The organism is Streptomyces sp. NPDC044106 (assembly GCF_056433985.1).
Map to the genome: position 1 here is coordinate 1 of NZ_JBWKFZ010000023.1, position 57,671 is coordinate 57,671.

47 protein-coding genes (1 of these 47 running past the window's edge) are annotated in these 57,671 nt (G+C 70.8%); 31 read left to right on the top strand and 16 right to left on the bottom strand.

Annotated features, from left to right (window positions below; genetic code table 11):
* The 13 genes from AC07DI_RS32210 to AC07DI_RS32270 form a co-directional block, all read left to right on the top strand.
* Positions 1-327: alpha-glucosidase C-terminal domain-containing protein (locus AC07DI_RS32210; RefSeq protein ID WP_384253401.1), on the top strand; the 327-nt coding region annotated here is incomplete at its 5' end.
* Between the two features lie 13 nt (positions 328-340).
* Positions 341-1,681, top strand: a complete 1,341-nt coding sequence (locus tag AC07DI_RS32215; RefSeq protein ID WP_478907981.1) for a maltokinase N-terminal cap-like domain-containing protein — start codon at positions 341-343, stop codon at positions 1,679-1,681.
* 260 nt (positions 1,682-1,941) lie between these two features.
* Positions 1,942-4,101: a 1,4-alpha-glucan branching enzyme gene (glgB, locus tag AC07DI_RS32220; protein ID WP_478908105.1), complete on the top strand. Its 2,160-nt coding sequence runs from the start codon at positions 1,942-1,944 to the stop codon at positions 4,099-4,101.
* A gap of 72 nt (positions 4,102-4,173) precedes the next feature.
* Positions 4,174-4,707: a GNAT family N-acetyltransferase gene (locus AC07DI_RS32225; protein WP_478907983.1), complete on the top strand. Its 534-nt coding sequence runs from the start codon at positions 4,174-4,176 to the stop codon at positions 4,705-4,707.
* Between the two features lie 115 nt (positions 4,708-4,822).
* Positions 4,823-6,019, top strand: a complete 1,197-nt coding sequence (locus tag AC07DI_RS32230) for a baeRF2 domain-containing protein (protein ID WP_478907985.1) — start codon at positions 4,823-4,825, stop codon at positions 6,017-6,019.
* 292 nt (positions 6,020-6,311) lie between these two features.
* Positions 6,312-9,377, top strand: coding sequence for an FAD-binding and (Fe-S)-binding domain-containing protein (locus tag AC07DI_RS32235; RefSeq protein WP_478907987.1), 3,066 nt, complete (start codon positions 6,312-6,314; stop codon positions 9,375-9,377).
* Positions 9,378-9,424: 47 nt separating this feature from the next.
* Complete coding sequence (locus AC07DI_RS32240; protein ID WP_384253385.1) at positions 9,425-11,251, top strand: thiamine pyrophosphate-requiring protein; 1,827 nt, start codon at positions 9,425-9,427, stop codon at positions 11,249-11,251.
* Positions 11,248-12,375: an enolase C-terminal domain-like protein gene (locus AC07DI_RS32245; protein WP_478907989.1), complete on the top strand. Its 1,128-nt coding sequence runs from the start codon at positions 11,248-11,250 to the stop codon at positions 12,373-12,375. The genes AC07DI_RS32240 and AC07DI_RS32245 overlap by 4 nt, the downstream gene beginning before the upstream one ends.
* A gap of 48 nt (positions 12,376-12,423) precedes the next feature.
* Entirely contained in the window at positions 12,424-14,229 is a 1,806-nt protein-coding gene (locus AC07DI_RS32250; protein WP_478907991.1) for a glycoside hydrolase family 15 protein, read from the top strand.
* Positions 14,230-14,280: 51 nt separating this feature from the next.
* A complete protein-coding gene (locus AC07DI_RS32255) occupies positions 14,281-15,285 on the top strand; it encodes an SDR family oxidoreductase (RefSeq protein ID WP_478907993.1) in 1,005 nt (334 codons plus the stop codon).
* A gap of 212 nt (positions 15,286-15,497) precedes the next feature.
* Entirely contained in the window at positions 15,498-16,964 is a 1,467-nt protein-coding gene (locus AC07DI_RS32260) for an aldehyde dehydrogenase family protein (protein WP_478907995.1), read from the top strand.
* 29 nt (positions 16,965-16,993) lie between these two features.
* Positions 16,994-18,562 carry a GMC family oxidoreductase gene (locus tag AC07DI_RS32265; protein ID WP_478907997.1) on the top strand — a complete coding sequence of 523 codons (1,569 nt, stop codon included), beginning with the start codon at positions 16,994-16,996 and terminating at the stop codon, positions 18,560-18,562.
* On the top strand, positions 18,559-20,022 hold the full coding sequence (locus AC07DI_RS32270; RefSeq protein WP_478907999.1) for an APC family permease: 1,464 nt from the start codon (positions 18,559-18,561) through the stop codon (positions 20,020-20,022). The genes AC07DI_RS32265 and AC07DI_RS32270 overlap by 4 nt, the downstream gene beginning before the upstream one ends.
* A gap of 192 nt (positions 20,023-20,214) precedes the next feature.
* Here the strand turns inward: AC07DI_RS32270 and AC07DI_RS32275 are convergent, their stop codons facing one another.
* The gene (locus tag AC07DI_RS32275; protein ID WP_478908001.1) at positions 20,215-21,357 is read right to left on the bottom strand and encodes a PQQ-dependent sugar dehydrogenase; all 1,143 of its coding nucleotides are present in this window, start codon (positions 21,355-21,357) and stop codon (positions 20,215-20,217) included.
* A 321-nt stretch (positions 21,358-21,678) separates the two neighbouring features.
* Here AC07DI_RS32275 and AC07DI_RS32280 point away from each other — a divergent pair, with 321 nt between their 5' ends.
* The gene (locus AC07DI_RS32280) at positions 21,679-22,854 is read left to right on the top strand and encodes a serine hydrolase domain-containing protein (RefSeq protein ID WP_478908003.1); all 1,176 of its coding nucleotides are present in this window, start codon (positions 21,679-21,681) and stop codon (positions 22,852-22,854) included.
* A 71-nt stretch (positions 22,855-22,925) separates the two neighbouring features.
* Here AC07DI_RS32280 and AC07DI_RS32285 read toward each other — a convergent pair whose 3' ends face one another.
* Complete coding sequence (locus AC07DI_RS32285) at positions 22,926-23,366, bottom strand: DUF2000 family protein (RefSeq protein ID WP_478908004.1); 441 nt, start codon at positions 23,364-23,366, stop codon at positions 22,926-22,928.
* A 50-nt stretch (positions 23,367-23,416) separates the two neighbouring features.
* Between AC07DI_RS32285 and AC07DI_RS32290 the strand changes: the two genes are divergently transcribed.
* Together AC07DI_RS32290 and AC07DI_RS32295 are read left to right on the top strand one after the other, a co-directional pair.
* Positions 23,417-24,334, top strand: coding sequence for a helix-turn-helix transcriptional regulator (locus AC07DI_RS32290; RefSeq protein WP_478908006.1), 918 nt, complete (start codon positions 23,417-23,419; stop codon positions 24,332-24,334).
* Between the two features lie 281 nt (positions 24,335-24,615).
* Positions 24,616-25,077: an SPW repeat protein gene (locus AC07DI_RS32295; protein WP_384253360.1), complete on the top strand. Its 462-nt coding sequence runs from the start codon at positions 24,616-24,618 to the stop codon at positions 25,075-25,077.
* 87 nt (positions 25,078-25,164) lie between these two features.
* Here AC07DI_RS32295 and AC07DI_RS32300 read toward each other — a convergent pair whose 3' ends face one another.
* On the bottom strand, positions 25,165-26,211 hold the full coding sequence (locus AC07DI_RS32300; protein ID WP_478908007.1) for a sulfotransferase: 1,047 nt from the start codon (positions 26,209-26,211) through the stop codon (positions 25,165-25,167).
* Positions 26,212-26,498: 287 nt separating this feature from the next.
* Here AC07DI_RS32300 and AC07DI_RS32305 point away from each other — a divergent pair, with 287 nt between their 5' ends.
* From AC07DI_RS32305 to AC07DI_RS32325, 5 genes are all read left to right on the top strand, one after another.
* Positions 26,499-27,620 carry an FAD-dependent oxidoreductase gene (locus AC07DI_RS32305; protein ID WP_478908009.1) on the top strand — a complete coding sequence of 374 codons (1,122 nt, stop codon included), beginning with the start codon at positions 26,499-26,501 and terminating at the stop codon, positions 27,618-27,620.
* A gap of 94 nt (positions 27,621-27,714) precedes the next feature.
* A complete protein-coding gene (locus AC07DI_RS32310; RefSeq protein ID WP_478908011.1) occupies positions 27,715-28,221 on the top strand; it encodes a MarR family winged helix-turn-helix transcriptional regulator in 507 nt (168 codons plus the stop codon).
* Entirely contained in the window at positions 28,218-29,558 is a 1,341-nt protein-coding gene (locus AC07DI_RS32315) for an MFS transporter (protein ID WP_478908013.1), read from the top strand. Before AC07DI_RS32310 ends, AC07DI_RS32315 begins: the two co-directional genes overlap by 4 nt.
* A 10-nt stretch (positions 29,559-29,568) precedes the next feature.
* Positions 29,569-30,522 (top strand): helix-turn-helix domain-containing protein, encoded by a 954-nt coding sequence (locus AC07DI_RS32320; protein WP_478908014.1) that lies wholly within the window; start codon positions 29,569-29,571, stop codon positions 30,520-30,522.
* Positions 30,523-30,625: 103 nt separating this feature from the next.
* Positions 30,626-31,108: an SRPBCC family protein gene (locus AC07DI_RS32325; protein ID WP_478908016.1), complete on the top strand. Its 483-nt coding sequence runs from the start codon at positions 30,626-30,628 to the stop codon at positions 31,106-31,108.
* Positions 31,109-31,152: 44 nt separating this feature from the next.
* Here the strand turns inward: AC07DI_RS32325 and AC07DI_RS32330 are convergent, their stop codons facing one another.
* Positions 31,153-33,432, bottom strand: a complete 2,280-nt coding sequence (locus tag AC07DI_RS32330; RefSeq protein WP_478908018.1) for a catalase — start codon at positions 33,430-33,432, stop codon at positions 31,153-31,155.
* 287 nt (positions 33,433-33,719) lie between these two features.
* On the opposite strand from AC07DI_RS32330, the gene AC07DI_RS32335 reads away from it, so the two are divergent.
* Positions 33,720-34,109, top strand: coding sequence for a cupin domain-containing protein (locus AC07DI_RS32335; protein WP_384253341.1), 390 nt, complete (start codon positions 33,720-33,722; stop codon positions 34,107-34,109).
* A 54-nt stretch (positions 34,110-34,163) separates the two neighbouring features.
* Positions 34,164-35,075 (top strand): glutaminase, encoded by a 912-nt coding sequence (locus tag AC07DI_RS32340; protein ID WP_384253339.1) that lies wholly within the window; start codon positions 34,164-34,166, stop codon positions 35,073-35,075.
* Between the two features lie 31 nt (positions 35,076-35,106).
* Here the strand turns inward: AC07DI_RS32340 and AC07DI_RS32345 are convergent, their stop codons facing one another.
* Together AC07DI_RS32345 and AC07DI_RS32350 are read right to left on the bottom strand one after the other, a co-directional pair.
* Entirely contained in the window at positions 35,107-35,997 is an 891-nt protein-coding gene (locus tag AC07DI_RS32345; RefSeq protein ID WP_478908107.1) for an LLM class F420-dependent oxidoreductase, read from the bottom strand.
* Positions 35,998-36,210: 213 nt separating this feature from the next.
* Positions 36,211-36,849 (bottom strand): LysE family translocator, encoded by a 639-nt coding sequence (locus AC07DI_RS32350; RefSeq protein WP_478908021.1) that lies wholly within the window; start codon positions 36,847-36,849, stop codon positions 36,211-36,213.
* A 112-nt stretch (positions 36,850-36,961) separates the two neighbouring features.
* Here AC07DI_RS32350 and AC07DI_RS32355 point away from each other — a divergent pair, with 112 nt between their 5' ends.
* The 3 genes from AC07DI_RS32355 to AC07DI_RS32365 all read left to right on the top strand — a co-directional run bounded on the left by AC07DI_RS32355 (position 36,962) and on the right by AC07DI_RS32365 (position 40,755).
* Positions 36,962-37,594: a CGNR zinc finger domain-containing protein gene (locus tag AC07DI_RS32355; RefSeq protein WP_478908022.1), complete on the top strand. Its 633-nt coding sequence runs from the start codon at positions 36,962-36,964 to the stop codon at positions 37,592-37,594.
* A gap of 177 nt (positions 37,595-37,771) precedes the next feature.
* Positions 37,772-38,713, top strand: coding sequence for an endo-beta-N-acetylglucosaminidase H (locus tag AC07DI_RS32360; RefSeq protein WP_478908024.1), 942 nt, complete (start codon positions 37,772-37,774; stop codon positions 38,711-38,713).
* 410 nt (positions 38,714-39,123) lie between these two features.
* Positions 39,124-40,755 carry a M4 family metallopeptidase gene (locus AC07DI_RS32365; RefSeq protein WP_384253327.1) on the top strand — a complete coding sequence of 544 codons (1,632 nt, stop codon included), beginning with the start codon at positions 39,124-39,126 and terminating at the stop codon, positions 40,753-40,755.
* A gap of 108 nt (positions 40,756-40,863) precedes the next feature.
* On the opposite strand, the gene AC07DI_RS32370 is transcribed toward AC07DI_RS32365, so the two are convergent.
* The 4 genes from AC07DI_RS32370 to AC07DI_RS32385 all read right to left on the bottom strand — a co-directional run bounded on the left by AC07DI_RS32370 (position 40,864) and on the right by AC07DI_RS32385 (position 45,735).
* A complete protein-coding gene (locus AC07DI_RS32370) occupies positions 40,864-41,694 on the bottom strand; it encodes a pectate lyase (RefSeq protein WP_478908026.1) in 831 nt (276 codons plus the stop codon).
* A 76-nt stretch (positions 41,695-41,770) separates the two neighbouring features.
* Positions 41,771-42,637 (bottom strand): hypothetical protein, encoded by an 867-nt coding sequence (locus AC07DI_RS32375; RefSeq protein WP_478908028.1) that lies wholly within the window; start codon positions 42,635-42,637, stop codon positions 41,771-41,773.
* On the bottom strand, positions 42,634-43,200 hold the full coding sequence (locus tag AC07DI_RS32380; protein ID WP_478908030.1) for a SigE family RNA polymerase sigma factor: 567 nt from the start codon (positions 43,198-43,200) through the stop codon (positions 42,634-42,636). Before AC07DI_RS32380 ends, AC07DI_RS32375 begins: the two co-directional genes overlap by 4 nt.
* 330 nt (positions 43,201-43,530) lie before the next feature.
* Entirely contained in the window at positions 43,531-45,735 is a 2,205-nt protein-coding gene (locus AC07DI_RS32385; protein WP_478908032.1) for a PQQ-dependent sugar dehydrogenase, read from the bottom strand.
* Positions 45,736-46,312: 577 nt separating this feature from the next.
* Between AC07DI_RS32385 and AC07DI_RS32390 the strand changes: the two genes are divergently transcribed.
* Both AC07DI_RS32390 and AC07DI_RS32395 read left to right on the top strand, forming a co-directional pair.
* Positions 46,313-48,856 carry a discoidin domain-containing protein gene (locus tag AC07DI_RS32390; protein WP_478908034.1) on the top strand — a complete coding sequence of 848 codons (2,544 nt, stop codon included), beginning with the start codon at positions 46,313-46,315 and terminating at the stop codon, positions 48,854-48,856.
* Positions 48,857-49,709: 853 nt separating this feature from the next.
* Positions 49,710-50,171: a pyridoxamine 5'-phosphate oxidase family protein gene (locus tag AC07DI_RS32395; RefSeq protein WP_478908036.1), complete on the top strand. Its 462-nt coding sequence runs from the start codon at positions 49,710-49,712 to the stop codon at positions 50,169-50,171.
* A gap of 559 nt (positions 50,172-50,730) precedes the next feature.
* Here AC07DI_RS32395 and AC07DI_RS32400 read toward each other — a convergent pair.
* Together AC07DI_RS32400 and AC07DI_RS32405 are read right to left on the bottom strand one after the other, a co-directional pair.
* The gene (locus AC07DI_RS32400; RefSeq protein ID WP_478908038.1) at positions 50,731-51,156 is read right to left on the bottom strand and encodes a tautomerase family protein; all 426 of its coding nucleotides are present in this window, start codon (positions 51,154-51,156) and stop codon (positions 50,731-50,733) included.
* A gap of 37 nt (positions 51,157-51,193) precedes the next feature.
* The gene (locus tag AC07DI_RS32405; protein ID WP_478908040.1) at positions 51,194-51,895 is read right to left on the bottom strand and encodes an SDR family oxidoreductase; all 702 of its coding nucleotides are present in this window, start codon (positions 51,893-51,895) and stop codon (positions 51,194-51,196) included.
* A 91-nt stretch (positions 51,896-51,986) separates the two neighbouring features.
* On the opposite strand from AC07DI_RS32405, the gene AC07DI_RS32410 reads away from it, so the two are divergent.
* Complete coding sequence (locus AC07DI_RS32410) at positions 51,987-52,469, top strand: winged helix-turn-helix transcriptional regulator (RefSeq protein ID WP_478908109.1); 483 nt, start codon at positions 51,987-51,989, stop codon at positions 52,467-52,469.
* Between the two features lie 290 nt (positions 52,470-52,759).
* On the opposite strand, the gene AC07DI_RS32415 is transcribed toward AC07DI_RS32410, so the two are convergent.
* Entirely contained in the window at positions 52,760-53,056 is a 297-nt protein-coding gene (locus AC07DI_RS32415) for an amidase family protein (protein ID WP_478908042.1), read from the bottom strand.
* 375 nt (positions 53,057-53,431) lie between these two features.
* Here AC07DI_RS32415 and AC07DI_RS32420 point away from each other — a divergent pair, with 375 nt between their 5' ends.
* A complete protein-coding gene (locus AC07DI_RS32420; RefSeq protein WP_478908044.1) occupies positions 53,432-54,187 on the top strand; it encodes an SDR family oxidoreductase in 756 nt (251 codons plus the stop codon).
* A 96-nt stretch (positions 54,188-54,283) separates the two neighbouring features.
* Here the strand turns inward: AC07DI_RS32420 and AC07DI_RS32425 are convergent, their stop codons facing one another.
* Both AC07DI_RS32425 and AC07DI_RS32430 read right to left on the bottom strand, forming a co-directional pair.
* Complete coding sequence (locus AC07DI_RS32425) at positions 54,284-54,937, bottom strand: response regulator transcription factor (protein ID WP_384253305.1); 654 nt, start codon at positions 54,935-54,937, stop codon at positions 54,284-54,286.
* Positions 54,934-56,127, bottom strand: a complete 1,194-nt coding sequence (locus AC07DI_RS32430; RefSeq protein WP_478908047.1) for a sensor histidine kinase — start codon at positions 56,125-56,127, stop codon at positions 54,934-54,936. The genes AC07DI_RS32425 and AC07DI_RS32430 overlap by 4 nt, the downstream gene beginning before the upstream one ends.
* Positions 56,128-56,259: 132 nt before the next feature.
* Here AC07DI_RS32430 and AC07DI_RS32435 point away from each other — a divergent pair, with 132 nt between their 5' ends.
* Positions 56,260-57,222, top strand: a complete 963-nt coding sequence (locus AC07DI_RS32435; protein WP_478908049.1) for an SDR family NAD(P)-dependent oxidoreductase — start codon at positions 56,260-56,262, stop codon at positions 57,220-57,222.
* Positions 57,223-57,662: 440 nt separating this feature from the next.
* On the opposite strand, the gene AC07DI_RS32440 is transcribed toward AC07DI_RS32435, so the two are convergent.
* Positions 57,663-57,671 carry the end of a helix-turn-helix domain-containing protein gene (locus AC07DI_RS32440; RefSeq protein WP_478908051.1) on the bottom strand. It continues 975 nt past the right edge of the window, so only the last 9 of its 984 coding nucleotides appear in the window; the start codon falls outside the window, past its right edge; its stop codon occupies positions 57,663-57,665.

Consider the following 57,671-nt stretch of genomic DNA (forward strand, 5'->3'; position numbering starts at 1 on the left):
GAAATCCGCAAACAGAACCCCGCCTTCGGCCTCGGCTCCTACACCGAACTCCCCTCCTCCAACCCCGCCGTCATCGCCTTCCTCCGCGAATACAAGGACGACCTCGTCCTCTGCGTCCACAACTTCTCCCGCTTCGCCCAACCCACCGAACTCGACCTCCAGACCTTCGACGGACGCCACCCCGTCGAACTCATCGGAGGAGTGCGGTTCCCCGCGATCGGCGAGCTGCCCTACCTCCTCACCCTCGCGGGCCACGGCTTCTACTGGTTCCGCCTGCGCGACCACCTTCCCCTGCCCCGTCCGGTGGCCCCCGCCGTGCGCCTCTGAAGGGATGTGTCGCATGCTCAAGACCGCACCGCTCTCGCAGGACAGCCTCAGCCCGCCACTGGTGCTGAGGTCGCTGGCCGGGCTGCTCACCGAGTGGCTCCCGAAGCAGCGCTGGTTCGCGGCCAAGGGATGGCCCATCACGGATCTCTCCGTGGTGTCGATGACCACGCTGCACCCGGGCTGCCTGCATCTGCTGATCAGCACCCGCCACGACGGGACGTCGCCGCACTGCTACCAGCTCCTGCTCGGCATCCGCGAGGAACTGCCGCCGCGGCTCCACCACGCGGTCATCGGCAGGCCCACCGCGGGCCCGCTCGCCGGGCTCAGCGTGTACGACGCCCTGCTGGACCCCCGGTCCGCCGGGCTGCTCCTGGAACGTCTGCGGACACCGGGCGAGGCGGGCCCCCTGCGCTTCGAGCGCGACGCCGGGACCGTGGTTCCCGCCGGCCTCACCCCCCGACTCCTCGACGGCGAGCAGTCCAACACCTCACTGGTGTACGGCAACCGCTTCATCCTGAAGCTCTTCCGCCGCATCCAGTACGGCACCAACCCCGACCTGGAAGTCCCCTGGGCCCTCGCCGGCGGCGGCTGCGCACGCGTGCCCGCCCCTGTGGCCTGGTTCTGGACCACGCAACCGCGCAGGACGACCCTCGGCGTGCTCCAGCCCTTCCTGCGCGACGCGACGGACGGCTGGACGATGGCGCTGCAGTCCCTCGCGGCGGGCCAGGACTTCACCGCCGAGTCGTACGAACTCGGGCGCGCCACCGCCGAGGTGCACCTGGCACTGGCCGAGGTCTTCCCGCCACGCCCGCCCGACCGCCGCGCGGGCGGCGAGCTCGCCGCCGCGATGACCGAACGCCTGGAGGCCGCCGCGAGCCAGGTGCCGGCGCTCGCTCCGTACGTGCCCCGGCTGCGCGCCGCCTACGACGCCGTCGCCGCGGGCGGCCAGGAACGGGCGGACCAGCGGATCCACGGCGATCTGCATCTGGGCCAGGTGCTGCGCGCCGGCCAGCGGTGGTTCGTCATCGACTTCGAGGGCGAACCGGCCCGGCCGCTCACCGAGCGCAGACAGTTGCAGGCCCCGGTGCGCGACATCGCGGGAATGCTCCGCTCGTTCGACTACGCGGCGCACTCCGACCGCCCCTGGCAGCCGCAGTGGGCGAACAGCTGCCGGGAGGCGTACTGCGCGGGCTACGCCGCCGCGGCGGCATGGGACCCACGCGCGGACTCCGCGCTGCTGCGGGCCCATGAGACGGACCGGGCGGTGTACGAAGCGCTGTACGAGGCCAGGCACCGCCCCGAGTGGCTGCCCGTGCCCATGGCGGCGCTCGCCCGGCTCGCGGAGGGCCCCTGACAGCGGCCCCTGACAGCGAAGCCCACCGCACTGACGAAACGTTTCTGCATTCCCTCGATCCACCCGTCACCCTCCACCCCCACCCTCCAGAGGAGAGCTCATCCGTGGCCACCACCGATACGTCCGCTCCTGAACCGGCGGCCGCCCTCCTCGAGCGCCCCCGCGCCCGCCGCCCGAAGCCCGCACCCGCCGACACCCCGCGGGTCACCGACAGCGGCCTTCTCCCCGAGGCGCCGCTCGACGCGGAGGACCGGCACCGGCTGCTGGCGGGCACGCACCACGACCCGCATGCCGTGCTCGGCGCACATCCGGCGCCCGGCGGCATCGCCTTCGTGGTCCTGCGCCCGCACGCCGAGGCGGTTCGGCTCGTCGTGGACGGACGGAGCATGCGGCTGAACGACGTGGGCGACGGCTTCCACTCAGGAGTCCTGCCCCTGACCCCGGGCACCTCCATGCCGGAGTACGAGCTGCGCGTGACGTACCCGGACGCGGAGATCGAGGCGGGCGACCCGTACCGCTTCCTGCCCGCCCTCGGCGCATTCGATCTGCACCTCATCGGCGAGGGCCGCCACGAAGAGCTGTGGCGCGCGCTGGGGGCGCACCCGATGACCCACCAGGGCACACGGGGCACCCGCTTCACGGTGTGGGCGCCGAACGCCAGGGGCGTGCGGGTCTGCGGCGACTTCTGCCACTGGGACGGAACCGCCTACCCCATGCGCTCGCTCGGCTCGTCCGGCGTCTGGGAGCTGTTCGTGCCCGGGCTCGGCGAGGGCACCCTCTACAAGTTCGACATCACGCGCCCCGACGGCAGCCACACCCTGCGCATCGACCCGATGGCCCGCCGCACCGAAGCACCCCCGGCGACCGCCTCGGTCGTCGACGTCCCGCGATACGAATGGCGGGACGAGGAGTGGATGCGGCGCCGCGGCGACGTGCCCGTCCACGAGGCGCCGTTCTCGGTCTACGAAGTGCATCTGGCGTCCTGGCGCCCGGGACTCGGCTACCGCGAGCTCGCCGAGCAGCTTCCCGCGTACGTCGCCGACCTGGGCTTCACCCACGTCGAGCTGATGCCCGTCGCCGAGCACCCCTTCGGCGGATCCTGGGGCTACCAGGTCACCGGCTTCTACGCGCCGACCGCCCGCCTCGGCACCCCCGACGACTTCAAGCACCTCGTCGACGCGTTCCACCGGGCAGGCATCGGCGTGCTCATGGACTGGGTGCCCGCGCACTTCCCGCGCGACGACTGGGCACTCGCCGCCTTCGACGGGGAGCACCTCTACGAGCCGGCCGACCCCCGGCGCGCGGAGCACCCCGACTGGGGGACCCTCACCTTCGACTACGGCCGCAAGGAGGTCCGCAACTTCCTCGTCGCCAACGCGACGTACTGGTGTGAGGAGTTCCACATCGACGGCCTGCGCGTCGACGCCGTCGCCTCGATGCTCTACCTCGACTACTCCCGCGAGGAGGGCCAGTGGGCGCCCAACGCCCACGGCGGCCGGGAGAACGAGGACGCGGTCGCCTTCCTCCAGGAGATGAACGCCACGGTGTACCGCCGCTGCCCCGGGGTCGTCACCATCGCCGAGGAGTCGACCGCGTGGGACGGCGTCACCCGGGCCACCCACGAGAGCGGGCCCGGCGGCGTCGGGGGTCTCGGCTTCGGCATGAAGTGGAACATGGGCTGGTCGCACGACTCCCTGGAGTACGTCGCGCACGAACCCGTGCACCGCCAGTACCACCACTCGGACCTCACCTTCGCCATGGTCTACGCGTACAGCGAGAACTACCTCCTGCCGCTCTCGCACGACGAGGTCGTCCACGGCAAGCGCTCGCTGGTGTCGAAGATGCCGGGCGACTGGTGGCAGCAGCGCGCCAACCACCGCGCCTACCTGGCCTACATGTGGGCCCACCCCGGCAAGCAACTCCTCTTCATGGGCCAGGAGTTCGCGCAGGGCGCCGAGTGGTCGCAGGAGCACGGACTCGACTGGGGCCTCCTGTCGGAGGACTGGCCGGCGCGGGGCGACCACCATGGCGTGCGGGAGCTGATGCGGGACCTCAACCACCAGTACCGGGACGCGCCCGCCCTGTGGGAGCAGGACACGTCACCGGCGGGGTTCTCGTGGGTCGTGGTGGACGCGGCGCACGACAACGTCGTGGCGTTCCTCCGGTGGGCCAAGGACGGCACCCCGCTCCTCGCCGTGTGCAATTTCTCACCCGTGGTCCGCCACGACTACGCGCTGACCGTCCCTGACTCGGCGGGCGTCTGGCGGGAGACCCTCAACACGGACGAGGCCCGGTACGGCGGCGGCGACGTCCGCAACCCTGGGCCGCTGCGGCCCGAGCCGGAGGCGGGCGCAGACGGCCGCGGACGGCTGAGCGTGACGCTCCCGCCGCTGGCCACTCTGTGGCTGCGCCCGGCATGAGCCGAGGTCACGAGCGGTGGGCGCGGCCGGGCTGATTACCGCTGAGGCTCCCGCCTTCGGCAGGATGGGCCCATGACCGAGATCCGCACACCCCGCCTCCTCCTGCGTCGCTGGCACGACGACGACCTCGCGCCCATGGCGGACATCAACGCGGACCCACGCGTCATGCACTGGGTCGACGACGGTTCGGTGTACGACCTGGACCGCACGGCGGAGGAGATCGAGTGCTGGGAGGAGGAGTGGGACGACGAGGGCTTCGGCCTCTTCGCCGTCGAACTCCTCGCCTCCGGCGAACTGGCCGGCTTCACCGGCCTGTCCGTGCCCGAGTTCCTGCCGGAGGTGAGTTCCGAGGTGGCGATCAGCTGGCGGCTCGGTTCACAGTTCTGGGGCCAGGGCTACGCCTCCGAAGCCGCCCAGGCCACCCTGGAGTTCGCCCTCCAGGACCGGGGCCTCGACCGTGTCATCAGCATCGACCGGCTGGACAACCAGGCCTCCGAGAACGTCATCCGCAAACTCGGCATGGTGCCGGAACGGGAGACGACGCACCCGGTCCACGGCTACCCGCTGCGCATCCACGCCATCGACCTCACGGAGTACCAGGCGTAACCGCTTCGCCACTCGCGACGAGGCCCCGCGGGTGAGTGTTTGCATGCGGACGGCCGGGTACGCGCTCCTCGAACCGGGATGAAACCGGTGGAAACGGCGTGAACGAGGAGGAAACATGCAGCTGTCGTTCCTGGGCCCGCTCTTCGACCGCCCCGGCCCCTGGGCCACGGTGTACCTCGATCCCGGCCGGCCCGACGAGGCGGGCGCCAAGCGGCGTGAACTCTCCGTGCGGGAGGTCAGGCGCTCACTGGAGGAGCAGGGCGCCGACGCGGCGACCGCGGACGCGGTCGATGAGGTCCTGACCCGTACGGCCGCGGCCGAGTACCCGAGCGGCCGCGTGGTCTTCGCCACCGGCGGTGAGGTGGTGCTCAGTCGCCGTCTCTCCCGGCCCCCGCAGGGTCAGATCGCGAGCTGGGCCCCGCTGCCCCACCTGACGCCGCTGCTTGAACTCGCGGGGCAGGACCCCGATTGCCTCGTGGCGTACATCGACCGCACCGGCGCCGACTTCGAACTCCGCGGCGCGGCCGGACCCCAGGACGCCGGGGGAGTGGAGGGCCGGCAGCGGCCGGTCCACCGCACCGGCTCCGCGGACTGGTCGGAGCGGCACTTCCAGCTCAAGGTGGAGAACACCTGGGAGCACAACGCGGGCGAGATCGCCGAAGCGCTGACCAGGGAGTACGAGAAGTCCGGCGCGGAGCTGGTGGTCCTGGTCGGCGATCCCCGCGAGCGGCCCTCCGTGCACGCGAAGCTCCCCGACGCCGTCCGCGAGGTGACCGTCGAGACGGAGCACGGCGGCCGGGCCGCCGGATCCGATTCGGCCGCCCTGGAGGAGGCCATCGAGCGAGCCCGTCGCCGGCACGCCGACCGGCGCGTCGAGGAGGCGCTCGACCGCTTCCGCGCCGGACGCGTCGGCACCGACAGGCCGACGGACGCGGTCGAGGGCGTTCCTGCCGTGGTGGAAGCGGCTCGTGAGCACCGCATGGACACGCTGCTCGTCAGGCCCGACGGACCGGACCTGGCCCGCGAGGTCTGGGTGGGCCCCGGACCGGACCAGATCGCGGTGCGCAGGAACGACGCGCAGGCCCTGGGCGGGAGCGACCCCGTGGCCGTACGCGCGGACGACGCGCTCCTGCGGTCGGCCGCCGTGACGGGAGCCGACGTACGGATCATCCCGCTGCCCGACGAGTCGGCGCAGTCCGCGCTCGACAGGTCGGACGGGTCCGACGGGTCCGGCGGATCGGCTCGGGATGAGGCGGGAGCCGCCGACATTCCGGCCGGAGGACTCGGAGCGCTGCTGCGCTGGACGTACTAGGCGCTGCGCGGCACGTTCCGCGCTGCCCGTCCCCCCGTCCGCCCGTCCCGCGTCCACCGGGGAGGCTTACGGGTGGTCGGGTTGACCCTGAAATTTTCTCATCGCCCCTGCCTTCCGGCGACTTTCCGGCGAGCGGGCAGGGCAGCGGTGCTCACCGTGTTTCCTCGTCCGTCCGGGCGGTTACCCGCCTTGAGAACCGTCGGGTTCCGGTTGTCGGACGGCGCGACAGAGGAGTGAATGAAGCCATGGAAACATCGCCAGGGCCCGGCGCCGACGCGGAAGGCACACGGTGATGGGCGCCTCCGTGGACGCCGCATCCGTGGACGTCGCCGGGCTCGAGCGTGCGCTGCTCGAACGGGTCGACGCCGAGGTGCGCTTCGACGCGGGCAGCCGTGGCGCGTACGTCACGGACGGTTCCAACTACCGGCAGGTGCCGCTCGGGGTCGTGGTCCCCCGTTCGGTCGAGGCGGGGGCCGAGGCGGTCACCGTCTGCGCGCGGTTCGGCGCTCCGGTCCTGTCCCGGGGCGGCGGGACCAGCCTCGGCGGCCAGTGCACCAATACGGCGGTCGTCATCGACTGGACGAAACACTGCCACCGGGTCCTGTCCGTCGACCCCGAGGCGCGGACCTGTGTCGTCGAGCCGGGCCTCGTGCTCGACGAACTGAACCGGCAGCTCGCCGGGTACGGACTGAAGTTCGGCCCCAAGCCGTCCACCCACAGCCACTGCTCGCTCGGCGGCATGATCGGCAACAATTCCTGTGGAGCCTCCGCGCAGGCGTACGGCAAGACCGTCGACAACGTACGGCGCCTCGAAGTCCTGACCTACGACGGCACCCGGATGTGGGTGGGCCCGACCTCGGACGCGGAGTACGAGGAGATCATCGCGGCGGGCGGCCGGCGGGCGGAGCTGTACCGGGGGCTGCGCGAGATCATCGGCAGCTGCCTGGGCGAGGTGCGCCAGGGCTTCCCGCGCATCCCACGGCGCGTCTCCGGCTACAACCTGGACTCCCTGCTCCCCGAGAACGGCTTCGACGTCGCCCGGGCGCTCGTCGGCAGCGAAGGGACCCTCGTCACCGTCCTGCGCGCCGAACTGGAGCTGGTGCCTGCCCCTTCGACCGAGGCCATGCTGGTCCTCGGCTACAGCGACATCTGCGCAGCCGCCGACGACGTGCCGCGCCTGCTCGAACACAGCCGGCCGACACAGCTGGAGGCCCTGGACGGCCGCATGGCACAGCTCATGCGCGCAAAGGGCGCCTACCTCGACTCGCTCGACAACTTCCCGGCGGGGGAGAGCTGGCTGCTGCTGCAGTTCACCGGCGACAGCCGGGAAGAGGTCGACCAGCAGGCACAGGAGCTGCTCGCGGCGCTGGGGCGCGGCGAGCAGGACGACACCGTGGCGTTCTCCGACGACCACGACCGCGAGCAGCGGATGCTGAAGGCCCGGGAGGCCGGGCTCGGCGTCACCGCGCGCCCGCTCGACGAGCGCGAGACCTGGGAGGGCTGGGAGGACTCCGCCGTACCGCCGGACCGGCTGGGCGACTACCTCCGCGACCTCAAGGAACTCTTCGCGGAGTTCGGCTACGACCACCCGTCCCTGTACGGGCATTTCGGCCAGGGATGCGTGCACACCCGCATCCCCTTCGACCTCCTGACCGCCGACGGTGTCTCGGCCTTCCGGCAGTTCCTGTTCCGCGCCGCCGACCTCGTCTGCTCCTACGGCGGGTCGCTCTCCGGGGAGCACGGTGACGGACAGGCCCGCGGGGAGCTGCTGCCGCGCATGTTCGGCCCACGGATCATCGAGGCGTTCGGCCGGGTCAAGGCGCTCTTCGACCCCGACGACCGGATGAACCCCGGCAAGGTGGTCGCGCCCCACCGGGTGGACGAGAACCTCAGGCTCGGCACGGACTGGCGACCGGCCGGCCTGACCACGCACTTCGGCTACCCGGACGACGACCACTCCTTCACCCAGGCGGTGAAGCGCTGCGTCGGAATCGGCAACTGCCGTACCCACGAAGGCGGCGTCATGTGCCCGTCCTACCGGGCTACCGGTGAGGAGGAGCACTCCACCCGGGGCCGCGCGCGGCTGCTCTTCGAGATGCTGGGCGGCCACGCCGACTCGCCGGTCACCGAAGGCTGGCGCTCCGGTGAGGTGCGTGACGCACTCGACCTCTGCCTGGCCTGCAAGGGCTGCAAGTCCGACTGCCCCACCGGCGTCGACATGGCCACCTACAAGGCGGAGTTCCTCTCCCACCACTACGCCGGACGGCTGCGGCCCGCCGCGCACTACTCCATGGGCTGGCTGCCGCTGTGGGCCCGGCTCTCGGCGCTCGCCCCGCGCCTCGCCAACGCCGCGCTGCACGCCCCCGGCCTGGCCCGGGCGGGCAAACGGCTCGCGGGCGTCGCCGGGGAGCGCAGGGCGCCGGTGTTCGCCGAGGAGAACTTCGTCCAGTGGTGGAAGAACCGGGCGACGCCCGAGCCGGACCCGCACGATCCGCGCGCCGTCGTGCTGTGGCCGGACACCTTCTCGACGCACTTCCACCCCGCCATCGCCAAGGCGGCGGTCCGTGTCCTGGAAGACGCCGGATTCCACGTCGCGGTGCCCACCCGCGCCGTGTGCTGCGGCCTGACCTGGATCTCCACCGGCCAACTCGCCACCGCCGAGCGGGTGTTGCTCCGTACTCTCGACGTGCTGCGCCCCTGGATCACGGCAGGCACCCCGGTCGTCGGCCTTGAGCCCTCGTGCACCGCGGTCTTCCGCTCCGACGCCCCCGAGCTGCTGCCGGACAACGAAGACGCGCACCGCCTGGCCAAACAGTTCAGGACGTTCTCGGAACTGCTGGTCAACGAGGCCCCCGACGGCTGGCGGCCGCCCCGGCTCGCTCGTACCGCCACCGTGCAGACCCACTGCCACCAGCACGCCGTGATGAAGTACGACGCCGACCGGGAACTGCTGCGCCGCGCGGGCATCGAGGCCGATGTGCTGGACGCCGGATGCTGCGGACTCGCGGGCAACTTCGGCTTCGAACGTGATCATTACGGTGTGTCGATGGCGGTCGGCGAGCTCGGCGTGCTGCCCGCCGTGCGGGAGGCCGCGCCCGGCGCCCTGGTGCTCGCGGACGGCTACAGCTGCCGGACCCAGATCGAACAGGGCGGCACGGGCCGCCGGGCGATGCACCTGGCCGAGGCCCTGGCGCTCGCCCTGGACGGCCCGCTGCCGAGCGACCACCCGGAGAAGCTCAGCTCCCGCCCCGCCGTCCCGCCCTGGGCAGGGCGCCTGGCCACCGCATCGGCGGTGAGCGCCATCGGTGCGACAGCGGCGATCGGCGTGACAGCACTGGCCCGCCGGTATCGCCGTTGACGCCCACCCCCCGTTCTTCGACCCCTCACCTCAGAAAGGCCGATTCTGTGTCCACCAAAGTCTCCGACTACGTCCTCCAGCGACTGCGTGAATGGGATGTCGAGCGCGTCTTCGCCTATGCAGGGGACGGCATCAACGGTCTGCTCGCCGCCTGGGGACGAGCGGACAACAACCCGCAGTTCATCCAGTCCAGGCACGAGGAGATGTCCGCCTTCGAGGCCGTCGGCTACGCGAAGTTCTCCGGCAAGGTGGGCGTGTGCGCGGCGACCTCGGGCCCGGGCGCCATCCATCTGCTGAACGGCCTCTACGACGCGAAGCTCGACCACGTGCCCATGGTCGCGATCGTCGGCCAGACCAACCGCTCCGCCATGGGCGGTTCCTACCAGCAGGAAGTCGACCTGCTGAGCCTCTACAAGGACGTCGCCTCCGACTTCTGCGAGATGGTGACCGTCCCCGAGCAGCTGCCCAACGTCATCGACAGGGCCATGCGCACCGCGTACGCGCGCCGGACGGTGACCGCGATCATCATCCCCGCCGACGTGCAGGAACTGGACTACTCCCCGCCGACCCACGACTTCAAGATGGTGCCCTCCAGCCTCGGCATGGCCTCGTACGCGCCGGTCCCCGCCGCGGACGAGCTCATGAAGGCCGCCGAGATCCTCAACGCGGGGGAGAAGGTCGCCGTCCTCATCGGCCAGGGCGCCCGCGGCGCGCGCGCCGAGGTCGAGCAGCTCGCCGACACGCTGGGCGCCGGGGTCGCCAAGGCGCTCCTCGGCAAGGACGCGCTGCCCGACGACCTGCCGTACGTGACCGGGTCCATCGGCCTCCTGGGCACCCGCCCGTCGTACGAGCTGATGCAGAAGTGCGACACCCTGCTGGTCATCGGCTCCAGCTTCCCGTACTCCCAGTTCCTGCCCGATCTCGACCAGGCCAGGGCGGTGCAGATCGACATCGACCCGCACATGATCGGGTTGCGGTACCCCTTCGAGGTCAATCTGGTGGGCGACGCCAAGGAGACGCTCAAGGCCCTGCTGCCGCACCTCAAGAAGAAGAAGCACGGCTCCTGGCGGAAGAAGATCGAGAAGGACACCGCGCGCTGGTGGGAGGTGATGGAGCGGCGCGCCGCGGTGGAGGCCGACCCCATCAACCCCGAGTACGTGGTGCACGCGCTCGACGCCCTGCTGCCGCACGACGCGATCCTCGCCGCCGACTCCGGCTCCGCCGCCAACTGGTACGCGCGGCACCTGCGCCTGCGCGGCACGATGCGCGGCTCCCTGTCCGGCACCCTTGCCACCATGGGGCCCGGTGTCCCCTACGTGATCGGCGCGAAGTTCGCCCACCCGGAGCGGCCCGCCATCGCCATCGTGGGCGACGGCGCCATGCAGATGAACGGCATGGGCGAGCTCGTCACCATCGCCAAGTACTGGCAGGAGTGGCAGGACCCGCGACTGATCGTGGCCGTGCTCAACAACCAGGACCTCAACCAGGTCACCTGGGAGATGCGGGCGATGTCAGGAGCCCCGCAGTTCCTTCCCTCGCAGGCGCTTCCCGACGTGCCCTACGCCGACTTCGCCAGGTCCATCGGTCTCGACGGCGTACGCGTGGAGAAGCCGGGCGACGTGGAGGCCGCCTGGCACCGTGCGCTCGGCGCCGACCGGCCGTTCGTCATCGACTTCCGCACCGACCCCGACGTGCCGCCGATCCCGCCGCACGCCGACCTCGACCAGATCGAGGCCGCCGCGTCGGCCATCGTGAAGGGCGACAGCGACCGGATGGGCATGATCCGGCAGGGCTTCAAGGCGAAGGTGCAGGAGATGCTGCCGGGTCGCGGCTCCGGCGGCGACTCGAAGGCGGGGGAGTCGGACGGCGCATGAACCCCGGTGCCCTCCTCGGTGACGATCCGTCGGTGGACGGTGTGGACGTGGCCGTCTACACCGTCCACACGGACGCGCCGGAGGGCGACGGCACCCTGACATGGAGCTCGACCACCCTGGTCCTGGTCCGGGCGCGCTGCGGGGACACGGTGGGTCTCGGCTACACCTACGGGGCGCCTGCCACCGCGCCGGTCGTCACGGATCAGCTGGCGCCGGTGGTGACGGGCCGGTGCGTCTGGGACGTGCCCGGGGCGAATGAGGCCATGCATCGCGCGCTGCGCAACGCGGGCCGCCCCGGGGTGGCCGCCGGCGCCCTCTCCGCCGTCGACATCGCCCTCTGGGACCTCAAGGCCCGCCTGCTCGGCCTCCCGCTGGTGCGGCTGCTCGGCGCGAGCCGGACGGCGGTGCCGGTGTACGGCAGCGGTGGCTTCACCACGTACGACGACGAACAGCAGCACCGTCAGCTGCGCGGCTGGGTCGAGGAGCAGGGCATCCCCCGCGTCAAGATCAAGATCGGTGAGTCGTGGGGGCGGGAGGAGCGGCGGGACCGCGAACGCGTCGCCCGTGCCCGGCGCGCCATCGGGGACGACGCCGAGCTGTACGTCGACGCCAACGGCGCGTACTCCGTCAAGCAGGCCGTCCGGCTCGCCCGGCACCTCGACGGCCAGGGTGTCACCTGGTTCGAGGAACCGGTCTCCTCGGACGACTTGCCGGGCCTCGCACGGATCCGTGACGCGACGGCGACCGACGTCGCCGCCGGAGAGTACGGATACACCCTGTCCTACTTCGGGCACATGCTCGACGCGGGCGCCGTGGACTGCCTCCAGGCCGACGTCACCCGCTGCGGCGGCATCACCGTATGGCTGCGCGTCGCGGCGCTCGCCGAGGCCGCGGGGCTGCCGGTCTCCGGGCACTGCGCCCCGCACCTGCACGCCCATGCTGCGGCGGCCGTACCCAACATCCGCCATCTGGAGTGGTTCCACGACCACGTCCGCATCGAGCGGCTGCTCTTCGACGGCGTGCTCGATCCGGGCGGCGGCTCGATCCGGCCGGGCGCCTCCGGCGAACCCGGGCTCGGCCTGACCCTCCGGCAGGAAGCGGCCGAGCCCTACCGCATCTCCTGACCGCCGCCCGCCCCCCCAACCCACCCAGCCCGGAGAGGACGCCGCCCCATGCACACGCCGGACCCGGCCGACACCGGCCCCGCGTTCCCTCCGCACGTGCTGCGTGAATACGCTCTGCTGGCCGACGGCGAACGGGGCGCGCTGGTCGGCCCGCACGGGGACATCGCCTGGATGTGCGCGCCGCGGTGGGACTCCGACGCCGTGTTCTCGGCGCTCGTGGGAGGAGACGGGACCTACGCCGTCACCCCGCTCGACCCCCGGCACGTATGGGGCGGCTTCTACGAGACGGGCAGCCTGATCTGGCGCAGCCGCTTCATCACCGCCGAAGGCCCCGTCGAGTGCCGGGAAGCCCTCGCCTTCCCCGGCGACCCCGACCGCGTGGTGCTGCTGCGCCGGGTCCTGGCCACGGACTGCCCCGCGCGGGTCCGCGTACTGTTCGAGCCGCGGGGCGCGTTCGGCGGCGACGCCAGCCACCACGTCCGACAGCACGGCGGGGTCTGGACGGGCAGGACGGGGCCGCTGCACTGGCGCTGGACCGGCGCGGCGGACGCCCGGACGAGCCGCGCGGGCTCCGGCGGCGAGATGCTGGCCCTCGACCTGACCGTGCCGCCGGGCGGGCACCACGACCTCGTACTGGAACTGTCGCCCGGCACCCTGCCCCGCGAACCGGTGGCGGCCGACGCGGCCTGGGCCGCCACCGAGGCATCGTGGGCACGGGCCTGCCCCGAACCCGCGAGGACCATCGCGACGCGCGACGCCCACCACGCGCTCGCCGTCCTGCGCGGCCTCACCAGCAGCAGCGGCGGCATGGTCGCCGCCGCCACGATGTGCCTGCCGGAACGCTCGGGCGCCGGCCGCAACTACGACTACCGCTACGCGTGGATCCGCGACCAGTGCTACGCGGGCATCGCCGCGGCCGGCGTCGGCGCCACCGCCCTGCTCGACTCCGCCGTCGGCTTCGTCGCCGGCCGGCTCCTCCAGGACGGACCGGACCTCAAACCCGCCTACACCGTCACCGGCCACGCGGTGCCGTCCGAACGGACGCTGGACCTGCCGGGCTACCCGGGAGGCACCGACAAGATCGGCAACTGGGTGAACCAGCAGTTCCAGCTCGACGCGTACGGCGAGGCCCTGCAACTGCTCGCCGCCGCGGGCCGCGCCGACCGGCTCGACCCGAACGGCCGGCGTGCCGCGCAGACCGCCGTCGCCGCGGTCGAACAGCTGTGGAAGCGGCCCGACGCCGGCATCTGGGAGATCGACGACCGGCTCTGGACCCACTCCCGGCTCAGCTGCGTCGCCGGTCTGCGCGCGCTCGCCGCGCTGCCCGGCGCCGGCGGTGAGGTCCGGCGCCTGACCTCACTCGCCGACACGGTCCTCGCCGAGACGGCACGCACCAGCCTGCACCCCGACGGGCACTGGCAGCGGGCCCCGGACGCCCCCGACGTCGACGCGGCGCTCCTGCTGCCGCCCGTCCGCGGCGCGCTGCCCGCCGACGACCCCCGCACCCGCGCGACCCTGCGCGCCGTACAGCGGGACCTGGCCCGCGACGAGTACGTCTACCGCTTCCGCCAGGACCCGGGAGCGCTCGGCGAGGCCGAGGGCGCCTTCCTGCTCTGCGGATTCATGATGGCGCTGGCCGAGCACCAGCAGGGTCACACGGCGCGCGCCCTGCGCTTCTTCGAACGGAACCGGGCGGCCTGCGGACCGCCCGGCCTCTTCTCCGAGGAGTACGACATCACCCAGCGCCAGCTGCGCGGCAACCTCCCGCAGGCCTTCGTCCACGCGCTGCTCCTGGAGTGCGCGGGGCGCCTCGCCGAGGACCCCGCGGCCGGGACGCACGACCACCCCCTGTAGCCGGCCGGCCAGTACCACCGGCCGGCACCGCCCGAAAGGACCGCCCCAGCGATGCCCCAGAACGTAGTGATCACCGGCGCCAGCGCAGGCGTCGGCCGCGCCACCGCCAAGCACTTCGGCCGACGCGGCGCCAACGTCGTCCTCCTCGCCCGAGGAGAGGCGGGGCTCCAGGGCGCCGTCCGCGATGTCGAGGAGGCCGGCGGCACGGCGCTGGCCATCCCCACCGACATGGCCGACCACGCGGCGGTCGAGGCCGCCGCCGACCGGGCGGAGCAGCGGTTCGGGCCCATCGACGTCTGGATCAACGCGGCGTTCACCTCGGTGTTCGCGCCGTTCGACGAGATCGCGCCCGAGGAGTACCGCAGGGTCACCGAGGTGACCTACCTCGGCTTCGTGCACGGCACGATGGTGGCGCTCGAACGGATGAAGGCCCGCGACCGCGGCGCCATCGTGCAGGTCGGCTCCGCCCTGGGATCAAGGAGCATCCCCCTCCAGGCGCCGTACTGCGGTGCCAAACACGCCATCAACGGCTTCACGGAAGCGCTCCGCTGCGAACTGCTGCACCGGCACAGCGGGGTGCGCGTCACCCTCGTGCAGCTGCCGGCCGTGAACACCCCGCAGTTCTCCTGGGTGCTTTCCCGGCTCCCGCGCCACCCGCGGCCCGTCGCCCCGATCTACCAGCCCGAAGTGGCCGCCCGCGCCATCGCGTTCGCCGCCGACCACCCGCGGCGCAAGCAGTACTGGCTGGGCGGGAGCACCGCCGCCACGATCCTCGCGCAGAAGTTCGCCGCACCCCTCCTCGACCGCTACCTCGCCCATACCGGCTACGACTCCCAGCAGACCGACGAACCCGAGCCGGAGCGGGAGGGCAACCTGTGGGAGCCCGTCGACCAGGCCGAGGGGAGCGACCACGGAGCCCGCGGCGGCTTCGACGACAGTGCCCACACGCGCAGCCTCCAGATGTGGGTCTCCCAGCACGCCCGCCTGCTGTCCGCCGCGGGCGTGGCCGTCGCCGTCGGCGTGGGCGGAGCGCTCGCAGGCCGCGGCAGGCGATAGCCCGGCAACAGCCGCCGCACGCCCTGGGGCATGTGCCGGAAGTGCCGGAAGGCACCTGCCCTAACCCAAACAGGTCACATCTGCGCCCAACCCTCGCCCGGCCGGTGCGTCCCCGTGGCCGGTGCGCGTTGATCGGACGATGTTGGTGCGCGGCGTGCGTGCCGGCGGATGACCCTCGGCACCGGACAGGTACGAGAGCGAGGGAGCCCACGATGCCGGAACTGTTCGTCGACGGGGAGTGGACCGGGGCCGTCCGAGGCGGACGACGGGATGTGGTCAATCCGTACGACGCGTCCGTCGTCCAACAGGTCGACGACGCCGACGAGGCGGACGTCGACCTCGCCGTACAGGCCGCCCGGCGGGCCTTCGACCGCGGCGAGTGGCCGGGGGCGCCCACCCGGGACCGGGCGGACGTACTGCTGCGGGTGGCGCGGTTCCTCCTGCGGGACCAGGAGGAGATCGCCCATGTGGAGTCCCTCGACACCGGCAAGACGCTCGCGGAGGCGCGGATCGACGTCGAGGACGTCTCGAACGCGTTCCGCTACTTCGGCGAGATCGCCGACAAGGACGGCGGCCGGGTCGTCGACGTCGGCCCGGACGTGCTCAGCCGCGTCACCCACCACCCCATCGGGGTCTGCGCCCTCATCGCGCCGTGGAACTACCCGCTGCTGCAGGCCTCCTGGAAGGTCGCCCCGGCCCTGGCCGCGGGCAACACCTTCGTGCTCAAGCCCAGCGAGATCACCCCGCTCTCGACGATCCACATGATCCGGCTGATCGCCGAGGCGGGCGCCCCGGCCGGCGTCGCCAACCTGGTGCTCGGGCCGGGCGCCACCGTGGGCGCGGCCATGTCCGCCCACCCCGACGTGGACCTGGTCTCCTTCACCGGCGGCCTGGCCACCGGCCGCCGGATCATGGAGGCGTGCGCGCCCGGGGTGAAGAACCTCGCCCTTGAGCTCGGCGGCAAGAACCCCAACGTGGTCTTCGCCGACTGCGACTTCGAGACCGCCGTCGACCATGCCCTCGAAGCCTCGTTCCTGCACTCGGGGCAGGTCTGCTCGGCCGGCTCCCGGCTCCTCGTGGAGGACTCCCTGCACGACCGGTTCGTGGAACGCCTGGCCGAGCGCGCGAGCGCCATCCGGCTCGGCAACGGACTCGACCCGGAGACCGAGAGCGGCCCCCTCAGCTCCGCGGAGCACCGCGAGAAGGTCGAGAGCTATCTGGAGATCGCCAGGGACGAGGGCGCCCGCCTCGTCTGCGGCGGGCGCCGCCCCGACGACGCCGAGCTGTCCCGCGGCTTCTTCCTGCTGCCCACCATCTACGCCGACTGCGACCGCTCCATGCGCATCGTGCAGGAGGAGGTCTTCGGCCCGGTGGTCACGGTGGAACGTTTCCGTACCGAGGAGGAGGCCGTGGAGCTGGCCAACGACACGCGGTACGGCCTGGCCGGCGGCGTCTGGACGAACGACGCCAGCCGCGCCCAGCGCGTCGCGGCCGCACTGCGCCACGGCACGGTCTGGATCAATGACTTCCACCCCTATGTGCCGCAGGCGGAGTGGGGCGGCTTCGGCCGTTCCGGCTTCGGCCGGGAGCTCGGCCCGGCCGGCCTGCGCGAGTACCAGGAGGCCAAGCACATCTACCAGAACCTGAGGCCGGCACCCTCCGGCTGGTTCAAGGGCTGAGCGGGCACGGCGAGAGAGAGGGCGACGGCATGGACGACGAGACGACGACCTACGACTACGTGATCATCGGTGGCGGCACGGCCGGCTCCGTACTGGCCGCACGGCTGAGCGAGGACCCCGGCTCCCGGGTGTGCGTGGTGGAGGGCGGCCCCAGCGACGTCGGCGACGACCGCGTGCTGCGGCTGCGCAACTGGATCAACCTGCTCGGCTCCGAACTGGACTACGGCTACACCACCGAGGAGCAGCCGCGCGGCAACTCCCACATCCTGCACTCCCGGGCCCGCGTGCTCGGCGGCTGCTCCTCGCACAACACCCTCATCAGCTTCCTGCCGTTCCCGCAGGACCTCGACGAGTGGGTGGCGGCCGGCTGCGACGGCTGGGGCCCCGAGACGATCCTGCCGTACCGCTCGCGGCTGCAGAACAACATCGTGCCCGTCGGCGCCGCCGACCGTAACCCCATCGCCGAGGACTTCGTGACGGCGGCGACCACCCGGCTCGGCGTCCCGGCCGTCGACGACTTCAACGCCCGCCCCTTCACCGACGGCGCCGGCTTCTTCTCGCTCGCCTACGACCCGGAGACCAACAAGCGGTCCTCCGCGTCGGTCGCGTACCTGCACCCCGTCATGGACCGCCCGAACCTGACGCTGCGCCTGGAGACCTGGGCGTACAAGCTGCTGCCCGACGACGAGGGCCGCTTCACCCGCGTCCAGGTCCGCAACCCCGACGGCTCGGTGTCGACGCTGGAGGCCGAGGCGGAGGTGCTGCTCTGCGCCGGGGCCATCGACACGCCGCGGCTGCTCATGCTCTCCGGCATCGGGCCCGCCGACCACCTGCGCGACCTGGGCATCGAGGTGCGCGCGGACCTGCCGGGGATCGGCGAGAACCTCCTCGACCACCCCGAGTCGGTGATCGTGTGGGAGACCCGCGGGCCGCTGCCGCCCAACTCGGCCATGGACTCCGACGCCGGCCTCTTCCTGCGCCGCGACGCGAGCGGCGGCCCGCGCCCGGACCTGATGTTCCACTTCTACCAGGTGCCGTTCACCGTCAACACCGAGCGCCTCGGCTACCCCGTGCCCGAGCACGGCGTCTGCATGACCCCGAACGTGCCGCGCGCCTGCTCCATCGGCCGCATGTGGCTGCGCAGCTCCGACCCCTCCGTCAAACCCGCCCTGGACTTCCGCTACTTCACCGACCCCGAGGGCCACGACGAGCGCACTATCGTCGACGGCCTGCGCATCGCCCGCGAGGTGGCCGCCACGGCGCCGTTCAGCGACTGGCTGCTGCGCGAGGTGGCGCCGGGCCCGGACGTGCAGTCGGACGACGAGCTCTCCGAGTACGGCCGGCGCGCCGCGCACACCGTCTACCACCCGGCGGGCACCTGCCGGATGGGCGCCGAGGACGATCCGATGGCGGTGGTCGACCCGCAGCTGCGGCTGCGCGGCCACGACGGCGTGCGCATCGTGGACGCGTCCATCTTCCCCACCATGCCGAGCATCAACCCGATGGTCACCGTGCTGCTCGCCGCCGAGCGCGCGGCCGACCTCATCAGCGCAAGGCCGGGCCCCGCGGCCACCGGCACGGAAGGCGGCCACCAGTGACCGTGCCCGCCACGCCGGACGGCACCGCGGACGCCGCGCCCGGCGAAGAGAAGTCGGAGTTCCGCAAAGAGATGGGCCCCTGGGCGAACTTCGCCCTCGGCTTCACCTACCTCTCGCCGGTGGTGAGCACCTACACCCTCTTCGGCACGGCTCTCGCCGACGGCGGCCCCCCGATGATCTGGGCCTTCGTCATGGCGGGCTGCGGCCAGTTCCTCGTCGCACTCGTCTTCGGCGAGGTCGTCGCCCAGTACCCGGTCGCGGGCGGCGTCTACCCGTGGGCGCGGCGGCTGTGGGGCAAGCGCTGGGCGTGGATGACGGGCTGGATCTACATGTGGGCGCTGCTCGTCACGATCACGAGTGTCGCGTACGGCGCGGGGCCCTACATCGCGATCCTGCTCGGCTTCCGCCCCACCGTGCACACCACCGTGCTGTGCACGGTCGCGCTGATCGTCATCGCCGTGCTCATCAACTACGCGGGTACGAAGGCCCTTTCGTGGGCGGCGCTGATCGGCTTCAGCGCGGAGCTGCTCGGCGCACTCGTCGTCGGTGTCATCCTGCTGACCACGCACCGCTTCCACGGCCTCGGCGTCCTCTTCGACGACTACGGCGCGGCCGGGGACAGCTCCTACCTGCCGGTCTTCCTCGGCGCGGCGATCATCGGCTTCTACCAGTACTACGGCTTCGAGGCCTGCGGCGACGTCGCCGAAGAGGTCAAGCACCCCGGCACGGTGATCCCCAAGGCGATGCGCCGCACCATCTACGTCGGCGGGATCGCGGCGACGTTCACCTGCCTGACGCTGCTCCTCTCCGTCGTCGACTACCGGGCGGTGATCTCGGGGAAGGACACCGACCCGGTGGTCAACGTCCTCTTCGACGCCCTCGGCGAGGCGGGCGCCCGCACCGTGATGGCCGTCGTCCTCATCTCCTTCCTGTCCTGCACGATCAGCCTCCAGGCCGCCGCGGGCCGGCTGATCTACTCCTACGCCCGGGACGAGATGATCATCGGCCACCGGCTGCTGCGGAAGTTCTCGGCGTCCCGCGCGGTCCCCGAGTACGCGCTGCTGGTCGCGGCCGTCGTCCCCGGGCTGATCGCCTTCGGCTCGCTGATCTCGGCCGACGCCCTGACCAAGATCGTCTCCTTCGCGATCCTCGGCATCTACGCCGCCTTCCAGATGGTCGTCCTGGCCGCGCTGCGGGCCCGCCTCAAGGGCTGGAGGCCGAGTGGCGAGTACCGCCTGGGCCGGTGGGGTCTTGCGGTCAACATCGGGGCACTCGCCTACGGCATCTTCGCCATCGTCAACATCGCCTGGCCCCGCACCCCCGAGGACCCCTGGTACGACAACTGGATCGTGCTGCTCTGCGGCGGCGTGGTCGCGGTCACGGGCCTCGTATACATGTTCACCACCCACCACTACGGACGCAGCGACGCCCCTTCGGGGAACGCGGTGCCCGAGGAGTAGGGCCCTTCCGGCGCCTCGGCCGGCGTGCGGGTCAGCCCCTCCGTGCCGCGGCGGCCCGAAGGGGCTGAGTGGGCTGTGTTCCCAACCCGGTGGTTCCGGAGTATCCCGATGCCCGGCACCTCATGCGTCGGCCGGACTCCTGACTCCGGCGGCGGGCGATGGACGTTTGTGCGACCGCTCAGCCGCGAGGCCTCACACCGGGTCGATACGGAACACGCTGCCGCCGATGTCGAGCACGTACAGCTCGCCGTCGCGGCCCTGCGCGAACGAGACGACCTCGCCGCCGTTGACCCCGAGATCGCTCACGCCGGTCACCTTGCCGTTCCTCATCCTCAGCGCCCGGACGGTGCCGTCGCAGTAGTCGCTGAAGACGTACTGCCCCCGCAGGGCCGGGATCGCCCTGCCGCGGTAGACGAATCCGCCGGTCACCGAGCAGCCGAGGCCCGTGCGGTCGTACTCGTGGACCGGCGGGACGTGGTTCGCGGGCTCGGTGCCGTCCCGGAAGGGGTGGGTGCCTTCCATCCGGGACCAGCCGTAGTTCTCGCCGCCCCTGCTCCTCGCCGGGGCCCAGTCGATCTCCTCCCAGGAACTCTGGCCGACGTCGCCGATCAGCAGGTCGCCCGTGCGGGCGTCGAAGGAGAACCGCCACGGGTTGCGCAGCCCGTACGCCCAGATCTCGTCCCTGGCGCCCGGCTCGTCGACGAACGGGTTGTCCGACGGGACGGCGTACGGCTTGCCGCCGCTCGGGTCGATCCGCAGCAGCTTGCCGAGCAGCGTGTCGAGGTTCTGTCCGTTGCCGTGCGGGTCGCCGCCCGAGCCGCCGTCGCCGAAGGCGATGTAGAGGTAGCCGTCCGGGCCGAACTTGATGTCACCGCCGTTGTGGTTCGCGTAGGGCTGCGTCTGAGTGAGGACGGTGCGCCGGGTGTCCGGCCGGATCCTGCCGTGCCGCACCGCGAACTCGTCCACGGTGCTGGTGCCTTCGAGGTTGGTGAACGAGATGTACAGGTGCGCGTACTTCTTGTCGAACGCGAGCCCCAGCAGGCCGCGTTCGCCGTCGGTGGTGGTCTCGGCGGATATGTCGAGGACCGGCTCGCTGAGCCCCTTGTCAGTCAACACCCGTACGGTGCCCGCGCGTTCGGCTATCCATACGGTGCCGCCGGGGCCCGCGGTCCCGGCCGTGGGGTTCTTGGCCGTGGCCACCTTGTTGAGCGCGACCTTCGCTGCCGCCTGACGCGGGGCGGCGGGCTCGTCGGCGGACGCCGTGGTCAGGGCGAGGGAAGCGGCGAGGCAGACGGCGCCGATGAGCGCGGAACGTGTGCGGCGAAGAAGTTTCACCGTGATCCTCCTGGATGCGGCGCATGGGGGGAGGTCACCCGGCTGTGGAAGGCAGGGGGGAAGAGGGTGTCGCCCGCGCCGGCACGCAACCTGGGTGGGGGGATGGGGTGGTACTGGCTGCGGATGAGAGTACTGGGACACGTCTGGTTGGTGTAGACCAAGGGGCGGGCCAACTTCCTTGCTTACATCGCCAGTTCACTCACGCGCCATTCCCCGGGTCCGGATTCCACCGCGGATAAATGAGCGGCCCCGCCGCCCCGGTGCCCCGTACACTGCCTCCGTCAGATGATCATGCTCCACCGTTTGGGGGATGGGAAACGCATGTCCATTCGCAGATCTCGCAGTAAGCGGAACGTCCTCAGAACCTTCGCCGTGGCGCTCGGCGCCGCGATGGTCCTGACGGGCGCCACCGGAACCGGAACCGCGGCCGAGGGGGCGGGGAAGAGGCACGACGCCACGCAGCGGGCGCTCGACGCGCTTGAGCGGGCCGGGATGCCGGGCGTCGCCGCCGAGGTCAGCAGCCCGCAGGGCAAGTGGTTCGGCTCCGCGGGCTTCGCCGACACCGCGACCAAGCGCAAGCGGACCGCGGCGGACCACCTGCGCGCGGGCAGCAACACCAAGTCCCTCATATCCGTGGTCCTTCTGCAGCTGGAGGCCGAGGGCGAGCTCAGCCTCGACGACTCCGTGGAGCGCTGGCTGCCCGGCGTGCTGCAGGGCAACGGATACGACGGCAACAAGGTGACGGTACGTCAACTCATCAACCACACCAGCGGTGTGCACGACATGGTGTCCACGCCGGAGTGGCAGAAGCACATGAACGGCCCCGGCTTCCTGGCCCACCGCTACGAGGCGTGGACGCCCCGGCAGATCGTCGACCTGGCCCTCACCTACAAGCCGGACTTCGAGCCCGGGACGTCCTGGAACTACTCCAACACCAACTTCGTGCTCGCAGGCATGATCATCGAGAAGGTCACGGGCAACACGTACGCCCACGAGGCCGAGCGGCGCATCATCAAGCGCCTGAACCTGCGCGAGACGACCTTCCCCGGCACCGACCCGAAGATGCCGGCCCCGCACGCCGTCGGCTACTCCAAGCTGTACGCGGCGAACCCCGGCCCCGAGATCTACGACGCCACGGAGTACAACCCGGCGTGGTCCGGCGCGACCGGCGAGGTCATCAGCACCACCGGTGACCTCAACCGCTACTACAGCGCCCTGCTGAAGGGCGAGCTCCTGCCGGCCGCCCAGCAGCGCGAGTTGCTGGACACGGTGGAGACGGGAACTTTCTTCCGCTACGGCACCGGTCTGATCGTCCGGACCCTGTCGTGCGGGGTGAAGGTCTACGGCCACGACGGCATCGTCTGGGGCTCGCTGACCAGCACCGCCACCACCGCCGACGGCAAGCACACCCTGACCTTCCACCTCAACGGCGACTGGCTGGAGGACGGGGCCCTCTACGAGAACGTCTTCGAGGCGGAGTTCTGCGGCAAGGGCTGAGCGGCAAGGGCTAAGCGGTAAGGGTTGAGCCGTAAGGGGTGACTGGACGGGCCTGGAGCCGGGCCGTCCGGTCACGGGTGCATGCGGGCACCCTTCAGTACCTTGTCGACCGCGTTGCGCGGTCCGTGGACGGCGATCCCGACCAGGTCGAGATCGCCGGCCGGTACGGCCCGTACCGCGGCGCGGTTGTCACGGTCGTTGCCGGTGGCGAAGAGGTCGGAGGTGAAGACCGCCATGGGCAGGTCCCGGCTCACCGCGCGGCCGTGCGCCGCCGTCACCGTCTCCTTCGTCCCCTCGAAGACCATCACCGGCTGCCGGAGCATCGGCAGGTAGGGGGTGCCGTCGGCGTCGGCGTACGGTTCGCCGATCACCTCGGGGAACCGTGTGCCGAGGCCGCTGACCAGGAACGCGGTGACGTTCAGCCGCTGCCAGGTCTCCAGGTCCTCGCGCAGCAGTACTGCGATCTTGGTGTCGAAACGTACGGGCGCGTGCTGCGGGGTGTCGGTCGTCATGCGTCCCAGGCTGCCGACCGACACCCCGCACCGTCTTGTACGTTCTTTGCATGCCGTCCCCGCAGGAGGTCTCCGCGTGGCGCCCGCAGGTCCCGGGCGTCGTGGAGGTCTTCCACGCGCACTTCACCGAGCACGCGTACCCGATGCACGTCCACGACGTATGGACACTGCTGATCGTCGACGACGGGGCTGTCCGCTACGACCTGGGCCGCCGCGAGCGCGGTACCCCGCGGGACACCGTGTCGCTGCTGCCGCCGCAGGTGCCGCACAACGGCTCCCCGGCCACCGCGCACGGCTTCCGCAAGCGGGTGCTGTACCTGGACGCGCCCCTGCTCGACGAGAGTCTGATCGGCCCGGCGGTGGACGACCCCGACATCGCCGATCCGCTGCTGCGCAGGCGCATCGGGCAACTGCACGCCTCCCTGGCGCGGCGCGGCGACGAACTGGAGGCCGAGAGCCGTCTCGCCCTGGTCGGCGAACGGCTCCGCGGCCACCTGCGGCCCCGGCTCGCCACCGCGCGCCCGGGGCCCGGCCGCGGCGTGGCGCAGAGCCTGCGGGAGCTGCTCGACGAACGGCTCCTTGACGGGGTGACGCTGGACGAGGCGGCGCGGCAGGTGCACGCTCACCCCGCCCATCTGGTACGGGCGTTCGGCGCCGCCTTCGGGATCGCCCCGCACCAGTACCTGATGGCCCGCAGGGTCGAGCGCGCCCGGCGGCTGCTGCTCGCGGGCAGGCCGCCCTCGGAGGTGGCGACCGCCGTCGGCTTCTACGACCAGGCCCACCTGAACCGGCACTTCAAACGGGTCGTGGGCGTCCCGCCGGGCCGTTACGCAGGCCGGAACGTCAAGCGCATTCAACACGCCGAGCGCGCCGACAGGCCTTCGGCGGCCCCTCCCGCGGCCCCTGCGGAAGCGCTTCCTCCGCCGTACGACAAGACGGGTGAGGGCGAGTATTCTGCTGGTAGGTAGGAGCTGACGCCGCAGCGGGCTCCGAAGAGCAGTGCCAGTTGAAGGCCCGTCGCCCCGATGGAGCGGCGCGTGCCCCCTCCGGCCCGCCGGGACGGTTTCCGCCCGGCTCGGCACGGACACCCGGCAGCCATCTGATCTGCTGCCACCGCCCCGAGTCATGGTTCGGCCGCGTGACGACACCGCTGGTTGACGATGTCGGTGCCCGCGGCCCTGTCCGCACCCAAGGAACCACCCAACTGGAGGTGGACGCAGTGGCAACGTCTCCCATGTCCCCGTCCTCCATGGAAACGCACCCGGACATCGCCGACATTCGCGCTCGCCACGAGAGCGCCGAGCGTGCGGCGAGCTCTCCGAAAGTGCAGGCCATCGACACGCTGGCCTTCCTGACGGGTCTGTACCTGGCCGCCTCGCCCTGGATCGTGGGCTTCGACGGCCTGACGCGGCTGACGGTCACCAACCTGATCGTCGGCATCGCCTACGCCTTGCTGATGAGCGGCGGCTTCGGCCGTGCCTACGACCGCACGCACAGCATGGCGTGGGCCGCCTGCGCGCTCGGCGTCTGGACGATCGTCGCCCCCTGGGTCGTGGCGGGTGACGTCAGCACCACAAGGACCGTGGTCAGCAACGTCATCACCGGTGGCGTCGCCCTTCTGCTCGCCCTGGCCGCCAGTGCGGCCGCCCGGCAGGGAGAAGCCGGCGCGAGCCGCGGCAAGCGGGGCATGTACCGAGCAGGCCCCGGCTGACCGGCCGAACCGGAACGGGTCCCACCGTGCTGCGGCGCGGCGGGGCCCGTCCGCGTGCGGTGCGTTGCCCAGGAGGCCGCCGAGGAGTCAGCGCCGGTCCGCTCGCTCCGCCAGAGCGCGGGTGCCCGCGGCGCAGCTCTCCTTCAGCTCGTCGAGTGCCGCGGGCGTCAGCTCCCTCCCGGCGGAGCGGCGGCGACCGCCGTCGAGCAGGGCGCACGCGCCGTCCAGCCACTGCGGGGACGGCGCGACCCCGATGAACGACGCAAGTCGGGTGAGCTCTTCGCGGGGAGCGTCCAGGAGGTCCTCGTAACCGAGTGTCATGCCCTGACCAGCAGATAGGCCGTCGAGGAAGTGCACGCCCTCGACGACGAGTTCCGACCACAGAGCGCCGAACCGACGCAGCGGAAAGTCGCGGTCGCGGACGAGGGCGGGGTCGAAGCGCTCGCCGAGCAGGGGCGCGAGCTCCGGCGGCAGGGACCGCACATGCTCGTCCGTGAGGTCCGCGAAGCTTTCGACGCCCGTACGTTCCCTGATCTCGCGTATCAAGGTGATCACCCGGTACCCGGGGTGCCGGCTCATGGACAGGGCGCAGTCCGGCCCGTCACGGAAGAGATGCACGAACTTCGCGTAGGGGAAGGCGGCCCGGAGCCCCGGCGCCCAGCCCGTCGAGTAGCCGGAACGCTCCACGACGGCGGTGCGCCCGAACCGTGCGCAGAGCAGGTCGAAGAGCGCCTCGTGGTGTGCGGCGGCGGCGCGGCCGGGCCAGTCGACGACGGCCGCGCGGAGCTCGTCGAGAAGGCCGTCGGGGTCGTCGGTGAGGTGGGGGAGCACCATGAGGGAGAGCGCGGGGATGCCGGTGGTCTGCGGCGTGTACCGGCCCGGGCGGTCCGTGTAGAGGAACTCGGGCATCAGCACCCCGCTGCGGATCATGCTCGCGAAGTACGGCGTGGGCCTGAAGAGGGCTTCCCAGAACTCCGCCCCAGACACCTGGCCCTCGGGGAAGGCCGCGTCACCGACCGAGGCCAGGTACTCGTTGAGGCTGAGCACGTCGGGATGGGTGTTGAGGATGCGGGACAGCGCGGTGGAGCCGCTGCGGCCCGTACCGATGACGAAGGTCAAGCTGCGCAAGGTCACTCTCCGGGAACGCGGGGCGGGTGGTCCAGGGCTTCGTGCACCTCAGCACACGCGGGCGGAGGGCGCCAGGTGGCGGCGGGGGTGGGGTGGTGTGACCCGGGGGCGTGGCGTGGTCGACAGGCGGTCGGCACCGGGCGCGTATCGGCGGCTGTCGGTCCGGTGTCGGTGGCCTGTCGGCGGGGGCTGGCACCTTGATGAGGACGAGCCGGACGCTTACCGGCCGACCCGGAGGCCCGGACCCCGGCACCCCAGTGCCCCGATGGCCGAGCGACACTCAAGGAGCCCCTGTGACTACTCACGTCACCATCATCGGCGCGGGCCTCGGCGGCCTGACGCTCGCCCGCGTCCTGCACGTACACGGCATCCCGTCCACCGTGTACGAGGCGGAGCCGTCCAGGGCCGCGCGCGCTCAGGGCGGAATGCTCGACATCCACGACTACAACGGCCAGCAGGCCCTTCGGGCGGCAGACCTGATGGACGAGTTCCGCGGCCTCATCCTGGAGGGCCGCCAGGCCATGCGCATTCTGCACCGGGACGGCTCGGTCCTTTTCGACCAACCCGACGACGGCACGGGCGGGCGTCCCGAGGTCCAACGGGGCGAGCTCCGCCAGATCCTGCTCGACTCACTGCCGGCCGGAACCGTCCGGTGGGGCCACAAGGTCAGCGGCGTCCGGGCCCTCGGTGGGGGCCGCCACGAGGTGCGCTTCGCCGACGGCGGCACCGCCGTCACGAGCCTGCTGGTCGGTGCCGACGGCGCGTGGTCACGGGTCCGCCCGCTCCTCTCCGCCGCCACACCCGCGTACACCGGCATGTCCTTCGTCGAGACCTACCTGTATGACGCCGACGTCCGGCACCCCGCCGCCGCGAAAGCGGTGGGTGACGGATCGATGCTCGCGCTCGCTCCGACCAAGGGAATCCAGGCGCACCGGGAGAGGGCCGGGACCCTCCACACCTACACAGCCCTGTTCAAGCCGCAGGACTGGTTCTCCGGCATCGACTTCACCGATGCCGCCGCGGCCACGGCACGGATCGCGCGGGAGTTCACCGACTGGGCCCCGGAACTCACCGCCCTGATCACCGAAAGCGACACCGCACCGGTCCTGCGCCCCCTCAACGGCCTGCCGGTCGGGCACCGTTGGGACCGGGCGCCGGGAGTCACCCTGCTCGGCGACGCCGCCCACCTCTCGCCCCCCAACGGTGAGGGCGCCAACCTGGCCATGCTCGACGGCGCCGAACTCGGCAAGGCCCTCGCCGCCCACCCCGACGACATCGACGCCGCGCTCACCGAGTACGAGCAGGCCATGTTCCCCCGCGCCGCCGAAGCGGCCACCGAAGGTACCGAGCTCTACGCCCTGATGTTCGGCGACAACGCGCCCCACAGCCTGGTTGGAGCGTTCGGCGCGGGCTGAGCGCCTGTGGCTTCTGCCTGGCGGGCTCGAAGGGGAAGCGGCCCAGCAGGCCCGGGGCAGGAGCCGATTACTGAAGCGCTGTTATATTAGCGCTGTGACATTCTCGGACCCCGCCCCCTCACCCGACCCCACCACGCTCCCGGACCCCTGGCAGCCGCTGCACGAACTGCTGGCCGCCATGGACGCCGAGATCGAGCAGGTCTACGTCGACCGCGGCATCCGGGGCGTGCGGCCGCGGTTCGCGTATCCGCTGATCCGGCTCGCCCACACCGGACCGCTGACCATCCGCGAGCTGGCGAAGTCCCTGAACCGCTCGCATTCGGCGATCAGCCAGACGATCGCCGCCATGCGCAAGGAGGACCTGGTCACCTCGGAGCCGGGGCCGGACGCCCGTACCCGGCGGATCGACCTGACCGAGCGCGGCCGGGCCCTTGTGCCGTTCCTGGAGGCCGAGTGGCGGGCCACCCACGCGGCCGTCGCCGAGCTGGATTCGGAGATCCCGTACGCGCTGACCACCGTCGTCGAGGATCTGCGGCGGGCGCTGGAGCGCCGGTCGATGCGGCAGCGGATCCGCCACCACCTCGTCGAGCCACCTCGATGAAAGCGTCGCGGGTCCTGTTCCTCGACATCCGCCCGCTTCGCGGCAACCGGCCGTTCCGGGCCCTGTGGGTCGGCTCCGCGGCATCCGGACTCGGCGGCCAGGTAGCCACCGTGGCGGTGCTTGCCCAGGTCTGGGAGCTGACCGGCAGCCCGGTCGGCACCGGGGCCATCGGGCTCGCCACCGGCCTGCCGATGGTGCTGTTCGGCTTGCTGGGCGGCACGTTGGCCGACACCCTGGACCGCCGTGCGATCGTGCGGGCCGCCACCGCGGGCCAACTACTCGCCGCCGGGGGCCTGTTCGTCCAGGCACTGGCGGACAACCGCAACGTCCTCCTGCTGCTCTGCCTGGTCGCCATGGGGGCGGCCTGCGGCGCACTCGGCGCGCCGGCCCGGCGCACCTTCCCGGTCCGGCTGCTGCCGCCCGACCAGGTAGCGGCGGGTCTCGCCCTGACCAACATCGCCTTCCAGGCGACGATGCTGGCCGGGCCCGCGCTGGCCGGACTGATCATCGCCCGCTGGGACTTCCCCGCCGCTTACGCCGTGCAGGCGGTGGCCGTCGCGCTCGCCATGCTCGCGGTGAGCCGCCTCCCCGTGATGAAGCCCGAGGGAGCAGTGGCCGAGGGTGCTGACGCCGACGTGGCCGGCGCGGGAAGTGGCAGGCGCCGGCCGAGGCACGGCGGCTGGCGGGTCATTCTGCGTCGCCCGACGCTCTGGGGCGCCATGGCCACCGACCTGTCCGCGACGCTGCTCGCGATGCCGATCGCGCTCTTCCCGCTGGTCAACGAGGTCCGCTTCGACGGCGACCCGCAGAACCTCGGTCTGTTCCTGTCGGCCGTCGCGGTCGGCGGCATCGCGGCGGGCCTGCTTTCGGGCACGGTGACGCGGTGGCGCCGTGGCGGCCTTGTCCAGCTGGCCGCGGCCGGCGCGTGGGGCCTCGCGCTGGCCTGCTTCGGCCTGTCGGCGGAGCTGTGGACGGCGCTCGCCTGCCTGGCCGTGGCCGGTGCGGCCGACACGGTGTCGGTGGTCACCCGCAGCGCCATGGTCCAGTGGGAGACGCCGGACGCGTACCGGGGGAGGGTCTCCTCGGTGGAGCACGTCATCGGCGTCGCGGGCCCCGAACTCGGCAACTTTCGCGGCGGTCTGCTGGCTTCGGCCACCTCCGCCCCCTTCGCGCTGGTCTCCGGGGGCCTCTCCGCCGCCCTGGCGATCGCCGCCGTAGCCGCGGCCAACGCTCCCCTGCGCGCGTACCGCACCCCGGCGCCCGCCGTGGCACCGACCGCCTCCCCGGCCGCCGGACGCCGACGCGCGGACGACCGCCGAGCGGCGAGCCGGCCGTAACCTCGACCTCATGGCGTTCGCATCCACCCGGCCCGCCCATTTCGATCTCCAGCCCTACGCCGGTTTCGACATGGGGCGTTACGTCCGGCGGACGTACTGCAGCTGGGAGACCGTCGGCTGGCAGTCCTTGCTCGTCCAGCGCTTCGAGCACGTCCCCGTCGTCGAGGACATGGAGCTGCCGGGCGTGGCGGATCTGCACTTGGTGCTGCCCGTGGCGGGGCGGGCGGCGATGGAGACGACGCGGAGCGACGGGCCGAAGAACCGTCACGCCTGGGCGCCGGGACGACTGGAGCTGATGATCCCGGGCCGGTCCGTCCTGCGGAGTTATCGCGGGGACGAGGCGATGCGGAGCGTCCAGATCCATATCCCGCGCGGCACGGTCGACACGGTCGCGGAGCAACTGGGTGTCGGCAGCGCGGTGGATTACGAGGCCATGGCCGCGTCCCTGGCGACGGGGGACCCGCTAATTGAGGAGGCCGTCCGAACGCTCGGCACCATGGACGAGGCAGCCGACGACGTGTACGCCGAATCCGCGGCCGCCTTCCTGACGGCGCACCTGCTCACTCGTCACGCGAGCCGTGGCCGTCGCAGCCGTGACGGCCGACGACCTGATCCACGAACGCGTACAGGCACGGGTACGGGCGCGCGGGAAGACGTACGCGTCGCCACCGCCGTCGCGATGATGCGCGATCGGCTGGCCGAACCGGTCACCTTGGCGGAGATCGCCGCCGAAGTACACCTGAGCGTCTACCACTTCGTCCGGGTCTTCAAGGCGGCGACCGGGATGACCCCGTACCGGTACCTCGTCCGGCTGCGCGTGGAGGAGGCGGGACGACTGCTGGAAACCACCGACTTGGCGATCGCCCGGATAGCACCACGGTGCGGCTTCGCAGGGCCCGGCGCCCTGTCGGCGGCATTCCTCCGGCAGACCGGGATGCGTCCCTCCGAGTACCGCAATTCCTGACCGCGGCACCGCAATTCCACGCATGGGACCGGCGACGCCCCGCACCTAGGGTTTTCCCCGCGACCCCGAAAGTCGGCAGTCGGACAGGGTGAGGAGCCCGGAAATGCAGTCGTACGACGTCACGGCCGAATCGACGGCACCGCCCGCGGCGATATGGACGCTGCTGCTCGACCCGCGGAGCTGGCCCGAATGGTCGCGCATAGACGCGCTGGAGACCGGCCGGTCCAGCGACCTCTCGCCCGACGGCCGGGACGGTGTCGGAGCGACCCGAGCCTTCCGTACGGGGAAAGTCGTCACCCGGGAGCGGATAACCGGCCTCGAACCCGAACGCCGCTTCTCGTACGAGGGCGTGGGAAACCCGCAGATGGCCGATTACCGCGCCACGGTCGAACTGGCGGAGCTGCCCGACGGCGGAACAAGGATCCGCTGGCACGGCACGTATGTGGCACGCCGAGGCATGCGCCGCTTCTTCCAGTGGTACCTGAGCCGCTTCATGCGGACCATGGTGACGGGCCTCGCCGAACTAGCCGCCGACCTGGAGATTCGCCCGGCCCCGGGCGGGTCGGGAAAGCCGGAGGGGCGGTAGCCGCGCTCCGCGCACAGCCACCGCCCCCGACCAGGGCCTTCGCCTCAGACCGCAGGCGTGAACCGCTCCCATGCGCGATGGCCGGCGAGCAGGCCGGTGACCGTTTCCAGTACGGACGTGGCGGCCTCGCCGACCACCACACCTGCCGCCGCCCCGGGCAGGCCCGCGGCTTCCAGGGCGACCGCTCCCCGGCCCCAGGCGCCCAGCGCCTTGCCGTGCCGGAACGCCTCCGTGAGCAACAGCAGCAGACGGGGTTCGACGCCCGTGGCCAGCGCCGCGGCGTCGTCCGCCTTGGCGTCACGGGCTCCGTAGGCGTCCGGAGCCGGGGCCGGCGCCCCGGCCACCAGCACCGCGTCGAACTCGATGGACCGCGCGGTGGTGAAGGTGCGCTGCACGGTCACCGGATCGCCGTCCGCGTCCAGCGTGCCGCCGGTCGGGGCGATGACCAGCGGGACCATCCCGGCGTCCAGGACCGCCTGGCGGACCGTGCGGACTCCGTCCAGGTCACTGACGCCGTCGGTGACGATGCCGATGATCCGGCCGTCGACCGGCCACCGCTCGCCGACCTGGGAGAGCGCGGGGCTCGGCTCGACGGCCGCGAGCGGCACGGACGGCTCCGGCGCCGGAAGGCCGAGGCCGGTCGCGACCTGCGAACACAGCTCCGGGTCGATGTTGGCGAGCACCTTCAGCGCCCGCTCCTTGATCCCCACGTTCCAGCACTTGCCGAGCTCGAAGGTGTAGGCGGCGATGATGTGCTCGCGCTCGGTGGGGCTCATGCTGAGCCAGAACTGCCGGGGCTGGCTGAAGTGGTCGTCGAAGGTGGCCGCCGCGTCCCGGACCTTGCGGGAGGCGGGCATCTCGACGGGCACCTCGATGTAGGCCCCGGTGTCCGCGCCCGCGAGGAACGGGCAGCCGCCGTCGACCGAGTTGGGCCGGTACGGCGCCGCACCCCGGTGCACGGCGGTCTGGTGCATGCCGTCCCGCGTCATGTCGTTGACGGGCGCGTGGGTGCGGTTGATGGGCAGCTGACCGAAGTTGGGGCCGCCGAGCCTGCTGATCTGCGTATCGAGGTAGGAGAAGAGCCGGCCCTGCAGCAGCGGGTCGTCGGTGACGTCGATACCGGGAACCAGGTGGCCGGGGTGGAAGGCGACCTGCTCGGTCTCGGCGAAGTAGTTCGACGGGTTGGCGTTGAGCGTCATCAGGCCGATCGGGCGGACCGGCGCGAGCTCCTCGGGCACGATCTTCGTGGGGTCGAGCAGATCGATGCCCTCGAACATCTGGTCCTCGGTGTCCGGGAAGGTCTGGACACCCAGTTCCCACTCGGGGAAGGCGCCGGCCTCGATGGCGTCCGCCAGGTCGCGGCGGTGGAAGTCGGGGTCCATGCCGCCGGTGATCTGCGCCTCCTCCCACACCTGCGAGTGCACACCCAGCTTGGGCTTCCAGTGGAACTTCACCAGGGTGGTGGCGCCCTCGGCGTTGACCAGCCGGAAGGTGTGGACGCCGAAGCCCTCCATCATCCGGTAGGAGCGCGGGATGCCGCGGTCCGACATGTTCCACAGCGTGTGGTGAGTGGCCTCGGTATGGAGGGTGACGAAGTCCCAGAACGTGTCGTGGGCACTCTGCGCCTGCGGAATCTCCCGGTCCGGGTGCGGCTTGCCGGCGTGGATGACGTCGGGGAACTTGATCGCGTCCTGGATGAAGAACACCGGGATGTTGTTGCCGACCAGGTCGAAGACGCCCTCGCCGGTGTAGAACTTCGTCGCGAAGCCACGGGTGTCCCGCACGGTGTCGGCCGAGCCGCGCGAACCGAGCACCGTGGAGAAGCGGACGTACACCGGCGTCTCGACGCCCTCGGCGAGGAAGCCCGCCTTGGTGATGCCCGCGGCGGAGCCGTAGGCCCGGAACACGCCGTGCGCGGCGGCCCCGCGGGCATGCACGACCCGCTCGGGGATGCGCTCGTGGTCGAAGTGGGTGATCTTCTCCCGCAGGTGGTGGTCCTGCAACAGCACCGGGCCGCGCGGCCCGGCCTTCAACGAGTGATCGGTCTCGTACAGGCGTGCGCCCTGAGCGGTGGTCAGGTACGCGCCGTCCTGGGCGACCTTCTCCTGAGGTACTCCGGTGGGCTGCCCCGTCGGGCTGTAGGTCGCGGGGCCGCGCTGGTCGGGCTTGGGGGGCAGCGGCTCGCGCGGCTCCGTCGGCTCGTGCACAGGTACGTCCTCGGGGCCCGGGGCGCCGGGAATCTCGTTCCCGGACCGCATGACCTCCTGGACCTTCTCCACAGCCTTCTCCGCGGCGGCCGTCACCGGGTTCTTCTTCTCGCTCACTGGTTTCCGATCGTTCGACGGGACCGTGCCACCCGCAGGGGTGGGTGGCACTGGGCAGGGGCACTATCGCGTGACGACGGGTACCCCATGACGCCGAGGCGGACACATGTACTGGGCCGTTAGTGCGGCACCGCTCGCTTGGGCCGAATGAGAAGGGGGCGCCAGGGTCCCAACGGATCCTTTGCCATTCGGTCGACCAGGCATCAGCGCAGGTCAGATAGCGTCCAGGACATCCACTGTTGCAGACGGCCCCGGCGCGAGCGCCGGGTTGACAGGAGAAGTGCGTCGTGAGCCTGATCAATGTGACCGACACCGCGGCAGACCTCGCGGAAGGGTGGCGGTCCCTCGTGCTGGGACATGTGGGCAACGCCTGCCTGAAGGTGCTGAGGATGGACGACATGCCCGTCGCGGAGGAGAGCCACGAAGCCCCCGAGGCCCTGCTCGTTCTCGACGGGGAGCTCCGGCTCGACGTCGGCGGGGCGGCCGTCCTGGTCGGCGCGGGCGAGCTCTACATCGTTCCGGCAGGCACGGCCCACGCCGTTCGCCCCGGCAGCCGGGGCACACTCGTGATCGTGGAACTCCGGGAGGGCGCAGGAGACCAGGTGCCCGATCCCGGGCGGGAGCAGGTCCCGACGGAGCGTTATCCTGTGGCCGCGGCCGACGACATAGCCCCGTAACCAGCGGCTTTCCAGGATGAAACGGTCGCGTCGTGCAGTCAGAAAGCCGGGGTTGTGGACTACCAGACCGTTCTCGAAGAAGTCGCCGCCTTCGCGCGGCCGCTGGTGGGCCGCGGCCAGGTGGCCGGGTACATTCCGGCGCTCGCGGGGGTGGACGCCGAGCGCTTCGGCATCGCGGTCGCCGACGTCGACGGCGAGGTGCACGGGGTGGGGGACTGGCAGGAGCCGTTCTCCGTCCAGTCCATCTCGAAGGCCTTCAGCCTCGCGCTCGTACTCGCGGAGGGCGGCGAGCGGATCTGGGACCGGGTCGGCACGGAACCGTCCGGCAACCCCTTCAACTCGCTCGTCCAACTCGAGTACGAGAACGGCATCCCGCGCAACCCCTTCATCAACGCCGGTGCGCTGGTCGTCACCGACCGGTTGCAGAGCCTGACCGGAGACGCCGGCACCACGATGCTGGAGTTCCTGCGCACGGAGAGCGGCAACCCGGACGTCGCCTTCGACCCCGTGGTGGCGGCCTCCGAGGCCGAGCACGGCGACCGCAACGCGGCTCTCGCGCACTTCATGGCGAGCTACGGCAATCTCGAGAACCCCGTCGCCACGGTCCTCGAACACTACTTCCGGCAGTGCGCGATCCGTATGAGCTGCCGCGACCTCGCCCTCGCGGGAGCCTTCCTGGCCCGGCACGGGCTGCGCCGCGACGGCACGCGCCTGCTGCCCGCCCGCGAGGCCAAGCAGGTCAACGCGGTGATGCTCACCTGCGGTACGTACGACGCGGCGGGCAGCTTCGCCTACCGCGTCGGCCTGCCGGGCAAGAGCGGCGTCGGCGGTGGCATCGTCGCGGTGATCCCGGGACGCTGCACCCTGTGCGTCTGGAGCCCTGGCCTGGACACGTACGGCAACTCCGTGGCGGGCGTGGCGGCGCTCGACCACTTCACCACGGTGACGGGCTGGTCGGTGTTCTAGCGGGGGCGTTTCGCAGGACGGCGACCGCCCGTCACAGAACGTCGGCGAACGCCTCGGCCAGTCGGCGCCATTCGGTGCGCGGCAGCCCCGCACCGCCCTCTTCGGAGGTGAGCACCTGGAGCGCGATGTGGTCGGCTCCCGCGTCGAGGTACTCCTGGGTCCGGGCCCGTACGCGCTCGGTGTCGCCCAGGGCGAAGAGGGCGTCGAGGAGACGGACGCTGCCGCCGTCCTCGAAGTCGTCCTCCTCGAATCCGAGGCGCAGCAGGTTGGCGGTGTAGTTGGGCAGCTGGAGGTACATCCGCAGCATGTTCCGCGCGGTCGTACGCGCCCGGTCGAGGTCCGTGTCGAGCACTACGGTCAGTTCCGGCGCGAGCAGGGCGGCGGGGCCGAGCGCCTCGCGCGCCTCGGCGGTGTGCTCGGTGGTGACCAGGTAGGGGTGGGCGCCCAGCGCCCGATCGGCGGAAAGCCTCAGCATCTTCGGACCGAGCGCCGCGAGGACGCGGCGCTCGGAGCCCACGGAGGGGACGGCGCTGTCCAGCGCGTCGAGGTACGCCACCATCGCGCTGTACGGCTTCGTGTACTGCGGCACCATCGGCCCGTGGCTGACCCCCAGGCCGAGGACGAGGCGTCCGCGCGCGCTCGCCTCGACGGCTGCGATGCGTGCCGCCACGTCCTCGGCGGTGTGTTCCCAGATGCTGAGGATGCCGGTGGCCACGGTGACCGTACGGGTGGCGTCGACGACGGCCGCGGCGTCGTTTGGGGAGGCGTTGCCGCCGAGCCACAGCGTGCCGTAGCCCAGCTCGTCGAGTTCGGCGACGGCTTCCCTGATCGCTCCCTTGCCCGCGTCGTCCGCACGGGACTCGTGCAGGGCGCTGCTCCAGATGCCGATCCGTCCGAACGTGTTGCGCTTCTCAGAGGTCATGGTGGCGTCAACCATGATCCGGCTCCGCTATTCCCGGCAGAGCGGCACTCAGAGCCTGTGTCATATCCCCGGCCGGGTGGTCGCCGCCTGGCACGCACGCTCGCCGCGTTGCCGAAAAGCCCTAGTAGCTCCGCTACGAGGACTTCCCGGCGCCTTGCGATCGCACGCACCAGACGACGCCCACTGATCCGACCGGGGATATGACACAGGCTCTCAGGCTACGGCGGCGGTCAACGCGTCCTCCAGAAGGAACACCGCGAGGACGGCGAAGGTCACTCCGGCGACCGTGTTCACCGCCACGGCCGTGCGGCGACCCCGTACCAGTCCCTGGCCCAGGCGGCCCGCGAACAGGCCGATCGTGCTGTCCCAGACGAACCCCATCACCAGGAAGATCAGCCCGAGGACGAGCAACTGCAGCCAGACGAGGCCCTGATCGGGATCGGTGAACCGCGGCAGGAACGCGGCGAAGAACAGCACGATCTTCGGGTTGAGCAGATTGGTGAGGAGGGCCCGGCGCAGGACCTGACGCTCGGGCGGCGTCTCGGGCGCCGCCGTCGGCGTCTTCCTGGCCGAACGGATCGTGGTCACCGACAGCCATCCGAGGTAGAGGCCGCCGACGAGTTCCACCGCTATCAGGACGGCGGGTGTCGAGCGCAGCAGGACGGCGAGGCCGAGCGCGGCAGCCGTCACGTGCACGGCCATGCCCAGGGCCATTCCGGCGGCGGAGACGAGGCCCGCCCGCGGGCCGCGTTCCAGGGCCACGGCCACGATGTACGCGGCGTCGGGTCCCGGGGCGACGGTGATGATCGCGACCGCCGCCAGATAGGCCGGCAGAAGAGCGAGATCCAGCATGCCGGCCTCCCGAGTCCGGATGGTGTAACGCTCATGACTGCGGCAAGACGTTACCCGCCCGGCGTAGAGTCTGCAACGCATAGTCGACCTTTAACGCGTTACGCTGGAACGTATGGCAGTCACCCCGGTCACCCTCACGGAAGTTTCCCTGGAGACGCTGACGGAGCTCGTCAACGGCTGGGGCACACTGCCGCGCCAGGAGGACGGCCGGGGGGACGACCCGCACCGGCCCGTCGCCGACATCGCGGCACGCTTCGGCCTGCCCGCGCGCGTCAGGGCGGCGCTGACCCCAGAGGCGCTGGCCGACGCGGCGGACCGCCTTCACGCGGTCTTCTCCGCCCGGGACGCCGAGACGTGCGCGCGGAAGCTGACGCGGCTGCTGTCCGAGACCGGTGTCCGCCCCGTCATGAAGACCGGAATCAAGACCCGAAGCCAGACCGGAATCAAGACCGGAGTCGAGACCGGAGTCGAGACTGGAGTCGAGACCGGGGCCTCCGACGCGCTGCGCGCCGCATGGTGCGTCGACGACGCCGATCGCGCCGTGGTCGCGGCGGCGGCGATCACCCTGCGTCAGTACCTCGCCGCCCACGGGTTCGCGCGCATCGGCACCTGCGCCGGCGGCCGCTGCGCCGACGTCTACATCGACCAATCCCCGGGCGGCCGACGCCGTTTCTGCTCGGTGACCTGTCAGAACCGCACACGCGTGGCGGCGTTCCGCAGTCGCAGGGCGCTCGCTGACGGCTGAAATGCGGCGCCAACTGCCGCCCGTAGGTGCACTGCTGGGGCGCGAGGTGCGTGGGAATCGTGAAGAGATTGTGTACGATTCTTGGGATTCGGTCACGGGGGAGGAAAACTCGGAGGGCTCACTCGGCGCTTTCGAACAGGTCGGGCGCCGATCCATGCGTTGGGAGACCGATCAACGATGTTCACACTGGTACGAAGCAGAGTGCGGACGGCCGCACTCGCTCTCTCGGCCGTCGCGGCCCTCGCCTTCGGCACGACCGCCGCGACCGGCGCGGCGGCCGCCCCAAACCCCGCGCCCGCCCCCACCCCCGCTCGCGCGAAACAGGGACCGACCTCGGTGGCGTACGTCGAGGTGAACAACAACAGCATGCTGAACGTCGGCAAGTACACCCTCGCCAACGGCGGCGGCAACGCCTTCGACGTCGCCGTGATCTTCGCGGCGAATATCAACTACGACACGGGCAAGAAGACGGCGTACCTGCACTTCAACGAGAACGTGCAGCGAGTCCTCGACAACGCCGCCACGCAGATACGGCCGTTGCAGCAGAAGGGCATCAAGGTCGTCCTCTCGGTGCTCGGCAACCACCAGGGCGCCGGTTTCGCGAACTTCCCGTCGCAGCAGGCGGCTTCGGCGTTCGCGAAGCAGATGTCGGACACCGTCACCAAGTACGGGCTCGACGGCATCGACTTCGACGACGAGTACGCCGAGTACGGCAACAACGGCACGGGGCAGCCCAACGCCGGCTCGTTCGTGCACCTGGTGACGGCGTTGCGCGCGAACATGCCGAACAAGATCATCAGCCTCTACAACATCGGCCCGGCCGCGTCGCGCCTCTCCTACGGCGGCGTCGACGTCTCGTCCAAGTTCGACTACGCCTGGAACCCGTACTACGGCACCTGGCAGGTCCCCGGCATCGCACTGCCCAAGTCGAAGCTGTCGCCGGCGGCTGTCGAGATCGGCCGGACCTCGCGGAGCACGGTCGCCAGTTTCGCCCGCCGCACCGTCAGCGAGGGGTACGGCGTCTACCTGACGTACAACCTCGACGGCACCAACCGCAGCGCCGACGTCTCCGCGTTCACCCGGGAGCTGTACGGCAGTGACGCCGTCTACACGCCGTAAGGCGACGGCGCGCCCCGACGCGCGCTGCTCCCACGGAGTCAACCACGCCCCATAGGGCCGCAATCCGCGCAAACCGCGTCACTGACAACGATGTCGGAGCGCGGCGCGGCTCAGAGGCTTCGCCCTCACCGAAACACGCCGCCGCCCCGGGGCATCAACTCCCCCGGGGCGGTGCGCGGGTTGTCGGTGCCGTACGCGTTCACGATCTGTTCGTATTGCGTACGTCGACCATCGCTCAACGGACCACATTCGGCCAACATCCAACAAAAATGCTGACATGTACCTGGCTCGAATGGCACGCTTCCCCGCAACACGCTGCACGTACAGCACCACGCTGAACGCCCGCATCGCGTCCCTTTCTGCGCCGGGTGGCCCTCAACGCACCCGGGGCCCCCACAGATGGAGCCTGCGTGACCCCTTACATATCCGGTAAGCGTTCGATGCTCGTGATCGCCACCGCCGTTGCCGCCGGAGCGCTGCTCACCGCCGGACTGACCACCGGCGCCTCCGCCCAGCCGGACGAGAACACCGAGCCGTCCGGCTCCCCTGTCGCCCTCTCGGCGTCGGTGCGCGCGGACCTCCTCCAGGACGCGAGCGCCGACAGATCGGCGACCGCCGAGCGGATCGGTCTCAGCGCCAAGGAGAAGCTCGTCGTCCGTGACGTCGTGAAGGACAGCGACGGCACCACCCACACCCGCTACGAGCGCACCTACGACGGTCTGCCCGTCCTCGGCGGCGACCTCGTCGTGCACACCGCGAAGAGCGGAGAGCTGAAGGGCGTCACCAAGGCGACCGAGGCCAGCGTCAAGGTCGCCTCCACCGACGCGAAGCTCGGCAAGGCGTCGGTCGCCAAGTCCGCCGAGTCGACCGCCGCCAGGGCCAAGACCGCCAAGGCCGACGCGCAGGCTCCGCGCAAGGTGATCTGGGCCGCCACCGGCAAGCCCGTCCTCGCGTACGAGACGGTCGTCACCGGCACGCAGAAGGACGGCACGCCCAGCAGGCTCCACGTCATCACGGACGCCGCGACGGGCAAGAAGCTGTACCAGTACCAGGCCATCGAGACCGGCACCGGCAACAGCCAGTACAGCGGCAAGGTCAAGGTCGGCTCCAAGAAGGGCACGAGCGGCTACGAGCTGACCGACAAGGCCCGCGGCGGCCACCGCACCTTCGACCTGAAGCACGCGGAGACCGGCACCGGCAAGCTCTTCAAGGACGCCAACGACGTCTGGGGCAACGGCAAGCCCTCGAACGCGCAGACCGCCGCGGTCGATGCCGCCTACGGCGCCCAGATCACCTGGGACTACTACAAGAACGTGCACGGCCGCAAGGGCATCAACGGCGACGGCAAGGGCGCGACCTCGCGCGTCCACTTCAGCAACAACTACGTCAACGCCTTCTGGGACGACAGCTGCTTCTGCATGACGTACGGCGACGGCGAGGGCAACAAGAAGCCCCTCACCTCGATCGACGTCGCCGCCCACGAGATGTCGCACGGCGTCACCTCGGCGACCGGCAACATGGAGTACAACGGCGAGTCCGGCGGCCTCAACGAGGCCACCTCGGACATCTTCGCCACCGCTGTGGAGTTCAACGCCAAGAACTCCGCGGACGTCGGTGACTACCTCATCGGCGAGAAGATCGACATCAACGGCGACGGCTCCCCGCTGCGCTACATGGACAAGCCGAGCAAGGACGGCAGCTCCCTGGACAAGTGGAGTGCCAACGCCGGCAACGTCGACGTCCACTACTCCTCGGGCATCGCCAACCACTTCTTCTACCTGCTCTCCGAGGGCAGCGGCAAGAAGCGGATCAACGGCGTCCAGTACAACTCGCCGACCGCCGACGGCACCAAGGTGCTTGGCATCGGACGCGCCAAGGCCGAGAAGATCTGGTACAAGGCCCTGACGACGTACTTCACGTCGACCACCAACTACAAGGCGGCCCGTAAGGGCACGCTGAGCGCCGCGAAGGACCTGTACGGCGCGAACTCCACCGAGTACAAGCGCGTGGCCGCCGCCTGGTCCGGCGTCAACGTCAAGTAACCCCCCCCGGGTCACTCACTGAAGGGGCGGCGTCCACCACGGACGCCGTCCCTTCGGCGCCGCCGCGCGGGGGCGCCGGCGCCGACGTACACCAGTCAGTGGTATGACTCAGTTGTACATGATGTCCGATGCCGAGAAGCGGCACGTGGTGCCGTCCGGGCCGCTGCCCAGCTCGGTGGGCTCCTTGCCGGTGTCGTTGCCCTTGAAGCGCACGCAGGTCTTCATCTTCTTCTTCGTGTCACCGTGGATCCGGATCTTCGACAGCGTCGCGGTGTCACCGAAGTTCTGGTTGACGCCGACGATCGACTTGCCCGGCGCGGTCAGGTCGATGTCGCTCAGCACGATCGTGCGCTTGTGCTGCGTCTTGCAGTTGCCGCACGAGCGGACCAACTTGCCGAACTCCTCGACCTTGAAGCCGGTCACGGTGAGCTTGCCGGCCCCGTTGAACTGGAGGACCTTGTCGTCGGCCTTCTTCGCCCCGCCGCCGATGACGTTGTACGTCGCCGACGCCGACTTGCCCTTGAAGGTGGCGGCGTCCTCACCGACGTCCAGCCACCACACGTTCTGCAGGGTGCAGCTGCCCTTGCAGTGGACGCCGTCGGCGGCGGGCGTGCCGATGATGACGTTCTTCAGGACGGCGCCGTCGGCCAGCTCGAAAATGGGGGACTGGCCCTCGTCCTGGCCGCTGCCGCCCAGGACGCCGGTGCCGTAGAACTTCTTCATCCCGCCGTCGTACTCACCGGAGACCGGGATGGTCTTCGACACCGGCTTGCTGCCGGTGCCCGAGGGCCAGGACGCGGCGGCCCCGGCGGGGGACAGCATGGTCGTGGTGACGATCGCCGCACCGGTCAGCCCGAGGGCGGCGGCTCCGCCGATCACCGCCCGGCGTGCGGTGACCCGGCGACGGTGGCGGACGCGCTGTTCAGTTCGTGCAGTCATGCCCATTCCTTGCGTGGGGAGGATCTTGCACCTTCTGGTCGCCACGGGTGGGGAAAAGGTTGCCGCCCTTTTGGAATCAGTCGTCGTGCCGGGCGAAGTCGCCCGACACGGTGACCTGTTCGCTCCGTGTCCGGGCGGTGGCCGCGTAGCGGTCGCCCCGGGCGTCCCGGCCACCGCGGACGTGGTTGTACTGCCCGGCGAACACCCACTGGCCGACCGGGACCGTACGCCCCCGCTTGAGCACCCAGGTGTGGACGAGGTAGCCGTCCTTCTCGGCGATCCTCAGTGTGAAGTCGGACTCGGGCAGCGACCGCCAGGCACCGGTGGAGGTGACCCCACCGGTCTGAGCGATCCGCAACTCGACGGTCAGCGCGGTCAGTTCCTCGCGCGTCTTGAGGGTGACGTTGCTCTGCGCCCAGAAGCCGTTGCTGTGCGGGTCCAAGGAGCCGTCCGACCACAGCGGCCCGGCTTGCGCACCGGCGGCGGGCGCGCCGGTATCGGGCGTACGTGACGGGGAGGCGCTCGGCTCGCGGGGCGCGCGGGAGGTGCTCGGCGTGGGGGCCGCGGGCGTCGGATCCCCGGGCGCCCGGTCCACCGGCGAGGGCACCCGGCGTGTCGCGTCCGTCGACGGGGCGGGTGGGGAGGTGGGGGTGGGGGCCGGGGTCGGTGGGACCGCGGCCGGGTGCTGCGGAGACGCGTCGTTCACCACGGAGGCCATGCCGTAGCCGCCGACAGCGAGAATCCCTGCGACCGCCGCGGTGACGCCGGCCGCACGCACCCAGCCGAATTGGGGCGGACGGGCCGCGCGGGAGCGGGGCAAGTCCTCCTGCGCCATGCCGCGTTCGAGCCGTGCCAGGATCCGCGCGCGGTCGGGCCGGTGCGCCCCGGCCGCCTCGTGCAGCTGGGTGCGCAGTTCGTCGTGCACGTCCCGCCGCATGATCATCGGTCCCTTCCGGCGGCAGACCCGGTACGCGCCATCGCCGAGTGCACCTTACGCGGAGTGTTCTGCGTGCCGAGGATCCGCTGCAGCTCGGCCATCCCCTTCGAGGTCTGGCTCTTGACCGTCCCGACCGACACGCCCAGGGCCAGCGCTGTGTCCTTCTCGGACAGGTCGAACGCATGGCGCAGCACGACACACGCCCGCTTCCGGAACGGCAGCCTGCGCAGCGCCCCTTGTACGTCGACCACCCCGGCCACGTCCGGATTCTCTGTCCGCTCCTCCCGCTGCGCCCAGAACAGCGCGACACGCCGCCGCTCGCGCACCGCACTGCGTATCCGCGTCCGGGCCAGATTGGCGACCACGCCCCGCGCGTACGCCACCGGGTGCTCGCTCGCCCGCACTCGGTCCCAGCGGTGCCACAGCGCGAGCAGCGCATCCGCGGCCAGGTCGTCGGCGGCATCCGCCTCGCCGGTCAACAGGTGCGCGAGCCGGGCCAGATCGGCGTAGTGCCGCTCAAAGAAGGCGTGGAACTCCACGGAGGCGGTGTCGTCGACGGCTGGGCCCACGGGCGATGTCTCCTCACAGGCCCTAGGGGCCCCGGAACCCGGCACCTGTGCGTGTCATGTGCGGATCATGAATGTCCGGATGAGATCCGCAAGAGTAGCAGTAAGCAACCGCTTGGTCTGTAATTCTCGCCGGCTCCCCGGCCCCCATCCCGCCATCCCCCAGCCAGGACCGGGCGGCGGGCCGTGTCTTCTGCCGCTACCCGGGCATGCCCAGCCGCTCTGCTCGGGCCGTCAACGAGGGGGTGGATCCGGTCAGGCGCCTTGCGCCGTACGCGCACATGGCAGCCCCACGTGTGCCGGGTCAGTGCCAGGCCGACTCTCCTCTCGGCGTCACACCCTGGGCCTGAGCAGAGTGATCTTCGAAGCGCCCTGTTCCGTGACGTACAGGGTGCCCTTGGCCGTGTCCTCCGTGACGTCCAGCGGCTGTTGGAATCCGGTGAACCCGGTGATGCCCGTCGTGGGCGCCGACAGCTTCCCCTGCGCGTCGACGCCGAACACCTCGATGTCCTGGCCACTGCTGTAACGGACCACCAGGAGCTTGCCCTTGAGCGCGCCGCCGAAGGCGTTGCCGCGGTACTCGACGACCCCGTCGGCGGAGGCGTGCAGCCCGGCGTCGTACATGCCGGCCGCGTCCAGGTTGCGGTCCGGCTGGGTGCCTACGGGATAGCCGGTGACCTCGAAGGGACTGGTGCCCGAAGTGGGGTTGCCCCCGGCCAGCACCCACTCGCAGCGCGCCGGGTTCGGGTGCCCGTAGTAGCGGTTCTTCTTCACGTCGAAGACGTAGTCGGTCTCCGCCACGGGGTTGGACGTGATCCCCGGCACGGTCGGGCCCGTGTAGGCCCCGGCCGTCGCCGCGTCGATCCGGCGGGAGCAGGCGGCGGGCAGCGGCGTGGGCGTGGCGGGCGTATTGCCCCCGGCCGCGGATCCGTTGGTGGGTGTGTAGAGGTGACCGTTGGTGTGCCACACCAGGTCATAGGCGTTGCGGACGCCCGTCGCGTACAGGGTCAGCGGTGCGTTGGCGGCGAACGGGTCGTACGTTCCCGGGCTCTCGGTCCGCACGTCGACGGCACCGGACGCCGGGAGCTTGGCCGGGTCGAGGCGCAGCACGGCGGCGTTGAGCAGGTGCTCGGGGCGATTGCCCCACGTCGGGTCGGCGGCGCCCATGGCGTTGTCGGCGCCCTGCGTCACGTACAGGGCGCCGTCAGGGCCGAACGCCAGCGAGTTGGTCTCGTGGTCCTTCACGGACCGGGGCAGACGGCTGATCACCTCGGTGTACGTGCCGAGCCCCGGACCGCTCAGTCTGGCGATGCTGCTGGACCAGTCCGGCTCGTTCGGTGTGCCTCCCGCGTACATGGTGTTGGAGGTGATCCACAGAACCGGGCTTGCCGCCGTGGACGAGGGGTCGAACGCCATCCCGATGACGGAGCGATTCGGTGCTCCCGGCAGGCCGCGGGCCGTCGCGTCCGTGCGCACGGTGGAGATCGTCTCCGCCCCGCTCAGGGTGCCGTCGGCGGCGATCGCGTACCGCAGGATGTATCCGTCGAGTGTGGACGCGTACAGCTTGCCGTCGGGGCCCTTCACCACGGAGGCGAAACTCCTGCCCGTCGCCGACGTGGCCACCTTGTCGAAGGCGATGGTGCCTGTACCGGTGCCCGCCCCGGTGGTGAACACCGAGCTCCATGGCGTGAAGCTCCGCCCGTCCAGGTCCCGGGCGCCGTTGGTCACCGAGAAGCGGTAGCGGGTGTTCTCCTTGAGTCCTGTCGTCGGCGACAGGTTGATGACGTCGCCGCCGCCGCTGGTGATCACGTGGGCGGGCACGGCGGCCCCGGTCACCGACTCCTTGAGGGCGACCGTGCCGCCGGTGAGGGTCGCGGTGTCGACGCCCGGGCCCACCAGGCGGAGGTCCGCCACGACGCTGCCGGTCGGTGCCGCGCCGGTCGCCGTGTTCGCCGGGGTCACCGTCCTGACCTCCGGGTGGACGGCGGAGTCGGCGAGCGGGGCCATGGTCACGTACGCGATCTTCGTGTTGCTGCCCCCGAGCGGACTGATCGTCAACCGGCCGTCCGCCACGGTCGGTTGAACGGTCCTGGTCTGGTACTTGGTGGTGGACGTGGGGACGAAACCGTCGACCGCGTTCTGGTTCTCGACCTGGAGCGCGTGGGAGCTGTCGATGCTCGTGGCGTCGCCCACGGTGACCGTCACCGTGTAGGTGCCGTTGGGCACGGCGATCTCCCACCGGCCCGGGGTCTTCACACCGGCCGACGAGGCGGGCAGCTGCATGTGCACGAGGGTGGCGAGGAGCCGGTCGGGCTCGGCGGTGCCTCTGTCCCGGCCGTTGCCCGTCAGGTCGAGCGGGGTGGTGTCGGTCAGCCCCACCCAGCCGTAGGTGAGGCCGGTGCCCTGGTCAGCGCCGGTGCGGGCGCCGAAAGCCTGCCCGTAGTCGAGTGCGTAGCCGCTCACCGGCACGGTGGCGGCGGTGCCGAAGTCGATCTTCGCTGAGAAGGTGGTGTCCGCCCGCACCTGCGCGGGAGCCACCAGGGCGACAACTATGAGGGACAGGGCCAGCAGGAACCCCGCCGCGCGGGGCGATGGCCCGCTCCGTGAGTGACTGCGTCTTCGAAGGCGTAATACGGTCACGGTCTTCTCCCGTCGAGAGTCGAGCAGGGAACACGCCCCGTGACGTGGCGACCGGCGCCCGGGGCCCGGGGCCTTAACGTGCCCATGACTGCCCTGGGCGTGGCGGTCCAAGCGGCGGCCGTGCCGGGCCCGCGCCGGCCGGCGGCCCGCCTGCCGCGTGGACGCCCGCGACCTGCTGGGTTGCGATGAACCTCTGCCTCCACAAGCGCATTTGGAGTGCTTCGGGCACGACACCTACGTATGCGCCTCCTACTGATGAGATATCAGTGCGCATCAGCCGGTGCGCTCCCGCGAGCATGCGCGGCGCCTCGATGGACGGTGGACCACGACGGTGAATGCGGCGATAGGTGCGCCCGCTGGCCGCGCGGCTGCGGCGACGAGCCGATTGGCGTGAGAACGCCCTTTACATCCCTGCACTCCATTGACATGGTCATGCCTCCATCTGCGCACCCGTCGCGCATCTCCGGGGGATTTCATGCCGACCCGTCTGTTCGCATCCTTTCCGTACCGCAGACTCAGATCCACCGGCCTCATAGCGTTCGCGCTCGCCGCCGTCGTCGCTGCGCTGCTTCCGTTGACCGGAGGCAGCCCGGTCATCGCGGCCGCCGGATCCGGCGCCACCGCAGCTCCCGATCCTCGGCACCCGATGGCGGCGCCGCACGAACCCGTGGTGCCGGCCGACGCCATGGAACCCACCGCCCCCGTCCTGCCCAGGGACGGCTGGACCGTGTCCGCGAGTGACGAGGAGACCGCGTCCGAGAACGGACGCGCCGTCAATGTGCTCGACGACAGCACCGCCACGTTCTGGCACAGCAAATGGAGCGGCACCGCCGCGCCGCTGCCGCACACCCTCACCGTCGACATGCACCGGACGGCCGTCGTATCCGCACTCGTCTACCAGCCGCGCACCAGCAGCGCCAACGGCAGGGTGGGTTCGTATGTCATCCATTTGAGCGCCGACGGTACGAGTTGGGGTTCCGCCGTCGCCTCCGGCACCCTCGGCGACGACGCGACCGCCAAGACTCTGAGTTTCGCCGCGCAGGGAGCCCGCTACGTGCGGCTCACCGCGACGAGCGAGGCCGGCAACCGCGGCCCCTGGTCGTCCGCGGCCGAGCTCAACCTCCTCGGCGACCCCGGCTCACCCGCCTCCGTGGTCGACCTGTCGCGGACCGGGTGGACGGCGACGGCGAGCGACGAGGAGGTGGGCGCCTCGGCGAACACCGCCGCCAACGTCCTCGACGGCGATCCGGACACCCTCTGGCACAGCCGGTACTCCGGTACCGTCGCGCCCCTGCCGCACAGCATCACCATCGACATGAAGAGCGCCCGCGACGTCTCGGCTCTCACCTACCAGCCGCGCAGGACCGGGGCCAACGGCCGGGTCGGCGCCTACACCGTCACGACCAGCACGGACGGCACCACGTTCGGGGCACCCGTCGCGAGCGGCACCTGGAAGGACGACGACACCGTCAAGGGCGCCACCTTCTCCCGCACCGTCAGCGCGCGTTACGTGCGCCTGACGGCCACCACGGAGGCGGGCGGGCGCGGGCCGTGGTCCTCGGCGGCGGAGCTCCGTCTCAGCACTCCGGCGAACCCGGCGACCGCCGGTTCCTGGGGCCGGGTCACCGGATTCCCGCTGGTTCCGGTGGCCACCGCCCTGCTGCCGAACAACAAGCTGCTCGCCTGGTCCGCGTACGGAGTCGACCGCTTCGGGGGAAGCAACGGCTACACCCAGACCGCGATCATGGATCTCGGCAGCGGAGCCGTCACCCAACGACGGGTCGACAACACCCGGCACGACATGTTCTGCCCCGGCATCGCGGTCCTGAAGGACGGCCGGGTGCTGGTCACCGGCGGCAGCAACGCCGAACGGGCCAGCATCTATGATCCGGCCACCGACGCCTGGTCGGCGACCGGCGACATGAACATCGCCCGTGGCTATCAGGCCATGACCCTGCTCTCCAACGGCGACGCCTTCGTCCTCGGCGGCTCCTGGAGCGGCGGCCGGGGCGGCAAGAACGGCGAGGTCTGGTCGCCGTCCACCGGCACCTGGCGGGGGCTGCCCGGAGTGCCGGTGACCAACACCATGACAGCCGACCCGGCGGGCCCCTACCGGGCCGACAACCACCAGTGGTTGCACGCGACGTCGGGCGGCCGGGTCCTCCAGCTGGGACCGAGCAGGCAGATGAACTGGATCTCCACCCCGGGGGACGGCTCCGTCACCGCCGCCGGAACGCGGGCGGACAGCGCGGACGCCATGAACGGCAACGCCGTCGCGTACGACATCGGCAAACTCCTCACACTGGGCGGTGCGACCGCGTACGAGAACACGACGGCCACCCGGCGCGCGTACACCGTCGACCTCAAGGGCGGCGGTACACCGGTGGCCGCCCGCACCGGTGACATGGACTTCGCCCGTTCCTTCAGCAACAGCGTGGTCATGCCGGACGGCAAGGTCGCCGTGTTCGGCGGGCAGTCCTATCCGGTCCCGTTCAGCGACGCGACCTCCTCGCTCACACCGGAGATATGGGACCCGGCGACGGGGCAGTTCACCCGCATGGCGAGCATGGCCGTGCCGCGCAACTACCACAGCGTGGCCAACCTGCTGCCTGACGGGCGCATCTTCTCCGGGGGCGGCGGCCTGTGCGGCGACTGCGCCACCAACCACGCCGACGGGGCCGTCTTCACCCCGCCCTACCTGCTCAACGCCGACGGCACCGAGCGTACCCGGCCCGTCATCACCGGCACGGTGCCCGCCCACGTGGCCAACGGGGCGGCCGTCCCCGTGACCACTGACTCGGCGGTCACCTCGTTCGCCCTGGTGCGGGCGGGCGCCGCGACCCACTCCACCGACAACGACCAGCGGCGCGTACCGCTCACCTTCACCCGCAACAGCGCGACCTCGTACACCCTCGACGTCCCCTCGGACCCGGGGGTGGCACTGCCCGGCAGCTATCTGCTGTTCGCGCTCAACTCGGCCGGGGTACCGAGCAAGGCCCGGATGGTCAGCGTGGACTGACGGCGCGCACGACGAAGCCCTGCTGAACAGACGGCGGGGCTTCGCCGTGCGGGCTTGGCCAAGGCACGGACGCCGGCATGCGGATGGGACCCGATGCCATCGGCCGGATGCAGGGACCAACGAGGTGGACCTTGCTCAACTGCTGTGCCAACGAAGGCGCTCATCGTGACTGACGGTTGCCGAGTCGAGGGCACTGAATCGGCAACCCCTCGACTACCCGGCTACTCAAGTCCACGAAGACGGAGGGCGTCCCTCAATTCGCTGAGCTTCTCGGTCGTCGCCGGGGTCCGCTCCTTCGCCTGTCCAGCGAGTCGGAGGGCATCCTCGATCTCTTTGAGTTTCGCGTACGACAGGGCGCCGCTCGTCGAACTCGACCCACCAGACTTCGCCACGTTGCACATGTCCTCCTGACCCAGGACCGCATGCGTTCGCCGCGTGACCCTGACGCGCTGGAGACAGGCACGGCCACGTTGATCATCGGTGTGTGAAGACAAACGATCACGCGGTGGCCGCAGGTCACAGCGTAGACCCTGCCCGCTGGCAGGAGGCGTTCGTTGGCCTGATGAGCCGGATAGCCGGGCGGTTCGCGCGGGTTGAACGAGTGTTGTGTCCGGCCCGCTCACGGCCCGACCCATCGGCCCATCGGCTCAGCTGGTCCGCCCGGCGACGCAGCCACCAGGCGCGATCACAAGCCAGCCACTACTGGGGACAAGCGTGACTGAGCACTTCGGCTGGCCACCCTGAGCACCGAAGCTGGTCACCCCTGGCCAAGATGCTGAAGGGTTCATCGGTCGCTGGGAGTAGGTCCTGCGCCTCAGGCGCGCTTCGCGACTGCTGGCTAGGGTCGGTCCTCATGGAGACCATGGGAATCGTCCGCCGCCAGACGGCGGAGCGGGTAGGCGACGCTCTGGAGCGGCTCGTTACCGAGCGGGATGTATGGGTGTCGACGGCTCACCCTGACCACGGGCCGCACCAGGTGCCGCTGTGGTTCTTGTGGGACGGACGAGCAGTGTGGGTGTGCACCAACGCCACTTCCGTGACTGCGCGAAACGTCCGCAAAGAGCCGCGCGTGCGCCTGGCGCTACCGGACACCTTCGACGTGGTGCTCCTCCAGGGGGAGGCGGAGTGCTTCCCGGACCAGGAGGTGCCCGGAGACGCAGCGGAGGCCTTCGCCGACAAGTTCGGATGGGATCCGCGCGTGGATGAGGGTTCCTTTCTGTATGTACGCGTGACCCCGAGGATTGTGCGCGCTTGGCGCGGCGAGCCGGAACTGCGGGGGAGAGTCATCATGCGTGACGGAATGTGGCTGGAATAACGGCCGTCCCTCGCCGACGCGCCTCCCTCGGATCCCGATCTGCAGCTGGAGTGCTAAGACGTTGTCCTATGTGGTGAGGCGGAGTAGAACCTCAGCATGGGTTAGGGAACGCGGAGTTGGATCGTTCCAGACGCCAGACGGGCTGTGGAAGATCGCGAAGCCATTGCTTCCGGCCCGGACACCTTCGTCTTGCGGTAGACCACTGGAACGCCGCACTCCTCTACTGCGTTCCGTGTTCGTAGCCGGCACTGCGGCATGGCGAGCCGAACTTCCTTGAAGCCGTGCCGTTTCGCACCCGGGCCTGTTCAGGTGGACGGCGGTGACCAGTTCGTGGGCGACCTCGGGTACGGGTACGCCGTGGCCCCGCAGTCTGCGGGGCCACGGCGGCCATGGTGTCGTCGATTCTTCAGGGCCCGCCCTGCCGGCCGCGCTCACGGCCCGCACGGCGGCGCCAGGGAAGCCTCCCGGTTCGCGCTCGGCCTCGGCTGGGTGAGGGCGCGCACCGGCGCCCTGACGGCAGTGCGGCTCGTTTGTTCCGGGGGTGGTCCCGGCGGCGCGATCAGTAGGGGGATGCCGAGTTGGTCTCGGCCCAGAGCTTCTCGGCGTCGGAACCTGCCGGGGGCGGCACGAGCCCGTTGATCATCCAGAGGTCATCGCTGGTCTCGTCGATGTGAAACTCCCAGTGCAGCCCTGCGCTCCGTTCGAGGTGGGGCTGCAGCATGCCCCTGATCCATTGGGCGGTTCGGCGCCGGCTCTGCTGATCCGGGTTGCGGCGGGCGATGTGGTCGATGGTGATGCGAACTCCGGCGGGGGCGGGCTCGCCGCCGACGTAGAAATCCTCGGGCCGGGTCTCGCGGAAGAGCGTGACCACGTAGAACCGGGGCAGGCCGACCTGTTCGTAGTGGTCGGCGATGTGGGAGGCGAGCTGGTGCTTCTCCGCATCGGTGAAGGTTCCGGGCGTGTGGTGAATGGTCCACAGTGGCATGGCGGTTGCTTACTCCTCGAAATGTCGGGACGGGGCGTCAACGGGCGGGCGAGAAAGCCAGGTGTTCCACGGGGCCGGACAGTGCCGCCTTGGCGGTGGCCGAGGCATCGTCCGCGAGCACCTCCGTGGCCTCGGCCTCCAGGCCGTCGACGATCCGCGCGGCCACCTCGGCCGGCGGCGCCTTCGGCAGTTCGAAGGCGGAGGTCATCCCGGTGTCGATGAACCCTGCGTGTACGCCGACGACCTGGGTGTTCTGGCGCCCCAATTCGAGTCGGAGCGAGTTCGTGACGGACCACGCCGCCGCCTTGGATGCCCCGTAGGCGCCGCTGCCGGCCAGCCAGGACAGCACGGAGTGCATGTTCACCAGGGCGCCTCCGCCGTTCGCGGCCAGGATCGGTGCGAACGCTCGTGCCACCCGCAGCAGCCCGAAGACGTTGACGTCGAACGTCTCGGTGACGCGTTCGAGGTCACCCGTGAGCAGCGGAGCCGGCAGCAGGACTCCAGCGTTGTTGAACACGATCTCGGCATCGGCGGCGGCCTCCGCGAGGGCGGCGGCCGACTCCGCCGAGCGGACCTCCAGTTCGGCGGTGACCACCTCCGGGCGGTTGTCGGTGTACTCCGAGCGCGCGGTCGCGTACACCTTTCGCGCCCCGCGGGCCAACACCTCGTCCACCAGCGCCGCGCCGAGCCCCCGTCGGCCCCCGGTCACCACGACCACCCTGCCTGCTACTGCAACCACAACATCTCCCACCTGGATAACGAAGTCGTTAGCCAGATGGAAGCATGACTCGCTGGATAACGCAATCGTTAGTTACAATGGCGGGGTGGCGATGAACTTCGAGGAGCGGTTGCACGACCGGGACGCGTGGTCGGTCGGCGACGGATGCTCGGCGGCACGGGTGCTGGACCTGCTCAGCACCAAGACGGTCTTCCTGGTGGTCCGCGAATGCTTCTACGGCACCACCAGGTTCGAGGACTTCGTGGAGCGGATCGGGGCCTCGGCGCCCGCGGTGTCACGCGCACTCAAACAGCTCAAGGCCGCGCAGATCGTCGCGCCCGTTCCCTACCGGGAACCGGGGAGCCGGGCCCGCGAGGAGTACCGGCTGACCGAGGCCGGCGAGGACCTGCTGCCGGCGTTCCTGTCGCTGATGCAATGGGGCGACAAGTACCTGCAGGAAGGCCGCCCGCCCCTGACGTTCGTCGAGGCCGGCACCGGCCGCTCGGTACGGGCTGGCGTAACCGCCGACCCGGCACCGGAGGTGGCGTCCGACGACATCGAGATCCGGCTGAACCCCGTCTGGGAGCGCAGCTGAACCGGACCTCCCGGCGAACAGGCCAACCTCAGCGGCACTTCCTGCACCCCGACCGCCCCCGCCGATTGCCTTGAATGCGCATGGGCGACATCGGTTCCGGAGGTGGCGTGCGCCCCGCCCCCAACTTCACCCGCCTGCGTCGGCGACCCGGTGCCATGGGGTGCGCGCCCGTTCCCGCCCCGAGCGACTGCGGCTACCGGCTGACACGCACGTCCCCGGCCGTCGGCCACCAGGACCTCGCCGCAGTGGGCAGGCTGCCGCCCCGCGAGATGCGTGGGAGGCCGTGCCCGTCACCGTCGGCAACACCGTCCCATCCTCGCCGTCGACGCCGTTGCCTGCGCCATTGCCGCGGGGCAAGCGGGCGAGGCGGTCGAGTTGTTCGAGACGGGCCGCAGCTTGCAGTGGGACCAGTTCCTGGCTCGCCCCCCCGGAGTCCGTCGCGGAGTCCAAGGATCGCGGGTTCTGCTGACGCGCGGGTCGGCCGTCTCGGCGCAGTACGAGAACTCCGGCAGATTCGTCCCGGCCAAAAGGACGCCCCCGGCAGTCCGGAGCCAGGTGCTCACCACGTACGAGACGGACCGCGACATCCCGCGCGCCGTCGAAGCAGGAGTCGCCGGTTACCTTCTGACCTCGCTTCAGCACCCACGCCCACCGCGCCGGCCTACACGTCCGTCCACGCCACGCCCATGCTGCTGCGCAACCACACCCTCGGTGTGCTCAATCTCTTCCGCCGCGCCCCGGCAGGCCTCCGACGGTGGGCCGGCGTCGCAGTCGCGGCGTTTTGATGATGTCGCCGCCGAAGGTGAGGCGGCCGACGATGGCGGCACACAGCTGCGGATCGGTGAAGGTCCTGGTCTGCGGCACCGCCGTTCGCCACCAGGAAGGTGGGGGGAATAGGGCCATTCATCAGTCGGTTGTCGGAAGTTGATCACGTATATGCGCTGCACCGATAAGGAACCGCCATGAGCCAGCTGCCCCTTGACACCGAAGCCCACCACGACGGGCGCCTCGAAGGGCGCACGGTCGTCCTGATCGGCGGTGGTTCGGGCATCGGGCTGCGGGTTGCGCATCACGCGGCCGCTGCCGGCGCTCGCGTCGTCCTGGGAGGCCGCACTCCCGAGCGACTGGCCGCCGCGGCGGAGCGGGTGGGTGACTCGGCGACCTGGCGGGCCGTGGACGTCACGGACGGCGCCTCGCTCGCGGCGTTCTTCGCGGAACTCGACCGCGTGGACCACCTGTTCACCTCTGCCGCCTCCTACCAGGTGGGCCCGATGCTCGAGCTGGACGACGACGCGGCGGCGAGCCCGTTCGTCTCCAAGTTCTGGGGCCAGTACCACGCCGTGCGATGCGCCGCGCCGAAGCTGGCGGCGGATGGCTCCGTGGTGCTGATGTCCGGTGCTGCCGGGGCCCGGCCCCCGGCGCCCGCACCCGCCTACGCCGCCTGCAACGCGGCGATCGAAGGACTCGGGCGAGGGTTGGCCCTTGAACTCGCACCGGTCCGCGTCAACGTCGTCTCGCCCGGCACCATCGACGGCAACCTCTGGGCGCAGCGACCGGCCGCAGACCGTGAAGGCGCCTTCGCGCAGTACCGCAGGGACACGATCCTGCACCGGCTCGGCACCGAGGACGACATCGCCCACGCCGTGCTGTTCCTCTTCACCAACGGCTTCACGACCGGTTCCACCCTCTATCCCGACGGCGGCTACACCCTGCGGTGACCCCATCCGCGGGCCGGCGGACCGTGGCCCCGGGCGTTTCGGCTCCGCGTTGCTGTGCCCGTCTCGGTGCGGAGGGTCTCTCGCAGCAGGGGCGTATCAGTCCGCGGTGATGCCGGTGAGGACGGCGAGAACGGCGAGACGGATGCGGTTGTCCCGGCCCGTCTTCGTCATCAGGTTCGCTACGTGCGTCTTCACCGTGGTGACCCCGAGATGCAGCCGGTCGGCGATCTGCTTGTTGGACAGGCCCACGCCGAGCAGGCCGAGTACTTCCCGCTCGCGGGGGGTGATGGCCGGCACGGGGATGTCCGTAGGCGTGTCGGAGGACGGCCGGGCCTGGAGAGCCTGAGTGACGAGGCGGTCAAGGATGTCCCGGCTGAAGGGTGCCTCTCCGTTGGCGGCCCGGCGTACGGCGTCCAGGAGTTCGGCCGGTGGGGTGTCCTTGACGAGGAAGCCGCAGGCTCCGGCCGCGAGTACCGGATACAGGTGGTCGTCGTCGTCGAACGTGGTGAGGGCGACGACCCGGGTGGCAGGGCGCGCCGCCAGGATACGGCGGGTGGCCGTGATGCCGTCCATGCCGGGCATTCTCAGGTCCATGAGGACGACGTCGGGGGTGAGGCGTTCAGCAAGTCGTACCGCCTCTGCTCCGTTGTCGGCCTCGCCCTGGATCTCGATGTCCTGTGCCTGCTCGAAGAGCATGCGCAGCCCCATGCGGACGAGTTGCTGGTCGTCGACGACGAGGATGCGGATCACAGCTGGGGCTCCATGTCGGGTGTGAAGGCGGGCAGTTCGGCGGTGAGTCGCCAGCCCTGAGCTGCGGGGCCCGCGTGCAGCCGGCCGCCGAGCAGGCTCACGCGTTCGCGCATGCCGGTCAAGCCGTGTCCGGTCGGGGCCATGGCCGGTGGTCCGGTTTTTCCGGCCCCGTCGTCGTGGATCGTCAGGTGCACGGCGTCATCGGCCACTCGCACGGCCAACTCGGCGTGTGCGCCGGGTCCGCCGTGCTTGGCCGCGTTGGCCAGGCCCTCTTGTGCCAGGCGGAGGACCGCGAGGCCCCGTACCGCGTCGAGCCGTGCGACACGGGGATCCACGGAAGCGGTGACGGCCAGGCCGGTCTGGCGGCTGTGTTCCACCACCGACTCCAGTGCCGCCGCCAGTGCCCCGGGCGAGACCAGTGAACCGGTGTCGGGACCGGTATGGTCCAGGGCGCGCAGTACAGCCACCAGGCGCCGCAGATCAGCCAGTGCCGCGCCGGCGCTCGAGTGCATGTCGTCGAGGACTTCGGTGATCCGCGGGTCGGTGGTGCTGGTGGCGGTGATGACATGTCGGGCGACGCCAACGCGCAGCACCATGGAGGAGACGTGGTGGGCCACGAGGTCGTGCAACTCGCGCGCGATGGCGGTGCGCTGCGCTGCGCGGGCGGCCAGCAGCTGTTGCTCGGCGCGGAGTTCCTGCTGTTCTGCCTGTTGACGGGCGTGCACTGCGGCGTCGCGGGTCACGCGTACGTACGCGCCCAGGAGCAGTGGCAGGCCCGCGACGATGCCCATCTTGTAGAGCACCGGCAGGAGTGCGCCGGGCAGGTCCTCAAGTCGGTTCACGGCAACGGCAAGCGCCAGGGCCGTCGTCCCGGCGGCCAGGCGGCGCCCGGGCTGTCGAACCGCCAGCTCGAAGAGCGTCACAGCGGCCAGCACCTTCAACGAAGAAGCGGTGCTCGAGCCCAGCGTATGTGCGACAACGAGCAGGACCGACTGCGCCAGGAGCGCGCCGAACGCCCACTTGCCCGCGGCCAGGCACAGCACGAGCCCGGCTGCGGCGAAGCTCCAGTCCTGTGCTCCGGACGGTCGCTGCAGCAGCAGGAAATCGCCGATCAGTAGGCCGGCGAGCGCCAGGACCCGTATGACGGCGAATCGGCTGTCGAACGCAAGCTCGATCCAAGATCGGTTCACGTGGGCCACGATAGGCGGACGCCCGTGCTTTTGGGGTCCTGCCGTGGGAGGAGGGCAGCTCCTCCTGCCGGCCGCGAGGTCCGGCCCGAGGACGGAGTGGTGTGGCCGGGACGGGCTGACAGTGTGCTCGTCATGGATACGAACGCGAACACGGACATGAGCCCCAACGAGGTCGCGAATTCCGCGGCCACGGGGCGGCGGTCCCTCCTCGGTGGTGCTGCCGCCCTGGGCCTGGCGGGCGCGGCCTTCGGCACAACCGCCCATGCGGTCGGCGCCCAGTCCAGGTCCCGCACCGAGGTCGGCCGCTTCCAGGGGAAGTCAGTGCTCATCACGGGTGCCACCTCGGGCATCGGCAGGGCGGCGGCGAAGGCGTTCGCCCAGGAAGGTGCCCATGTCGGATTCTGCGGCAGGCGAGCCGCCTTGGGACGCCAGGTGGAACGGGAGATACGGGACGCGGGCGGCGAAGCCACATACATGCAGGCCGATGTCCGGGTAGCCGCCCAGGTACTGAGCTTCGTGGACCGGGTCGCGAGCCGTTACGGCGGCATCGACGTGGCCTTCAACAACGCCGGAATCGGCAGCGGCAAACTGCCCCACGAGATGAGCGTCGAGGAGTGGGATGACGTCCAGTCCACCAATGCCCGAGGGGTGTTCCTCGCGATCAAGTACGAGATCCCACACATGCTCAGGGCACAGCGCGGCGTCATCATCTGCACTTCGTCGTCAGCGGCCGAACAGGCGCGGCCGAACGGCGCGGCCTACACCGCAAGCAAGCGGGCGGTGCAGGGCATAGTGAAGTCCGCAGCGCTCGCATACGGCCCCAAGGGAATCAGACTCAACGCTCTGCTGCCCGGCACCACTGACACCCCCTTCGTCCGCCCGCCGGGCATCCCGGACGCGGAATGGGCCAAGTACAAGCAGGCATGGGGCCCGCTCAACGTCGACGGTCTCGAACGGATGGCCGACGCCGAAGAGATCGCGCGCGCAGTGCTCGGGCTCGCGTCCGACGACTTCCCCTACATGACGGGTGCGTCGGTCACCGTGGACGGCGGCAGCACCACCGGCCGGAAGATGATCCAGCCGAGCGGTACCTGAGGCTGGGCTCTTCGCCCTTGCCGCGATTCACCGAGACGCCAGGATGGGAGCGGAGCTCACACGGTCGCTCAGGACACGGTGGCGACGCGTGTGCTGCGGCCGACGCGCAGCACACGGCATGGGAACTCCCCGCGGCGAACCAGGTCGCAGCCCTTCACCCTTGAGAACCCCAAGGCCCGCGAGGCGTCTTCGACGCGGACTCGGTGACGGATCCTACAGCGTCAGCTTCCGGCGATGACGTCTTGCCCGATGCGTGCGAAGTGACCGTCTGTTGTCCGAGCGGCGTGTTACCGGCACGGTGGGGGCGATACGTGTCCATGAGCCCGATGAACTCCCACCCCGCACCCCTCAGTTGCACGCGCGTCATGCAAGACGGTCTGCCGGTGCAACACCACTCACGAGGGCGAATCCCGCAGCTTGATCACGACGCAGTACGCTCCCTAACCGCG

Excerpts from the sequence above, each read along its gene's own strand:
- AC07DI_RS32215 (WP_478907981.1), top strand. The coding sequence starts at position 341 with ATGCTCAAGACCGCACCGCTCTCGCAGGACAGCCTCAGCCCGCCACTG.
- AC07DI_RS32225 (WP_478907983.1), top strand. The coding sequence starts at position 4,174 with ATGACCGAGATCCGCACACCCCGCCTCCTCCTGCGTCGCTGGCACGAC.
- AC07DI_RS32230 (WP_478907985.1), top strand. The coding sequence starts at position 4,823 with ATGCAGCTGTCGTTCCTGGGCCCGCTCTTCGACCGCCCCGGCCCCTGG.
- AC07DI_RS32235 (WP_478907987.1), top strand. The coding sequence starts at position 6,312 with ATGGGCGCCTCCGTGGACGCCGCATCCGTGGACGTCGCCGGGCTCGAG.
- AC07DI_RS32245 (WP_478907989.1), top strand. The coding sequence starts at position 11,248 with ATGAACCCCGGTGCCCTCCTCGGTGACGATCCGTCGGTGGACGGTGTG.
- AC07DI_RS32250 (WP_478907991.1), top strand. The coding sequence starts at position 12,424 with ATGCACACGCCGGACCCGGCCGACACCGGCCCCGCGTTCCCTCCGCAC.
- AC07DI_RS32255 (WP_478907993.1), top strand. The coding sequence starts at position 14,281 with ATGCCCCAGAACGTAGTGATCACCGGCGCCAGCGCAGGCGTCGGCCGC.
- AC07DI_RS32260 (WP_478907995.1), top strand. The coding sequence starts at position 15,498 with ATGCCGGAACTGTTCGTCGACGGGGAGTGGACCGGGGCCGTCCGAGGC.
- AC07DI_RS32265 (WP_478907997.1), top strand. The coding sequence starts at position 16,994 with ATGGACGACGAGACGACGACCTACGACTACGTGATCATCGGTGGCGGC.
- AC07DI_RS32280 (WP_478908003.1), top strand. The coding sequence starts at position 21,679 with ATGTCCATTCGCAGATCTCGCAGTAAGCGGAACGTCCTCAGAACCTTC.
- AC07DI_RS32285 (WP_478908004.1), bottom strand. The coding sequence starts at position 23,366 with ATGACGACCGACACCCCGCAGCACGCGCCCGTACGTTTCGACACCAAG.
- AC07DI_RS32290 (WP_478908006.1), top strand. The coding sequence starts at position 23,417 with ATGCCGTCCCCGCAGGAGGTCTCCGCGTGGCGCCCGCAGGTCCCGGGC.
- AC07DI_RS32295 (WP_384253360.1), top strand. The coding sequence starts at position 24,616 with ATGGAAACGCACCCGGACATCGCCGACATTCGCGCTCGCCACGAGAGC.
- AC07DI_RS32315 (WP_478908013.1), top strand. The coding sequence starts at position 28,218 with ATGAAAGCGTCGCGGGTCCTGTTCCTCGACATCCGCCCGCTTCGCGGC.
- AC07DI_RS32320 (WP_478908014.1), top strand. The coding sequence starts at position 29,569 with ATGGCGTTCGCATCCACCCGGCCCGCCCATTTCGATCTCCAGCCCTAC.
- AC07DI_RS32325 (WP_478908016.1), top strand. The coding sequence starts at position 30,626 with ATGCAGTCGTACGACGTCACGGCCGAATCGACGGCACCGCCCGCGGCG.
- AC07DI_RS32345 (WP_478908107.1), bottom strand. The coding sequence starts at position 35,997 with ATGACCTCTGAGAAGCGCAACACGTTCGGACGGATCGGCATCTGGAGC.
- AC07DI_RS32350 (WP_478908021.1), bottom strand. The coding sequence starts at position 36,849 with ATGCTGGATCTCGCTCTTCTGCCGGCCTATCTGGCGGCGGTCGCGATC.
- AC07DI_RS32355 (WP_478908022.1), top strand. The coding sequence starts at position 36,962 with ATGGCAGTCACCCCGGTCACCCTCACGGAAGTTTCCCTGGAGACGCTG.
- AC07DI_RS32360 (WP_478908024.1), top strand. The coding sequence starts at position 37,772 with ATGTTCACACTGGTACGAAGCAGAGTGCGGACGGCCGCACTCGCTCTC.
- AC07DI_RS32370 (WP_478908026.1), bottom strand. The coding sequence starts at position 41,694 with ATGACTGCACGAACTGAACAGCGCGTCCGCCACCGTCGCCGGGTCACC.
- AC07DI_RS32375 (WP_478908028.1), bottom strand. The coding sequence starts at position 42,637 with ATGATCATGCGGCGGGACGTGCACGACGAACTGCGCACCCAGCTGCAC.
- AC07DI_RS32390 (WP_478908034.1), top strand. The coding sequence starts at position 46,313 with ATGCCGACCCGTCTGTTCGCATCCTTTCCGTACCGCAGACTCAGATCC.
- AC07DI_RS32395 (WP_478908036.1), top strand. The coding sequence starts at position 49,710 with ATGGAGACCATGGGAATCGTCCGCCGCCAGACGGCGGAGCGGGTAGGC.
- AC07DI_RS32400 (WP_478908038.1), bottom strand. The coding sequence starts at position 51,156 with ATGCCACTGTGGACCATTCACCACACGCCCGGAACCTTCACCGATGCG.
- AC07DI_RS32410 (WP_478908109.1), top strand. The coding sequence starts at position 51,987 with ATGAACTTCGAGGAGCGGTTGCACGACCGGGACGCGTGGTCGGTCGGC.
- AC07DI_RS32415 (WP_478908042.1), bottom strand. The coding sequence starts at position 53,056 with ATGTCGCGGTCCGTCTCGTACGTGGTGAGCACCTGGCTCCGGACTGCC.
- AC07DI_RS32420 (WP_478908044.1), top strand. The coding sequence starts at position 53,432 with ATGAGCCAGCTGCCCCTTGACACCGAAGCCCACCACGACGGGCGCCTC.
- AC07DI_RS32435 (WP_478908049.1), top strand. The coding sequence starts at position 56,260 with ATGGATACGAACGCGAACACGGACATGAGCCCCAACGAGGTCGCGAAT.